At 60.5% G+C, this 56,224-nt stretch carries 52 protein-coding genes and 2 pseudogenes (2 of these 54 only partly in view); 24 read left to right on the top strand and 30 right to left on the bottom strand.

Going from position 1 to position 56,224, the window contains the following annotated elements; all coding sequences use genetic code 11:
- From AB7M32_RS02400 to AB7M32_RS02375, 6 genes are all read right to left on the bottom strand, one after another.
- On the bottom strand, positions 1-173 hold the 5' portion of the coding sequence (locus tag AB7M32_RS02400) for a hypothetical protein (RefSeq protein ID WP_072405844.1). The gene continues 91 nt to the left of window position 1, outside the view; the window shows 173 of its 264 coding nt (coding positions 1-173); its start codon is at positions 171-173; the stop codon falls past the left edge of the window.
- 379 nt (positions 174-552) lie between these two features.
- Positions 553-1,716 carry a gamma-butyrobetaine dioxygenase gene (locus AB7M32_RS02395; protein WP_454248982.1) on the bottom strand — a complete coding sequence of 388 codons (1,164 nt, stop codon included), beginning with the start codon at positions 1,714-1,716 and terminating at the stop codon, positions 553-555.
- A gap of 20 nt (positions 1,717-1,736) precedes the next feature.
- Positions 1,737-2,213 carry a thioesterase family protein gene (locus tag AB7M32_RS02390; RefSeq protein WP_158457290.1) on the bottom strand — a complete coding sequence of 159 codons (477 nt, stop codon included), beginning with the start codon at positions 2,211-2,213 and terminating at the stop codon, positions 1,737-1,739.
- A 163-nt stretch (positions 2,214-2,376) separates the two neighbouring features.
- Positions 2,377-3,342, bottom strand: a complete 966-nt coding sequence (locus tag AB7M32_RS02385) for an L-carnitine dehydrogenase (protein ID WP_454248981.1) — start codon at positions 3,340-3,342, stop codon at positions 2,377-2,379.
- Positions 3,343-3,524: 182 nt separating this feature from the next.
- Entirely contained in the window at positions 3,525-4,412 is an 888-nt protein-coding gene (locus tag AB7M32_RS02380; RefSeq protein ID WP_072405840.1) for a BKACE family enzyme, read from the bottom strand.
- Between the two features lie 71 nt (positions 4,413-4,483).
- Positions 4,484-5,428 carry a choline ABC transporter substrate-binding protein gene (locus tag AB7M32_RS02375; protein ID WP_454248980.1) on the bottom strand — a complete coding sequence of 315 codons (945 nt, stop codon included), beginning with the start codon at positions 5,426-5,428 and terminating at the stop codon, positions 4,484-4,486.
- A gap of 192 nt (positions 5,429-5,620) precedes the next feature.
- Between AB7M32_RS02375 and AB7M32_RS02370 the strand changes: the two genes are divergently transcribed.
- Positions 5,621-6,580, top strand: coding sequence for a GlxA family transcriptional regulator (locus AB7M32_RS02370; RefSeq protein WP_092333359.1), 960 nt, complete (start codon positions 5,621-5,623; stop codon positions 6,578-6,580).
- Between the two features lie 200 nt (positions 6,581-6,780).
- On the opposite strand, the gene AB7M32_RS02365 is transcribed toward AB7M32_RS02370, so the two are convergent.
- Together AB7M32_RS02365 and AB7M32_RS02360 are read right to left on the bottom strand one after the other, a co-directional pair.
- Complete coding sequence (locus tag AB7M32_RS02365; RefSeq protein ID WP_454248979.1) at positions 6,781-7,197, bottom strand: DUF3010 family protein; 417 nt, start codon at positions 7,195-7,197, stop codon at positions 6,781-6,783.
- A 34-nt stretch (positions 7,198-7,231) separates the two neighbouring features.
- Positions 7,232-7,633 carry a lysozyme inhibitor LprI family protein gene (locus AB7M32_RS02360; protein WP_158457292.1) on the bottom strand — a complete coding sequence of 134 codons (402 nt, stop codon included), beginning with the start codon at positions 7,631-7,633 and terminating at the stop codon, positions 7,232-7,234.
- Between the two features lie 235 nt (positions 7,634-7,868).
- Between AB7M32_RS02360 and AB7M32_RS02355 the strand changes: the two genes are divergently transcribed.
- The 7 genes from AB7M32_RS02355 (at position 7,869) to AB7M32_RS02325 (ending at position 16,545) form a co-directional block, all read left to right on the top strand.
- A complete protein-coding gene (locus AB7M32_RS02355; protein ID WP_030139307.1) occupies positions 7,869-8,846 on the top strand; it encodes a dipeptidase in 978 nt (325 codons plus the stop codon).
- Positions 8,847-8,925: 79 nt separating this feature from the next.
- Positions 8,926-9,456, top strand: a complete 531-nt coding sequence (locus AB7M32_RS02350; protein ID WP_030139308.1) for a DUF5943 domain-containing protein — start codon at positions 8,926-8,928, stop codon at positions 9,454-9,456.
- A 15-nt stretch (positions 9,457-9,471) separates the two neighbouring features.
- Positions 9,472-11,532 (top strand): dimethylglycine demethylation protein DgcA, encoded by a 2,061-nt coding sequence (gene dgcA, locus AB7M32_RS02345; RefSeq protein ID WP_072405833.1) that lies wholly within the window; start codon positions 9,472-9,474, stop codon positions 11,530-11,532.
- 170 nt (positions 11,533-11,702) lie between these two features.
- Positions 11,703-13,652, top strand: a complete 1,950-nt coding sequence (dgcB, locus tag AB7M32_RS02340; RefSeq protein WP_454248978.1) for a dimethylglycine demethylation protein DgcB — start codon at positions 11,703-11,705, stop codon at positions 13,650-13,652.
- Positions 13,652-14,872, top strand: a complete 1,221-nt coding sequence (etfA, locus tag AB7M32_RS02335; protein WP_454248977.1) for an electron transfer flavoprotein subunit alpha — start codon at positions 13,652-13,654, stop codon at positions 14,870-14,872. Before dgcB ends, etfA begins: the two co-directional genes overlap by 1 nt.
- A 12-nt stretch (positions 14,873-14,884) precedes the next feature.
- Positions 14,885-15,655 carry an electron transfer flavoprotein subunit beta gene (gene etfB, locus AB7M32_RS02330; RefSeq protein ID WP_454248976.1) on the top strand — a complete coding sequence of 257 codons (771 nt, stop codon included), beginning with the start codon at positions 14,885-14,887 and terminating at the stop codon, positions 15,653-15,655.
- Positions 15,656-15,978: 323 nt separating this feature from the next.
- Complete coding sequence (locus tag AB7M32_RS02325) at positions 15,979-16,545, top strand: N-acetyltransferase family protein (protein ID WP_454248975.1); 567 nt, start codon at positions 15,979-15,981, stop codon at positions 16,543-16,545.
- Positions 16,546-17,529: 984 nt separating this feature from the next.
- Here the strand turns inward: AB7M32_RS02325 and gbcA are convergent.
- Entirely contained in the window at positions 17,530-18,822 is a 1,293-nt protein-coding gene (gene gbcA / locus AB7M32_RS02320; RefSeq protein ID WP_122566619.1) for a glycine-betaine demethylase subunit GbcA, read from the bottom strand.
- 284 nt (positions 18,823-19,106) lie between these two features.
- Between gbcA and gbcB the strand changes: the two genes are divergently transcribed.
- The gene (gene gbcB / locus AB7M32_RS02315; RefSeq protein ID WP_030139297.1) at positions 19,107-20,207 is read left to right on the top strand and encodes a glycine-betaine demethylase subunit GbcB; all 1,101 of its coding nucleotides are present in this window, start codon (positions 19,107-19,109) and stop codon (positions 20,205-20,207) included.
- Between the two features lie 103 nt (positions 20,208-20,310).
- Here gbcB and AB7M32_RS02310 read toward each other — a convergent pair whose 3' ends face one another.
- On the bottom strand, positions 20,311-21,351 hold the full coding sequence (locus tag AB7M32_RS02310; RefSeq protein WP_454248974.1) for a threonine aldolase family protein: 1,041 nt from the start codon (positions 21,349-21,351) through the stop codon (positions 20,311-20,313).
- A gap of 194 nt (positions 21,352-21,545) precedes the next feature.
- On the opposite strand from AB7M32_RS02310, the gene AB7M32_RS02305 reads away from it, so the two are divergent.
- The 8 genes from AB7M32_RS02305 (at position 21,546) to fdhA (ending at position 31,718) form a co-directional block, all read left to right on the top strand.
- Positions 21,546-22,250, top strand: a complete 705-nt coding sequence (locus AB7M32_RS02305) for a TraX family protein (RefSeq protein ID WP_454248973.1) — start codon at positions 21,546-21,548, stop codon at positions 22,248-22,250.
- A gap of 344 nt (positions 22,251-22,594) precedes the next feature.
- Positions 22,595-23,848, top strand: a complete 1,254-nt coding sequence (gene glyA / locus AB7M32_RS02300) for a serine hydroxymethyltransferase (protein WP_003206308.1) — start codon at positions 22,595-22,597, stop codon at positions 23,846-23,848.
- A gap of 21 nt (positions 23,849-23,869) precedes the next feature.
- On the top strand, positions 23,870-25,120 hold the full coding sequence (locus AB7M32_RS02295) for a sarcosine oxidase subunit beta (protein WP_003177603.1): 1,251 nt from the start codon (positions 23,870-23,872) through the stop codon (positions 25,118-25,120).
- Between the two features lie 14 nt (positions 25,121-25,134).
- Positions 25,135-25,464, top strand: coding sequence for a sarcosine oxidase subunit delta (locus AB7M32_RS02290; protein ID WP_014340581.1), 330 nt, complete (start codon positions 25,135-25,137; stop codon positions 25,462-25,464).
- On the top strand, positions 25,461-28,478 hold the full coding sequence (locus AB7M32_RS02285; RefSeq protein ID WP_060740299.1) for a sarcosine oxidase subunit alpha: 3,018 nt from the start codon (positions 25,461-25,463) through the stop codon (positions 28,476-28,478). Before AB7M32_RS02290 ends, AB7M32_RS02285 begins: the two co-directional genes overlap by 4 nt.
- 167 nt (positions 28,479-28,645) lie before the next feature.
- The gene (locus tag AB7M32_RS02280) at positions 28,646-29,278 is read left to right on the top strand and encodes a sarcosine oxidase subunit gamma (RefSeq protein ID WP_454248972.1); all 633 of its coding nucleotides are present in this window, start codon (positions 28,646-28,648) and stop codon (positions 29,276-29,278) included.
- 159 nt (positions 29,279-29,437) lie between these two features.
- Positions 29,438-30,295 (top strand): formyltetrahydrofolate deformylase, encoded by an 858-nt coding sequence (gene purU / locus AB7M32_RS02275; protein WP_454248971.1) that lies wholly within the window; start codon positions 29,438-29,440, stop codon positions 30,293-30,295.
- A gap of 223 nt (positions 30,296-30,518) precedes the next feature.
- Positions 30,519-31,718 carry a formaldehyde dehydrogenase, glutathione-independent gene (gene fdhA / locus AB7M32_RS02270; protein ID WP_122566627.1) on the top strand — a complete coding sequence of 400 codons (1,200 nt, stop codon included), beginning with the start codon at positions 30,519-30,521 and terminating at the stop codon, positions 31,716-31,718.
- Between the two features lie 397 nt (positions 31,719-32,115).
- Here the strand turns inward: fdhA and AB7M32_RS02265 are convergent, their stop codons facing one another.
- Positions 32,116-32,742, bottom strand: coding sequence for an RHS repeat-associated core domain-containing protein (locus AB7M32_RS02265; protein ID WP_454248970.1), 627 nt, complete (start codon positions 32,740-32,742; stop codon positions 32,116-32,118).
- Between the two features lie 186 nt (positions 32,743-32,928).
- Here AB7M32_RS02265 and AB7M32_RS02260 point away from each other — a divergent pair.
- Positions 32,929-33,188, top strand: a pseudogene (locus AB7M32_RS02260) (formaldehyde dehydrogenase, glutathione-independent); the annotation flags it as partial.
- A 13-nt stretch (positions 33,189-33,201) separates the two neighbouring features.
- Here the strand turns inward: AB7M32_RS02260 and AB7M32_RS02255 are convergent.
- The 6 genes from AB7M32_RS02255 to AB7M32_RS02230 form a co-directional block, all read right to left on the bottom strand.
- Positions 33,202-33,948, bottom strand: coding sequence for an RHS repeat-associated core domain-containing protein (locus AB7M32_RS02255; protein WP_454252089.1), 747 nt, complete (start codon positions 33,946-33,948; stop codon positions 33,202-33,204).
- A 275-nt stretch (positions 33,949-34,223) separates the two neighbouring features.
- The gene (locus AB7M32_RS02250; protein WP_454248969.1) at positions 34,224-35,039 is read right to left on the bottom strand and encodes a hypothetical protein; all 816 of its coding nucleotides are present in this window, start codon (positions 35,037-35,039) and stop codon (positions 34,224-34,226) included.
- An 80-nt stretch (positions 35,040-35,119) separates the two neighbouring features.
- Positions 35,120-35,332 carry a cold-shock protein gene (locus tag AB7M32_RS02245; RefSeq protein WP_454252088.1) on the bottom strand — a complete coding sequence of 71 codons (213 nt, stop codon included), beginning with the start codon at positions 35,330-35,332 and terminating at the stop codon, positions 35,120-35,122.
- 178 nt (positions 35,333-35,510) lie between these two features.
- Positions 35,511-35,783 (bottom strand): hypothetical protein, encoded by a 273-nt coding sequence (locus AB7M32_RS02240; RefSeq protein WP_454248968.1) that lies wholly within the window; start codon positions 35,781-35,783, stop codon positions 35,511-35,513.
- Between the two features lie 558 nt (positions 35,784-36,341).
- Positions 36,342-36,917, bottom strand: coding sequence for a hypothetical protein (locus AB7M32_RS02235; protein WP_454248967.1), 576 nt, complete (start codon positions 36,915-36,917; stop codon positions 36,342-36,344).
- Between the two features lie 104 nt (positions 36,918-37,021).
- Positions 37,022-37,444 (bottom strand): DUF3757 domain-containing protein, encoded by a 423-nt coding sequence (locus AB7M32_RS02230; RefSeq protein WP_454248966.1) that lies wholly within the window; start codon positions 37,442-37,444, stop codon positions 37,022-37,024.
- Positions 37,445-37,745: 301 nt separating this feature from the next.
- Between AB7M32_RS02230 and AB7M32_RS02225 the strand changes: the two genes are divergently transcribed.
- Positions 37,746-38,321, top strand: coding sequence for a DUF2780 domain-containing protein (locus AB7M32_RS02225; protein ID WP_454252087.1), 576 nt, complete (start codon positions 37,746-37,748; stop codon positions 38,319-38,321).
- Between the two features lie 36 nt (positions 38,322-38,357).
- Here the strand turns inward: AB7M32_RS02225 and AB7M32_RS02220 are convergent, their stop codons facing one another.
- A complete protein-coding gene (locus tag AB7M32_RS02220) occupies positions 38,358-38,753 on the bottom strand; it encodes a DUF3757 domain-containing protein (protein ID WP_454248965.1) in 396 nt (131 codons plus the stop codon).
- A 215-nt stretch (positions 38,754-38,968) separates the two neighbouring features.
- Here AB7M32_RS02220 and AB7M32_RS02215 point away from each other — a divergent pair.
- Positions 38,969-39,103: pseudogene (locus tag AB7M32_RS02215) on the top strand (DUF2780 domain-containing protein); the annotation flags it as partial.
- A gap of 14 nt (positions 39,104-39,117) precedes the next feature.
- On the opposite strand, the gene AB7M32_RS02210 reads toward AB7M32_RS02215, so the two are convergent.
- Both AB7M32_RS02210 and AB7M32_RS02205 read right to left on the bottom strand, forming a co-directional pair.
- Positions 39,118-40,212 (bottom strand): RHS repeat-associated core domain-containing protein, encoded by a 1,095-nt coding sequence (locus AB7M32_RS02210; RefSeq protein ID WP_454248964.1) that lies wholly within the window; start codon positions 40,210-40,212, stop codon positions 39,118-39,120.
- A gap of 80 nt (positions 40,213-40,292) precedes the next feature.
- Positions 40,293-41,186, bottom strand: a complete 894-nt coding sequence (locus AB7M32_RS02205; protein ID WP_454248963.1) for an acyltransferase — start codon at positions 41,184-41,186, stop codon at positions 40,293-40,295.
- A 343-nt stretch (positions 41,187-41,529) separates the two neighbouring features.
- On the opposite strand from AB7M32_RS02205, the gene rloA2 reads away from it, so the two are divergent.
- Positions 41,530-42,033, top strand: a complete 504-nt coding sequence (rloA2, locus tag AB7M32_RS02200; RefSeq protein WP_454248962.1) for a retropepsin-like aspartic peptidase RloA2 — start codon at positions 41,530-41,532, stop codon at positions 42,031-42,033.
- 113 nt (positions 42,034-42,146) lie between these two features.
- On the opposite strand, the gene AB7M32_RS02195 is transcribed toward rloA2, so the two are convergent.
- Entirely contained in the window at positions 42,147-43,241 is a 1,095-nt protein-coding gene (locus tag AB7M32_RS02195; RefSeq protein ID WP_454248961.1) for an RHS repeat-associated core domain-containing protein, read from the bottom strand.
- A gap of 177 nt (positions 43,242-43,418) precedes the next feature.
- On the opposite strand from AB7M32_RS02195, the gene creB reads away from it, so the two are divergent.
- The 3 genes from creB (at position 43,419) to creD (ending at position 47,111) form a co-directional block, all read left to right on the top strand.
- A complete protein-coding gene (gene creB, locus AB7M32_RS02190) occupies positions 43,419-44,099 on the top strand; it encodes a two-component system response regulator CreB (protein WP_454248960.1) in 681 nt (226 codons plus the stop codon).
- Entirely contained in the window at positions 44,099-45,517 is a 1,419-nt protein-coding gene (gene creC / locus AB7M32_RS02185; protein WP_454248959.1) for a two-component system sensor histidine kinase CreC, read from the top strand. Before creB ends, creC begins: the two co-directional genes overlap by 1 nt.
- A 220-nt stretch (positions 45,518-45,737) precedes the next feature.
- The gene (gene creD / locus AB7M32_RS02180; protein ID WP_103310881.1) at positions 45,738-47,111 is read left to right on the top strand and encodes a cell envelope integrity protein CreD; all 1,374 of its coding nucleotides are present in this window, start codon (positions 45,738-45,740) and stop codon (positions 47,109-47,111) included.
- Between the two features lie 253 nt (positions 47,112-47,364).
- Here creD and AB7M32_RS02175 read toward each other — a convergent pair whose 3' ends face one another.
- From AB7M32_RS02175 to AB7M32_RS02135, 9 genes are all read right to left on the bottom strand, one after another.
- Complete coding sequence (locus tag AB7M32_RS02175) at positions 47,365-47,994, bottom strand: glutathione S-transferase (RefSeq protein WP_454248958.1); 630 nt, start codon at positions 47,992-47,994, stop codon at positions 47,365-47,367.
- Between the two features lie 101 nt (positions 47,995-48,095).
- On the bottom strand, positions 48,096-49,394 hold the full coding sequence (locus AB7M32_RS02170; protein ID WP_454248957.1) for an MFS transporter: 1,299 nt from the start codon (positions 49,392-49,394) through the stop codon (positions 48,096-48,098).
- Between the two features lie 206 nt (positions 49,395-49,600).
- A complete protein-coding gene (locus AB7M32_RS02165; protein ID WP_060740312.1) occupies positions 49,601-49,780 on the bottom strand; it encodes a hypothetical protein in 180 nt (59 codons plus the stop codon).
- Positions 49,777-50,907 (bottom strand): PepSY-associated TM helix domain-containing protein, encoded by a 1,131-nt coding sequence (locus AB7M32_RS02160; RefSeq protein ID WP_454248956.1) that lies wholly within the window; start codon positions 50,905-50,907, stop codon positions 49,777-49,779. Before AB7M32_RS02160 ends, AB7M32_RS02165 begins: the two co-directional genes overlap by 4 nt.
- 217 nt (positions 50,908-51,124) lie before the next feature.
- Positions 51,125-53,563, bottom strand: coding sequence for a TonB-dependent siderophore receptor (locus AB7M32_RS02155; protein WP_454248955.1), 2,439 nt, complete (start codon positions 53,561-53,563; stop codon positions 51,125-51,127).
- A gap of 230 nt (positions 53,564-53,793) precedes the next feature.
- Positions 53,794-54,768, bottom strand: coding sequence for a FecR domain-containing protein (locus AB7M32_RS02150; protein WP_454248954.1), 975 nt, complete (start codon positions 54,766-54,768; stop codon positions 53,794-53,796).
- The gene (locus AB7M32_RS02145) at positions 54,765-55,283 is read right to left on the bottom strand and encodes an RNA polymerase sigma factor (protein ID WP_072405804.1); all 519 of its coding nucleotides are present in this window, start codon (positions 55,281-55,283) and stop codon (positions 54,765-54,767) included. Before AB7M32_RS02145 ends, AB7M32_RS02150 begins: the two co-directional genes overlap by 4 nt.
- A gap of 225 nt (positions 55,284-55,508) precedes the next feature.
- The gene (locus AB7M32_RS02140; protein WP_072405803.1) at positions 55,509-56,216 is read right to left on the bottom strand and encodes a 3'-5' exonuclease; all 708 of its coding nucleotides are present in this window, start codon (positions 56,214-56,216) and stop codon (positions 55,509-55,511) included.
- Positions 56,213-56,224, bottom strand: partial view of a putative nucleotidyltransferase substrate binding domain-containing protein gene (locus tag AB7M32_RS02135; RefSeq protein ID WP_454252086.1) — the 3' end only. It continues 1,923 nt past the right edge of the window; only the last 12 of its 1,935 coding nucleotides appear in the window; its start codon lies beyond the right edge, outside the window; the stop codon is at positions 56,213-56,215. Before AB7M32_RS02135 ends, AB7M32_RS02140 begins: the two co-directional genes overlap by 4 nt.

Raw genomic sequence — 56,224 nt, 5'->3', positions numbered from 1 at the left:
CTGGTGTACATGTCCTTGACCATCCGCCGCAGTTCATTGGCACGGGCCTGGTCCAAACCCCGCACGGCGCACTCGCAGGCCTGCTCGGCGGTGGAACCGCTGGGTATCTGGAGCCCCAGGGCCTTGAGGTGGCCCAGCAGGTCTTCCTGGTCGATCAAATCGGCGTGCATCATGACGCTTTTCCTTGTTCAGGGATTGGGGTCGTGTCTCGATTTTGGTAGCCACCCGAAGCGGCGGCAAGGGCAAACTGTCGCAATGGCCCGGATACCTATGAGCAGGTCGTTTTCGGCTAACTCCCGCTAATCCGGACTGGGCACACTGAACTCAAGCTGAATCACGATGGTTTGGTCACCCTCGCGCAACAGCTCCTCCAGTAACGCACCTGCCCCGATCCTGTCACGGCTTGATCGGGGATTTTTTTGTCTGTGACAATCAGAGAGTGATGGGTTGTTCGTCAGGGCGCTATCGCGAGCAAGCTCGCTCCCACAGGTTTTGTGAACGACATACAACCACTGTGGGAGCGAGCTTGCTCGCGATGAACGATGACGCGGTCTACCTCTGCAACACCAGAATCCGCGACAACAACTCATCCCGATCCACATAACACCCCTGGAAATGCCGCGCGCCGGAAGCCGGGTCGAAGGCGTTGCGGGCATGGAGCGTACGGCGGTTGTCGAAGCACCAGAGCTGGCCGGGTTCGAGCCGTTGCATCACACGAAACTGTGGCGCGCGGGTCAGGGCGATGAAGCGTCGGTAGGCTCGGTAAAGCCTGGGCATTTGCTCGACGGTGGTGTCGAACGGTCCGCGCAGGAAATTCGCCATGCGGACTTCCGCGACATGCCCCAGGGCATCCAGCGCAATGATGGGCGCCAGGCAGCGGTAGTCGCTGTGGCGATCCTTGTTGCGAAACTCCACCGGGATTTCGCACAGAGTGGCAAAGGCTTCGGGATCTTCCTGGCGCAGCGCCTCGGCGATGGCAAAACCGTCGACAAAAATGCTCTCGCCGCCGTCGGCGTCATTCACCAGGCAATGCAAAAACTGCAGCCCCGGTTGCAACTCCCGGGTTGGCAGGTCGCTGTGCAGTGGCAGGTTGAAAGCGGTGTAGGCATTGCTGTCGGCGTTGGCCTTGGATTGCACGTTGAACAGCACGCCGAAGTTGCTCTCGCGAATGAACGAAATGCGCTGGGCAATCTGTTTCAACGAACCGGGTTCGGTGGGCACGCCGCGCACTTGCGTCAGGCCAATGTCGCGCACCGCCAGCAGCCATTGCAACAGCGCATCGGCGTCATCCATCAGGGCCTGGTAATCGAATACCGGCAGTTGCAGATCGTGCCGCCATAGCTGGCTTTTGGGTTTGCTCGCCAGGCGTTCGGCCCTGGACTGCTCATCATAGGCATGGGCCCGTAGCCAGCCCGGGTCGAAGCGGCTCTGGTGACCGTCCTGCCAATCGACGCACAGGCAGCCCTCGCTATCGAGGCGGATCGCACCGGGTGCGCTGTCTTCAGGCACGTCGACGATTTCCAGTACTTGTTCGCGGGTGACGGTGTAGACGCATTGAGGGCAAGAGCAGTTGTCCCGCAACCACTGATGATGGAAAGGGCTGACCCGGCCATCGACCCAGGTGACCTGCACCCGGTCGGCCAAGGACGTTACAGCACCCAGCGCGCAGACCAGGGGATAGCGGCGGAAGTCGGCAAACGCGGCGGCAGTGTTCATGGCGATCTCCTGTTCGAGGCTTATCGGGCAGGTGGCAGTGCGATGACCCGACCGATATAGGCCGGCGGCGGCAGGTCGGACTGTTCATCGAGCAGGGCGGTGAGTGTGCCCAGGGTCTGCTGCGTGAAGGGCGCCGAGCGCGGACCCGCCAGGTCGACGTGCAGCAGCATCTGCTCATTACCGGCCAGCTCTTTATCCCCGCCTGCCAGGTGCAGGCTGTGGTAGAGATGCAGGCGCTTGGCGTCGTGGCCGATGATCTGCGTGCGCACTTCCACGTCAGCGGCGAGCTTCACTTCGTGCAGGTAATTGAGGTGCAGTTCGAGGGTGAACAGCGAGTGACCGCTGGCCTCGCGGTTCTGGCTGTCCATGCCGAGCCGGTCCATCAGCGCGTCGGTGGCATAGCTGAAAATCAGCAGATAGAAGGCATCGCGTAGATGGCCGTTGTAATCGACCCATTCGGGGAGGATGCGGGTTTGATAGGTGGTGAGGGTGGGCATGATTCAGGTCCGACAATTGGGGTGACTGGGCTGGCGCTATCGCGAGCAAGCTCGCTCCCACAGGGATCTGCTGGGGGAAATAAAGAGCGTTCACACCGCGAAATCCTTGTGGGAGCGAGCTTGCTCGCGATGGGGCCAGACCTGCTGGCCCTAAAACCTGGATTTACTCTTCGAAAGCCATGCCATGCTTGGCCTTGGTGGCCTTCACCGCTTCCAGCACCGCCAGCAAACAATCATCACGATAGCGCTCCAGGGCCGAGATGGTGTGGCTGCCCAGTTGCTCCCTCGTGCCGTCCACCACGTCGTCGATCAGCTTCTCGGTCAGCTCCGGCGCTGGCAGGTAGGTCCAGGGCAGTTGCAGCGCCGGGCCGAACTGGGCCATGAAGTGCCGCATGCCGGCATCGCCTCCGGCCAGGGTGTAGGTCAGGAAGGTACCCATGAATGACCAGCGCAGGCCGGCGCCAAAACGGATGGCATCGTCGATTTCCCCTGTGGTGGCGACGCCGTCGTTGACCAGGTGCAGGGCCTCGCGCCACAGCGCTTCGAGCAGGCGGTCGGCGATGAAGCCAGGCACTTCCTTACGTACGTGCAGCGGCCGCATGCCGAGGGATTCATACACTTGCATGGCGGCTTGTACCGCTTCGGGGGCGGTGTGCTTGCCACCGACCACTTCCACCAGCGGCAACAGGTAAACCGGGTTGAACGGATGCCCGACCACGCAGCGTTCCGGGTGGGTCGCTCCTTCGTAGAATTCGCTTGGCAACAGCCCCGAAGTACTGGAGCCGATCAATGCATTCGGCTTGGCGGCTGCGCTGATCTGGCCGTGCAGTTCGAGCTTCAGTTCCAGGCGCTCGGGGGCGCTTTCCTGAATGAAGTCGGCGTCGCGCACGCATTCTTCGATGGTCGCGACAAAGCGCAGCCGATCCTGTGAGGCACCAGGGGCCAGGCCCTGTTTCTCCAGCGCGCCCCAAGCGTTGGCGACGCGTTTGCGCAATGCCGCCTCGGCACCAGGCGCCGGGTCCCAGGCGACAACGTCGAGGCCATGGGCCAAGGCCCGGCTGACCCAGCCGCTGCCGATTACACCACTGCCCAGGGCGGCGAAGGTCTTGATGTCGGTGATAAAGCTCATGGTGATTTTCCTGAGTAATTCGCTGATTCCCTGTGGGAGCGTGCTTGCTCGCGATGACGGTATTCCAGGTGCAGCAAATGCACTGGATGCGCCGACGCTATCGCGAGCAAGCTCGCTCCCACATTTGATCTGGGGTGGTCTTGAGATCTGCAGTCACTGCCGATCCTATGTGCACGTTCGGTTTAACCGCGTGGAGTCAGGCCCATCTTCTTGCGGCCTTCAGCCGGGGTGAGCACGCGCGCCCCGAGGCGGCTGAGGATTTCGCCTGCGCGCTCCACCAGTTGGCCGTTGGTGGCGAGCACGCCTTTATCCAGCCAGAGGTTGTCTTCCAGCCCGACCCGCACGTTGCCCCCCAGCAGCACCGCCTGGGCGGCCATCGGCATTTGCATGCGGCCGATGCCGAAGCCGGCCCACACCGCGTCGGCCGGCAGGTTGTCGACCATGGCCTTCATGGTGGTGGTGTCGGCCGGCGCTCCCCATGGGATGCCCAGGCAGAGCTGGAACAGCGGGTTGTCCAGCAGACCTTCCTTGATCAGTTGCTTGGCGAACCACAGGTGGCCGGTGTCGAAGATTTCCAGCTCGGCCTTGACCCCCAGTTCGGTGATGCGCTTGGCCCCGGCCCGCAGTTGCGCCGGGGTGGAGACGTAAATGGTGTCGCCGTCGCCGAAGTTCAGGGTGCCGCAATCCAGGGTACAGATTTCCGGCAGCAGCTCTTCGACGTGGGCCAGGCGGGTCAGCGGACCCACCAGGTCGGTGTTGGGGCCGAACTCCATCGGCCGTTCGCCCGCACCGATCTCCAGGTCACCGCCCATGCCGGCGGTGAGGTTGACGATGATGTCCACGTCCGCCTCACGGATGCGCTCCATCACTTCGCGGTACAGCGCCACATCGCGGCTGAACTTGCCGGTCTGCGGGTCGCGGACGTGGCAGTGGACCACGGTGGCACCGGCCTTGGCGGCTTCGACGGCAGCGGCGGCGATCTGTTTCGGGGTGACCGGCACGTGGGGGCTCTTGGCGGTCGTGTCGCCAGCACCGGTGAGTGCGCAGGTGATGATGACGTCGTGGTTCATGGTGCGGATTCCTTCAGGCGTGGTAAGTCACCGCGCAGCCGTTTGGTGCTGCGCAGAGGGAGAACGTTTGGTCAGTTACTGGTGAGTTTCAGGTTGTCGGCGGCCGGCTTGCCGTCGAAGGTGGTCACGCCTTCGAGCCAGCGCTGCTTGTCTTGCGGATGATCCTTGAGCCATTGCCGGGCCGATTCGAGCGGATCCTTGTGATCGAGCAGCGGCTGCATCATCCGGCTCTCGTCTTCGGCGGTGAAGGTCAGGTTGCTCAGCAAGCGACCGACGTTCGGGCATTGCTCGGCGTAGTTCGGCGCGGTGACGGTCCAGACGGTGGCCATGCCTTCGTTCGGGCCGAGGGCGTCGTCGCTGCCGGTGAGGTAGGTCATTTGCACATTGACGTTCATCGGATGCGGCGCCCAGCCGAAGAACACCACGGCTTCCTTGCGCCGCACGGCGCGGTCCACGGCGGCGAGCATGCCGGCTTCGCTGGACTCCACCAGTTGGAATTTGCCCAGGCCGAACTGGTTCTTGGCGATCATCGCCTTGATCTGGGTGTTGGCGCCGGAGCCGGGTTCGATGCCGTAGATCTTGCCACCCAACTCTTTTTCGAATTTGGCGATGTCGGCAAAGGTCTTCAGGCCCTTGTCAGCCAGGTAGGTCGGCACGGCCAGGGTGGCGCGGGCGTCCTTGAGGCTGGGTTGTTCCAGGACCTTGACCTGCTTGGCTTCGACGAATGGGGTGATGGTATGGGTCATCAGCGGGTTCCAGTAGCCCAGGAACAGGTCCAGGCGTTGGTCACGAATGCCGGCGAAGATGATTTGCTGGGAGGCGCTGGTCTGCTTGGTGGTGTAGCCGAGGCCGTCGAGCATCACTTGGGTCAGGGCGCTGGTGGCGATGACGTCGGTCCAGTTGACCACGCCCAGGCGCACGTTCTGGCACGCGGCGGGTTCAGCTGCCATGACGGCGCCATTCATTAAGGTGGTACCGCTGAGTGCAAGAACGCAGGAGCTGATCAGTCGTTTCATGTCGGGTTCCTCGGCAGCTTATTGTTATGGGGCCCGGTGTCTGTGCGCCGGTGATGCCAAGTTACGCAGCCCGAAGCGTGGCAAAACGCACAGCGGCGACGTGCTCTTGCACTGCAGCGACCTGCGCCCTTGAACGACGCTTGCAACTGGCGTATCAAGGTCCGCACGCTACCCGTCGACCGAGTGCGCTCCATGTCCCAGGATTTCTACTTCTTGTTGATGCCGGGCTTTTCAGCCATCGGTTTCATTTCGGCCATCGAGCCGTTGCGGGTCGCCAATCGTTTTCGTGGCGAGCTGTATCGTTGGCATGTGTTGAGCGTCGATGGCGGTGCGGTGCTGGCGAGCAACGGCATGTCGGTCAACGCCGATGCCGCGCTTGAGCCCTTGAAGAAAGGCGCGACCCTTTGGGTGGTGGCGGGGTTCGAACCACTGAAGTTCGCCACCCCAGCACTGGAGCGGTGGTTGCATCGGTTGGACAACGAAGGCGTGATCCTGGGGGGCATCGACACCGGCAGCGTGGTCCTGGCCGAGGCGGGGCTGCTGGACGGACATCGCGTGACCTTGCACTGGGAAGCGATCGAGGCGTTCAAAGAGTCCTATCCGCAGCTTGGCGTGACCCAGGAACTGTTTGAAATCGACCGTCGCCGTATCACTTGCGCCGGTGGCACCGCGTCCATCGACCTGATGCTCGACCTGATCGGCCAGGCTCACGGTTCGGAGCTGGCGATCCAGGTCAGCGAACAGTTCGTGCTTGGCCGCATCCGCCCGCGCAAAGATCACCAGCGCATGGAAATCGCCAACCGCTATGGCATTCGCAACAAGAAGCTGGTGCACGTCATCGGCGAGATGGAAACCCACAGCGAACCGCCCCTGAGCACCTTGGCCCTGGCCGAATCCATCAACGTCACGCGGCGCCAGCTCGAAAGGCTGTTTCGCCTGCACCTGAACGACACCCCGAGCAACTTCTACCTGCGCCTGCGCCTGGAGAAGGCCCGGCAACTGCTGCGCCAGACCGACATGAGCGTGCTGGAAGTGAGCATCGCCTGCGGCTTTGAGTCACCGTCGTACTTCACCCGCAGTTACCGGGCACGGTTCGCGCGCTGTCCACGGGAAGATCGGCGGCGGCAGGGGGATGGGCGGGAGGTGGTTTGACAGGCTTTTATACTCAATTATGCTCGGGACTATAAATTATACCTGCCGCCATAATTGGGTATAAAAGCTTGCTGCCGCCAGTCATCGGTCATACCTCTGTGGCGAGGGAGCTTGCTCCCGCTGGGGCGCGCAGCGTCCCTCGCTGTTGAGGGCTGCTGCGCAGCCAGCGGGAGCAAGCTCCCTCGCCACAGGGAACGACTTTACTTTTTCATCAGCGCCGAGCACGCCGCTTTGTACGCCTCATGCTGATACTTGTTCAGCGTCGCCGGCAAGGCGAAGTCATGTTTCTTGTGCTGCGCGTTGATAGTCTGCGGTGACAGCAGTGTCACCTCGCAGCCTTCCAGCAACTGGAAAACCCCTTCAATCTTGAACGTGGTCGGTCCGCCGGCGAACTCGCCTTTCTTGCTGCGCTTCTTGATGGCGATGCGTTCGATGCCATGTTCAGCCACGAAAGCCCGTACCTGAGCGGCAAACGCCTTGACGTTGGCGGCTTCGTCATCGTCGTCCAGGGCGATTTTCTTGGTATTCAGCGCGATGTGGGTCAACGCCTGCTGCTCCAGCGAGGCAACGGCGATAATCGCTTCGCTGCCTTTGATTTCGATACCGCAGGTTTTCATGGGGATCTCTTTGCTCGAGGGGGGGGTGTGCAGCTTACTCCTGCCCAATCGACTCCAAAAACTCCGACCGATCATCGCTCACCTGGGCCATGCAGTCGTTTTCGGCGATTTTGTAGGCTTCGCTGCCGGGTTTGGCCGGGAAGGCGGCGATGGCGCAGTCGGCGTCGCGCTGTTTTTGCCACAGTTGTTGGGCGGCCTTGACCTTGGTGGTGATGTCGTTGAGTTGGGCCTTGTCGCTGGCGTAGCGGGTTTGCAGGCGCTCAAAGAGGCTCTGCAGGTTTTCGTTGAGCAATTGTTCGGCGGCAGTCTTGCCATAGGCCGAGCAGGCCAGGGTCTGGACGTCGTTTTCAACTTCGTCGCAGGGATTGGGCTCGGTGTCTTCGGTTGCGTGTGCCAGGGTGCTGATCAGTGCCAAAGCCAGGAAGATTGATTTCATCGCGTTGCCGCTCAAGTCCAGTGAAAACCAGTGATGCGGCGGATTCTGGCGCAACCGTCGGGTAAAGAACAGACGGGCAGGGCGGGCCTGTCGTAGCCCATTGTCGTGGATTGACGCTTTCGGCAATTCCCCTGTCGTTTTTGCACCGGGTCGCGACGGCCCTCAGGCATATGCTGGCCCCAAAGCGCCGGCACACGATTCGGCGCATGAATCGCTGACAAAAGGGGACTGCCTGATGAGCCCAGCCGAATTGCACGCCGACAGCATCGTTATCGACGGGCTGATCATTGCCAAGTGGAACCGCGACCTGTTCGAAGACATGCGCAAGGGCGGCCTGACCGCAGCCAACTGCACCGTGTCGGTGTGGGAAGGTTTCCAGGCCACCATCAATAACATCGTCGCCAGCCAGAAGCTGATCCGCGAGAACAGCGACCTGGTGATTCCGGTGAAAACCACCGCCGACATCCGTCGCGCCAAGGAACAGGGCAAGACCGGCATCATCTTCGGCTTCCAGAACGCCCACGCCTTCGAAGACCAACTCGGCTACGTCGAGATCTTCAAGCAGTTGGGCGTGGGTGTGGTGCAGATGTGCTACAACACCCAGAACCTGGTGGGCACCGGTTGCTACGAGCGTGACGGCGGCCTGTCGGGCTTCGGTCGCGAGATCGTCGCCGAGATGAACCGTGTCGGCATCATGTGCGACCTGTCCCACGTCGGTTCCAAGACCTCCGAAGAAGTCATCCTCGAATCGAAGAAGCCGGTGTGCTATTCCCACTGCCTGCCGTCCGGCCTGAAAGAGCATCCGCGCAACAAATCCGATGAAGAGCTGAAGTTCATCGCCGACCACGGCGGTTTCGTCGGCGTGACCATGTTCGCGCCGTTTTTGGCCAAGGGCATCGATTCGACCATCGACGACTACGCCGAAGCCATCGAATACACCATGAACATCGTCGGTGAGGACGCCATCGGCATCGGTACCGACTTCACCCAGGGCCACGGCCAGGATTTCTTCGAAATGCTGACCCACGACAAGGGCTACGCCCGTCGTCTGACCAGCTTCGGCAAGATCATCAACCCCCTGGGCATCCGCACCGTGGGCGAGTTCCCGAACCTCACCGAGACGCTGCTCAAGCGCGGTCACCCTGAGCGGGTGGTGCGCAAGATCATGGGTGAGAACTGGGTCAACGTGCTGAAAGACGTCTGGGGCGAATAACCGCCGCCGCATCGCTAATCCTCTACCTGCGGCCCTCTGCGCCGCAGGCAATACCACGAATTTCCGGAGTCAAGTTTTCATGGCCAAGATCGCCCCGCAACTGCCTATCGAAGTCGACAGCGAAACCGGTGTCTGGACGTCCGACGCCCTGCCGATGCTGTACGTACCGCGTCACTTCTTCGTCAACAACCACATGGGCATCGAAGAAGTGCTGGGCGCCGACGCCTACGCCGAGATTCTCTACAAGGCCGGCTACAAATCTGCCTGGCACTGGTGTGAAAAAGAGGCCGAATGCCACGGCCTGGAAGGCGTCGCGGTGTTCGAGCACTACATGAAGCGCCTGTCCCAACGTGGCTGGGGCCTGTTCAAGATCCAGGACATCGACCTGGATAAAGGCACCGCCAGCGTCAAGCTCGAGCACTCGGCGTTCGTCTATGTGTACGGCAAGGTCGGGCGCAAAGTCGACTACATGTTCACCGGCTGGTTCGCCGGCGCCATGGACCAGATCCTCGCCGCTCGTGGCAGTTCGATCCGCACCGTGGCCGAGCAGGTCTATGGCGGTTCCGAAGAAGGCCACGACGACGGCCTGTTCATCGTCAAGCCGTTGTAAGTCGAGGATTGCGCCATGGCTTTTGAAGCAATGTTCCAGCCGATCCAGATCGGCAAACTGACCATCCGTAACCGCGTGCTCAGCACCGCGCACGCTGAGGTCTACGCCACCGACGGCGGCATGACCACCGACCGGTATGTGAAGTATTACGAAGAAAAGGCCAAGGGCGGCATCGGCCTGGCGATCTGTGGTGGTTCGTCGGTGGTTGCCATCGACAGCCCGCAGGAATGGTGGAGCTCGGTGAACCTGTCCACCGACCGCATCATCCCGCACTTCCAGAACCTGGCCGACGCCATGCACAAGCATGGCGCCAAGATCATGATCCAGATTACCCACATGGGCCGTCGCTCGCGTTGGGACGGCTTCAACTGGCCGACCCTGATGTCGCCGTCCGGCGTGCGTGAGCCGGTGCACCGTGCCACCTGCAAGACCATCGAGCCGGAAGAAATCTGGCGGGTGATCGGCAACTACGCCCAGGCGGCACGGCGTGCCAAGGCCGGTGGCCTGGACGGCGTCGAGCTGTCCGCCGTGCACCAGCACATGATCGACCAGTTCTGGAGCCCGCGGGTCAACAAGCGTACCGACGAATGGGGCGGCAGCTTCGAAGGCCGGATGAAGTTCGGTCTGGAAGTGCTGAAGGCCGTGCGCGCCGAAGTGGGCGACGATTTCTGCGTGGGCATGCGCCTGTGCGGCGACGAGTTCCACCCGGACGGCTTGTCCCACGAGGACATGAAGCAGATCGCCAAGTACTACGACGACACCGGCATGCTGGATTTCATCGGCGTGGTGGGCTCGGGTTGCGACACCCACAACACCTTGGCCAACGTCATCCCGAACATGAGTTATCCACCGGAGCCGTTCCTGCATTTGGCCGCCGGTATCAAGGAAGTGGTCAAGGTCCCGGTGCTGCACGCGCAGAACATCAAGGACCCGAACCAGGCCACGCGGATCCTGGAAGGCGGTTACGTCGACATGGTCGGCATGACCCGTGCCCACATCGCCGACCCGCACCTGATCGCCAAGATCAAGATGGGCCAGATCGACCAGATCAAACAGTGCGTCGGTGCCAACTATTGCATCGACCGCCAGTATCAAGGCCTGGACGTACTGTGCATCCAGAACGCCGCGACCTCCCGTGAATACATGGGCGTGCCGCACATCATCGAGAAGTCCACCGGGCCCAAGCGCAAAGTGGTCGTCGTCGGTGCCGGCCCGGCCGGGATGGAAGCGGCGCGTGTCGCTGCCGAACGTGGGCACGACGTGACCTTGTTCGAGAAGAAGGAATTCATCGGCGGGCAGATCACTACCGCTTCGAAAGCCCCGCAACGGGACCAGATCGCCGGTATCACCCGCTGGTTCCAGCTGGAACTGGCGCGGCTGAAAGTCGACCTGCGCCTGGGCGTGGCGGCTGATGCGGCGACGATCATGGACCTGCGTCCGGATGTGGTGGTGCTGGCCGTTGGCGGGCATCCGAATGTGGAGCAAAACGAACACTGGGGCGCCGCCGAAGGGCTGGTGGTCAGCAGCTGGGACGTGCTCGACGGCAAGGTTGCGCCGGGCAAGAACGTGCTGGTCTACGACACCATTTGCGAGTTCACCGGCATGTCGGTGGCCGACTTCCTCGCCGACAAGGGCAGCCAGGTGGAGATCGTCACCGACGACATCAAGCCGGGCGTGGCCATTGGCGGGACTTCGTTCCCCACCTACTACCGCAGCATGTACCCCAAGGAAGTGATCATGACCGGGGACATGATGCTGGAGAAGGTCTACCGCGAAGGCGACAAGCTGGTGGCGGTGCTGGAAAACGAATACACCGGCGCCAAGGAAGAACGCGTGGTGGACCAGGTGGTGGTGGAAAACGGCGTGCGGCCGGACGAAGAAATCTACTACGCGCTCAAGGAAGGTTCGCGCAACAAGGGCCAGATCGACGTCGAAGCCTTGTTCGCGATCAAGCCTCAGCCGTGCCTGGAGCAGAGCGGCGATGGCTACCTGCTGTTCCGTATCGGCGACTGCGTGGCCCAGCGTAATACCCACGCGGCCATCTACGACGCCCTGCGGTTGTGCAAGGATTTCTAACGGCTTGTGGATAACCCTGTGGGAGCGAGCTTGCTCGCGATAGCGGTGGATCAGTCGACATTTAGGTTGGATCTGAGTCCGTCTTCGCGAGCAAGCTCGCCCCCATAGGGATCGAGCAAGACATCCAGGTTTCTGTGCCTGCAAGACCTGAGGTCTTTGGGAGCTTCACCATGCTGAACACCCTTCTTCCAATCCTGCTGTTCGCAGCCCTGGGCCTCGCGGTCCTCGGCGCCTTGCGGCGGGTGAACATGTGGCGCCGGGGACGACCGGCCAAGGTCGACCTGATCGGCGGTCTCTTTGCCATGCCCAAGCGCTACATGGTGGATTTGCACCACGTAGTGGCGCGGGACAAATACATTGCCAACACTCACGTCGCCACGGCCGGTGGTGCGGTGGCGTCGGTGGTGCTGGCGATCCTGGTCCACGGGTTTGGCCTGCATAACCGCTTCCTCGGTTATGCGTTGCTGTTGATGTCGGCCGTGATGTTCGTCGGTGCGATCTTCGTCTACCTGCGTCGGCGCAATCCGCCCGCCCGGTTGTCCAAGGGCCCGTGGATGCGCCTGCCGAAAAGCCTGCTGGCGTTTTCGGCGTCGTTCTTCCTGGTGACCCTGCCGGTGGCGGGCATCCTGCCGGAGAACTTCGGTGGTTGGCTGGTGGCGGCGGTCCTGGGTGTCGGTGTGCTGTGGGGCGTGTCGGAACTGTTCTTCGGCATGACCTGGGGCGGGCCGATGAAGCACGCCTTCGCCGGTGCCCTGCACCTGGCCTGGCATCGCCGTGCCGAGCGCTTTGGCGGCGGCCGTTCCACCGGTCTCAAACCGCTGGACCTGAACGATCCCGCTGCGCCACTGGGCGTGGAGAAACCCAAGGACTTCACCTGGAACCAACTGCTGGGCTTCGACGCCTGCGTGCAGTGCGGCAAGTGTGAAGCGGCCTGCCCGGCGTTCGCGGCCGGCCAGCCGTTGAACCCGAAAAAACTCATCCAGGACATGGTCGTCGGCCTGGCCGGCGGCACCGATGCGAAATTCGCTGGCAGTCCATACCCGGGTAAACCTGTGGGCGAGCATGCCGGCAATCCCCATCAGCCGATCGTCAACGGCCTGGTAGACGCCGAGACCCTGTGGTCGTGCACCACCTGCCGCGCGTGCGTCGAGGAATGTCCGATGATGATCGAGCACGTCGATGCCATCGTCGACATGCGCCGCCACCTGACCCTGGAAAAAGGCGCCACGCCGAACAAGGGTGCCGAGGTGCTGGAAAACCTCATCGCCACCGACAACCCTGGCGGCTTTGCCCCGGGCGGACGGATGAACTGGGCAGCGGACCTGAACCTGAACCTGCTCAGCGAGAAGAAATCCACCGACGTGCTGTTCTGGGTCGGCGACGGTGCCTTCGACATGCGCAACCAGCGCACCCTGCGCGCGTTCGTCAAAGTGCTGAAGGCGGCGAAAGTCGACTTTGCCGTGCTCGGCCTCGAAGAACGCGACAGCGGTGACGTGGCCCGGCGCCTGGGCGACGAAGCGACGTTCCAGCTGTTGGCCAAACGCAACATCCAGACCCTGGCCAAATACAGCTTCAACCGCATCGTCACCTGCGACCCCCACAGCTTCCACGTGCTGAAAAACGAATACGGCGCCTTCGATGGCAACTACCTGGTGCAGCACCACAGCACTTACCTGGCGGAAATCATCGACGCCGGCGCCCTGAACCTCGGCCAGCACAAGGGCGACAGCGTGACCTATCACGATCCGTGCTACCTGGGCCGCTACAACGGCGAATACGAGGCGCCGCGCCAGGTGCTGCGTGCGCTGGGTATCGAGGTCAAGGAGATGCAGCGTTCCGGTTTCCGCTCGCGTTGCTGCGGCGGCGGTGGCGGTGCGCCGATCACCGACATCCCAGGCAAGCAGCGGATTCCTGACATGCGCATGGATGACATTCGCGAAACCGGCGCAGAGTTGGTGGCGGTGGGTTGTCCACAGTGCACCGCCATGCTCGAAGGCGTGGTCGAGCCGCGGCCAATGATCAAGGACATTGCCGAACTGGTGGCTGACGCACTGCTTGAAGACGCAGCCCCGAGCAAACCCGTGGCCCCAGCCAAACGTGAACCTGCGGAGGTGCATTAATGAGCGACATCATCCGCCGCGACCCTCGCGCCGAGTGGATCGCCCGTAACCGTCTGCACCCGCTGCACGCGGCCATGCAACCGGTCCAGCACAGCTGGATGGGCCCCAACGGCGTCATTCGCAAGAACGTTCATGGTATCGGTTTCATCGGTCCCAACGGCATCAAGCGCATCGACCGCAGCGGTGCCCAGCAGGGAGGCGCGACCAAGCGTATCGCCGCGACCGAAGTGCAGTTGCCGCTGCATCAGGTGCCGCAACCGGCGTTCTACATCAGTGTGGTGCCGGACATGGTCGGTGGTCGCCTCAGCAGCCACGACCGCGATCTGCTGGGCCTGGCCCATCAGCTTGCGGGGACGGACGGCGCGGTGCTGGCAGTGGTATTCGGCGAGCACAAGGAAAACGCCTTCGCCACGGCCGGTGTCGACCGCTTGCTGGTACTGGAAGGTGAGGCCTTCAGTGGTTATGCACCGGAACAACGGGTCCAGGGTCTGCGGGCTGTGGATAACCAATTCAATCCACGCCATTGGCTGCTGCCCGACAGCCGCACCGGTGGCGGTGAACTGGGCCGGCGTTTTGCCGCAGCTCTGGGCGAGCGCCCGGCCACGCGGGTCTGGCAGGTCAAGGGCGAGGAGTGCATTGGCCGCGCCGGCGCGGGCCTGCAAGACTTGGCCCGGCCGTTGGCGCGCTTGATCCTGGCAGCGGCGGAATGCGCCGAGCCGGTCAGTGAAACCCGTCACGAAGCCCTGCCGGTGGAGTTATCCACAAGTGTGGCGCGCAGCTTGTCGCGTATCGAAGATCTGGGTGCGGTGGCGGTGGACCCGGGTGCGATCCCGATGGCCGAGGCCGAATTCATTTTCTCCGGCGGCAACGGGGTCAAGGACTGGGCGCTGTTCCACCAGACCGCTGCGGCCCTGGGCGCCACCGAAGGCGCTTCGCGGGTAGCGGTGGACGACGGCTTCATGGCTCGGGACCGTCAGGTCGGCGCATCCGGTACCTGGGTCACGGCACGGGTCTACGTGGCCGTGGGGATTTCCGGGGCGATCCAGCACCTGCAGGGCATTGGCGCCTGCGACAAGGTGGTGGCGATCAACCTCGATCCGGGCTGCGACATGATCAAACGGGCAGACCTGTCGGTGATCGGTGACAGCGCGGCGATTCTCCAGGCCTTGATCGCGGCGGTAGAGGCTTATCGCAACGAAGCCAAGCGCGATGCGGCTTAAAAGGATTCAACCATGAGTACTCAAGTGATCAGCCTGGTGTCCATCGGCGCCCACCCGACCTCGGGTCGGCCTCGGCGTGCCGAACAGGATGCCCGGGCCGTGGAACTGGGCCTGCAACTGGCCGGCAACGACCTGCAAGTGCTGCACGCCGGTGACGTGGCCGAACCGGCCCTGCGCGCCTACCTGGGCATGGGCCTGGATGAACTCCACGTCCTGGAAAATCCCGACGGGGCCGACGCCCTGCCGGCCCTGACCGACTACCTGCGTGACGCTGGCGCCCAAGTGGTGTTGACCGGTAGTCAGGCGGAAACCGGTGAAGGCTCGGGCATGCTTCCCTTCCTGCTGGCGGAAAACCTCGGTTGGCCGTTGGTGGTGGGGCTGGCCCAGGTCGAATCCATCGACAACGGCGTGGCCCTGGTGCTGCAAGCCTTGCCCCGCGGCCAACGACGCCGTCTCAAAGTGCGCCTGCCATTCCTGGCCACTGTGGATAACGCCGCGCCAAAACCTCGGCAAAGCGCCTACGGCCCGGCCCGGCGTGGGGCGTTGCACGCCGAGGAAGTCGAAGTGATCGACGACACCTTGCTGGCGGTGGCGACCCTGCAACCGGCCAAGCCACGCCCCAAGCGCTTGAAAGTGATCAAGGCCAAGAGCGGCGCCGACCGCATGAAAGCCGCCACGGCCAAGGCCAGCGGCGGAGGCGGGCAAGTGCTCAAGGGCGTGAGCCCGGAGGCGGGGGCCGAGGCCATTCTCAGGTTGTTGATTGAGGAAGGGGTCGTTCGCTAAACCCGGGAATACCTCAATCCCTTTGTGGGAGCGAGCTTGCTCGCGATGGCGGTATGTCAGGTTGCATCTTCTGCGCTGACACGCCGCTATCGCGAGCAAGCTCGCTCCCACAGGAGGGGGTATGTGTTTGCCCACCATTGCTGTGTGTGCCTCTGTGGATAACCTGCTTGGCCCCCGCCGCAAACCAGGCCATCCAGGCCTGCGCTCAAAACACCCGTATGACCTGCTGCAACATCCGGCCATAAAACCACTGGCCTGGCGGGTTGTCGCGTCTCACGCTTGTGGGTGAAAAAGGTCGTTTCATCGCCAATGGAGTCCTATCAATGGAAGTAGCAATTCGCCCGGCCCTGCCCACGGATGCACGGGAGATCGCCCGTCTGTTCCGGATTTCCTCGGAGGGGGCATCGGATTACATCTGGAGCCAACTGGCGGAGCCAGGCCAGGATCTCCTTGACGTGGGCGCCGCGCGTTATGCCCGGGAAGGTGTCGATTTTTCCTACCAGAACTGCCTTGTCGCCCTGGCCAACGGACAGGTCATCGGCATGATGCACGCTTATGTCACGCGTCATGATCCACAGGCGGCCCCAGTTACAGACCCGATCCTGGCGCCCTACGCCGACATGGCGGTGCCCGACACCCTCTATATCTCAAGCTTGGCCCTGCATGAAGGCTGGCGTAACAAGGGGCTAGGCGTTCGCTTCCTCGAGCTGGCGCAACAGCGTGCCGATCAACTGGCACTCAAGGGCCTGAGCCTGATCGACTACGCCGCGAATACCGGCGCCCGGCGTTTTTATGAACGCCATGGCTTTGGCATCGTCAAAACCTGTCAGGTCGTCCCGCATCCGTTGATTCAAGTAACGGGCGCGGCCTACCTCATGCATCGGCCGTAGCCGGCACGGCGGCAACCCTGGCGCGGGGCACAGGTTGGCCCAAATCCCTGTGGGAGCGAGCTTGCTCGCGAAAGCGGTATTTCAGGCTACATTTTCGTCGCTGACACACCGCATTCGCGAGCAAGCTCGCTCCCACCGGGTAATGCGTTTACCCACAATCCTTGTGTATCCGCCTGTGGATAACCTGTTCGCCCCTCGCTGCACCCCATGAAAATCAGGCCCTGCCGGCCTTCGGTCAAAAAGTAGCCAGTCTAACTCACGGTTTTTATTGGTTTTTGTTTGTGAATAACGATCCCCTCCAACTGAAACTTGCCCCCAATCTCTGTTGGCGCTTCTGTGGATAAGATGTTCGCTCAACGCTGCAAGCCATACGGGGCGGGGCGTTCAGTGGGTTGATCATAAAGTGACCGATTGGCGTTTTTTTCAAAAAAACCTCCGCAAAACCGCGATTTACAAGCCGTCCAAGGGGTTTTCCACAGAGTCGTCAAAATTACCCCCAAACACTGTTGGCGCTTCTGTGGATAAGGTGTTCGCTTTCCTCTACGCGCCAGGCAGGGCAAGGCTTTCAGGCCGCTGTTCAATAATTGATCTATTCAGGATAAAGATCGTCATTGTTCATAAGCCACGGTTTTCATTTGCTCTATCCTCCCTTCGCGGCGGACTTGTCCCCATTTGCTGTGGGTGCTCATGTGGATAAGTTGTTTGCGAAAGGCTGCAGGCCACGGCGGGTATAGTCGAAAACGCGATAGGTCAAATTTCATACAGCTCTAAGCGCTGACCTGGGCATTGCGAAGGAGCGTTCACACGTCATTACCGCACCCACGGTTAGATTTCGAGACGTGTTACGGGGAGGAGGGCAGTGTGCGGTGGTTTTCCAAGTAGTCGGTGAATGTCAGGGCGCTATCGCGAGCAAGCTCGCTCCCACAAGTTTTGTGAACGACACAGAACCCCTGTGGGAGCGAGCTTGCTCGCGATGCTTTTGACTTAGCCCTGGACCGGAACGCCCTTGAGGTACGGCGCCGGTTCAGCCCCGAGGTTGTTGAGCATGCGCTCGCTGTACCAGTCCACGAAGTTCACCACGCCGAACTCATAGGTCTTGGAGTACGGGCCAGGCTGGTAGGCGGTGGAGTTGATGCCGCGCTGGTTTTCTTCGGCCAGGCGACGGTCCTGGTCGTTGGTGGCGTCCCAGACTTCACGCATGCGCGCCACATCGTAGTCCACGCCTTCGACCGCGTCCTTGTGCACCAGCCACTTGGTGGTGACCATGGTTTCCTGGGCGCTGATCGGCCACACGGTGAACACGATGATGTGGTCGCCCATGCAGTGGTTCCACGAGTGCGGCAGGTGCAGGATGCGCATCGAGCCCAGGTCCGGGTTCTTGATGCGGCCCATCAGCTTGGCGCAGCCTTGCTTGCCGTCCATGGTCATCGACACGGTGCCCTTGAGCAGCGGCATGCGCACGATACGGTTGCGCAGGCCGAAGCTGGCGTGGGCGTAAGGGATCTTCTCGGCGTCCCAGGCGGCGGCGGAAGCGGCCACGTGGTCCTTGAACGCCTGATCGGCCCGCGGGTCGGTGACGTCGTCCCATTCCAGCAGGGTCTTGAGCAATTCCGGGTGCGAGGCGTTGCAGTGGTAACACTCGCGGTTGTTTTCCAGCACCAGTTTCCAGTTGGCCTTTTCCATCAAGGTGGTTTGTACCGCCACCTTGGTGTTCTCCATGTCGTACGGTTCCATGTAATGGTTCAGCGTCGACAGGAAGTCATCGATGGCCGGCGGGTTCTCGGCCAGGCTGATGAAGATGTAGCCACCGGCAGTCTTCACGTTCACGGGTTTCAAGCCGTACTGCTTCATGTCGAAGTCGGCGCCCATCTCGGTGCCGGCGAACAGCAGGCGACCGTCCAGCTCGTAGGTCCACTGATGGTAGTGGCAGACCAGTTTGGCGACCTTGCCCTTTTCGCTGGTGCACAGCCGCGAACCGCGGTGGCGGCAGACGTTGTGGAAAGCGTGGACCACACCGTCGGCGCCGCGGATCACGATGATCGGGTTCTTGCCGACTTGCAGGGTCAGGTAGTTGCCCTTGGCCGGGATCTCGCAGGTCATGCCGGCGATCAACCATTCCTTCTGGAAGATTTCCTGCATGTCGATATCGAACAGGCGCTCATCGCTGTAGAACGGTTGCGGCAGCGAGAAGGTGCGCTCGCGCTCTTGCAACATTTGCGCGGTGGCCTTGCGTGCGGGTTCCAGCGGATCGCCCAGGCTCAGGGTAGTGGTGTCCATCGTTTTATCCTCGTGGCCCTCTAAGCGGAGCCGGTGAAAATGACTAATCGGTTGTGCTACGCAAGGCAGAAAACTTCGTTTATCTGTTGGGGCGAGTGTGGGGCCGCGCAGGGGGCGAACCTTATCCATGGGCGACATGGCCCAATCTGTTCCCGACGCGCAAGCCCCGGTAGTTAAGGGCTGGTCGCGATAAGTATGTGAATGTCGCAGATAGGTAAATGGTCACCCAAGCGCCTGCGCACAATCGCCATCATGAAGGCCGACAGTCGGCCGTGGAGATCAGCATGTCCAATAACTTCCTGAACCCGGTCACCACCCAGACCTGGGCCAATGGCCGACATATCGTACGTTGCGTCAAAGTCATCCAGGAAACCTGGGATGTGCGTACCTTCTGCTTCATGGCCGATCAGCCGATCATGTTCTTTTTCAAGCCGGGGCAATTCGTCACCCTGGAGCTGGAAATCGAAGGCCAGCCGATCATGCGCTCCTACACCATCTCCAGTTCGCCGTCGGTGCCCTACAGCTTCTCGGTCACCATCAAGCGCGTGCCGGGGGGCAAGGTGTCCAACTGGCTGCACGATACGTTGCATGAAGGCCAGGAGCTGGCGGTGCACGGGCCGGTGGGGTTGTTCAACGCCATCGATTTCCCGAGCCCGAAAGTCCTGTATCTGAGCGGTGGCGTGGGAATCACGCCGTGCATGTCCATGGCCCGCTGGTTCTACGACACCAACGCCAATGTCGACATGACCTTCATCCACAGCGCCCGGTCGCCCAAGGACATCATCTACCATCGCGAGCTGGAACACATGGCGTCGCGGATCGACAACTTCAGCCTGCACCTGATCTGCGAAAAGCACGGCCTGGGCGAGCCTTGGGCCGGGTATCGCGGTTACCTGAACCACAAGATGCTTGAATTGATGGTGCCCGACTTCCTCGAACGCGAAGTGTTCTGTTGCGGCCCGACGCCGTACATGACCGCGGTCAAGCGCCTGCTGGAAGCGGCTGGCTACGACATGAAGCGTTACCACGAAGAATCCTTCGGCGCCACGCCACCGGAAGCCCGCGCCGACGCCGTGGAACAGGCCGAACAGGCGGCCGACGCGCCGGAAGTCGATGCGGCGGACCTGCACCTGGTGGAATTCACCTCCTCTGGCAAGAGCATCCGCGTGGGCCCGGGCGAAACCGTCCACGCCGCCGCCGCCAAGCTTGGCATGATGATCCCCAAGGCCTGCGGCATGGGCATCTGCGGAACCTGCAAGGTATTGAAGCTGGGCGGGGAAGTGGAAATGGAACACAACGGCGGGATCACCGAAGACGACGAGGCCGAGGGCTACATCCTGTCGTGCTGCAGCGTGCCGAAGGGGGATGTGCGGATCGACTTCTGATCAGCGGCGGCCCCCTGTGGCGAGGGAGCAAGCTCCCTCGCCACAAAAGCCCAAAAGCCCAAAAGCCCAAAAGCCCAAAAGCCTGAAGATATCGGTCGTTGCTTCAGGCGCTCATCACTTCCCGAATATCCGCCGCCAATTCCCGCACCCGCGCTTCTTCGGTATCCCACGAGCACATGAAGCGTGCGCCGCCCTTGCCGATGAAGGTGTAGAAGCGCCAGCCCTTGGCGGTCAGCGCGGCGATGGCCGGTTCCGACAGTTGCAGGAATACGCCGTTGGCCTGGACCGGGAACATCAGTTCCACGCCGGGAATGTCGCTGACCAGTTCTGCCAGCAATTGGGCGCAGTGGTTGGCGTGGCGGGCGTGTTTGAGCCAGGCGTCGTTTTGCAGCAGGCCGACCCAGGGCGCGGACAGGAAGCGCATTTTCGACGCCAGTTGCCCGGCCTGTTTGCAGCGGTAGTCGAAATCCACGGCCAGGTCATGGTTGAAGAACAGAATCGCTTCCCCCACCGCCATGCCGTTTTTGGTGCCCCCGAAGCACAACACGTCCACGCCGACCTTCCAGGTCAGGTCCGCCGGGGAGCAGCCTAGGAAGGCGCAGGCGTTGGAAAAGCGCGCGCCGTCCATGTGCAGGTTCAGCCCCAGTTCCTTGCAGGTGACGCTGATGGCGCGGATTTCATCCGGCGTGTAGACGCTGCCGACTTCCGTGGCTTGGGTCAGGGTGACGACCCGAGGCTTGGGGTAGTGGATGTCCTGGCGCTTGAGGGCGATCTCGCGGATCGATTCGGGGGTCAGCTTGCCGTTTTCGGTGCGCGCCACCAGCAGCTTGGAACCGTTGGAGAAGAACTCTGGCGCGCCGCATTCGTCGGTTTCGACGTGGGCGGTTTCCGAGCAGATCACGCTGTGATAACTCTGGCACAACGAGGACAGGGCCAGGGAGTTGGCCGCCGTGCCGTTGAACGCGAAGAACACTTCGCAGTCGGTTTCGAACAAGGCCCGGAAATCGTCCGCCGCGCGGTGGGTCCACTCATCGTCGCCGTAGGCACGTTGGTGACCCTGATTGGCTTCTTCCATGGCGGCCCAGGCTTCGGGGCAAATGCCGGAATAGTTGTCGCTGGCAAACTGTTGACTCTTGTCGGTCATGGCCTTGCTCCTGAATAGAGAGTCCTGGATAAAGAGATCCCTGGCGGAATGCCCGGGTGGGGCGTTCCCTGGTTCGGCGTGTTTGGGTCCACAGCGCCGTGGTCGATACTGGTGCGCACTTTACCCAAGATTAGTGGGGGAACACACCGGATGTTTCTGTCGGAAAGTATCAATCTCGTCGCGCGGCTTTATACATGAGCCGGCGTGACGGGGCCCTGGACTTGCTCAAGTGGTTGGCTCTTTTGTCGATGGTCCTCGATCATCTGCGATATGTCGGTTTTTCCGTCGACTGGCTCTATGTGCCGGGGCGCCTGGCATTCCCGTGGTTCTGCCTGGCGATGGCGGCGAATCTGGCGCGCAGGGGTGCCAGCGCCGCTCCATGGCGGTACCTGGGCTGGCTGCTGCTATTCAGTGCCGTCAGCGAAATTCCCTACCGCTTGTTCATTCCTGATCCCACCACCCTGAATGTGATGCCAACCCTGGTGCTGGGATTGTTGGTGGCGCGCTGCTGGCAAACGCCCACCCTGGAGGCGCGATGCCTGGCGGTGATGGCGTTGCTGTTGGCGGCGCTGTTTTCGTCGCAACTGATGTTCGGTTTCTTTGGTGTGCTGCTGCCGCTGGCGATGTTGCTGGTATTCACGCGTCCCTTGTACATGGCGTTGTTGCCGGGGCTGGTCTGCGTGGCGGCCAACCAATGGCGAGTGTTGTATGGCGCGGCGTGGTTGGGCGATGGGGTGGCGTTGTGGGGGCTGGTGGCTTGCCTGATCGCGCCATGGCTTGGGCAGGTGCTTTTGCGACATGCCGGTCGTTTTCATCCGCCGGCGATGCGGCGCTGGGCGTATGGCCTTTATCCGGCGCATTTCCTGGTTTTGCTCGCGGTTCGCCACCTATCGGCCTGAACAGAACCCTGTGGCGAGGGGATTTATCTGTGGTGAGGGGATTTATCCCTGTTGGACTGCGAAGCAGCCCCCAAGCTGGCTAACTCGATCAATCCGGCACACCCAGGTGTCTGGTTTTAGGGCCGCTTCGCGCCCCAGCGGGGATAAATCCCCTCGCGACAAGAACCCTGTCTCCAGTCCAAACAGGACCGTGTCTGTTCCTATGTCGTAAACGCACCTTTGCGTGGCGTCCATAGGCATTTGACATGCCTGCGCCAGCCATACCATCGCATCCAAAGGGCACGACCGAATGGTCCGTGCCTCACCGAGACGAAAGGCGCACCGCCGCCGCTGGGAGAGACGCGATGTTCAGCAAACAAGACCAAATTCAAGGCTACGATGATGCGCTGCTGGCGGCGATGAACGCCGAAGAGCAACGCCAGGAAGATCACATCGAGCTGATCGCGTCGGAGAACTACACCAGCAAGCGCGTGATGGAGGCCCAGGGCAGCGGCCTGACCAACAAGTACGCCGAAGGCTATCCGGGCAAGCGCTACTACGGTGGCTGCGAGCACGTCGACAAAGTCGAGGCCCTGGCCATCGAGCGCGCCAAGCAGTTGTTCGGTGCTGACTACGCCAACGTCCAGCCGCACTCCGGGTCTTCGGCCAACAGCGCCGTATACCTGGCCCTGCTGCAGGCCGGCGACACCATCCTGGGCATGAGCCTGGCCCATGGCGGTCACCTGACCCACGGTGCCAAGGTGTCGTCCTCGGGCAAGCTCTACAACGCGGTGCAATACGGCATCGACACCACCACCGGCCTGATCGACTACGACGAAGTCGAGCGCCTGGCGGTGGAGCACAAGCCGAAAATGATCGTGGCCGGTTTCTCCGCTTACTCCAAGACCCTGGATTTCCCACGTTTCCGTCAGATCGCCGACAAGGTCGGTGCCCTGCTGTTCGTCGACATGGCCCACGTGGCTGGCCTGGTTGCCGCCGGTCTGTACCCGAACCCGCTGCCGTACGCCGATGTGGTCACCACCACCACCCACAAGACCCTGCGCGGTCCGCGTGGTGGCCTGATCCTGGCCAAGGCCAACGAAGAAATCGAGAAGAAGCTCAACGCCGCGGTGTTCCCCGGCGCCCAGGGCGGCCCGCTGATGCACGTGATCGCCGGCAAGGCGGTGTGCTTCAAGGAAGCGGCGGAGCCTGGCTTCAAGGCTTATCAGCAGCAAGTGATCGATAACGCCCAGGCCATGGCTGGCGTGTTCATCAAGCGCGGCTACGATGTAGTGTCCGGTGGTACCGATAACCACCTGTTCCTGGTCAGCCTGATCCGTCAGGGCCTGACCGGCAAGGATGCCGATGCTGCCCTGGGCCGCGCCCACATCACCGTCAACAAGAACGCCGTGCCGAACGACCCGCAATCGCCATTCGTGACGTCGGGCCTGCGCATCGGCACCCCGGCGGTGACCACCCGTGGGTTCAAGGTTACCCAGTGCGTCACGCTGGCCGGCTGGATCTGCGACATTCTCGACAACCTCGGCGATGCCGATGTCGAGGCCAATGTCGCACAGCAAGTGGCGGCCCTGTGCGCGGACTTCCCGGTTTATCGCTGAGTCGGTTTTGGAGTAATGACTATGCAACGCTATTCGGGCTTCGGCCTCTTCAAACACTCACTCAGCCATCACGAAAACTGGCAGCGGATGTGGCGCACGCCGACCCCGAAAAAGGTCTACGACGTGGTCATCGTCGGCGGTGGCGGGCATGGTCTGGCGACCGCCTACTACCTGGCCAAGGAACACGGCATCACCAACGTGGCGGTGGTCGAGAAGGGCTGGCTGGGCGGCGGTAACACCGCGCGCAACACCACCATCGTGCGCTCCAACTACTTGTGGGACGAATCGGCCCACCTGTACGAACACGCGATGAAACTCTGGGAAGGCCTGTCCCAGGACCTGAACTACAACGTGATGTTCTCCCAGCGTGGCGTCTACAACCTGTGCCACACCCTGCAGGACATCCGTGATTCCGAGCGTCGTGTCAGCGCCAACCGCCTCAACGGCGTGGATGGCGAGCTGCTCAACGCCAAGCAAGTGGCCGACGAGATCCCGTACCTGGATTGCTCGAAAAACACCCGCTACCCGGTAATGGGCGCCACCGTCCAGCGTCGCGGCGGCGTGGCCCGTCACGATGCCGTGGCCTGGGGCTTTGCCCGGGCGGCGGACGCGTTGGGCGTGGACCTGATCCAGCAGACCGAAGTGATCGGTTTCCGCAAGGAAAACGGCGTGTGCATCGGCGTGGAAACCAACAAGGGCTTCATCGGCGCCAAGCGCGTCGGCGTGGTGACCGCCGGTAACTCCGGGCACATGGCCAAGCTCGCGGGCTTCCGCCTGCCGATCGAATCCCACCCGCTGCAAGCGTTGGTGTCCGAGCCGATCAAGCCGATCATCGACAGCGTGATCATGTCCAACGCCGTGCACGGCTACATCAGCCAGTCCGACAAGGGCGACCTGGTGATCGGTGCCGGTATCGATGGCTACAACGGCTACGGCCAGCGTGGCTCGTACCCGGTGATCGAGCACACGGTCCAGGCCATCGTCGAGATGTTCCCGGTGTTGTCCCGCGTACGCATGAACCGCCAATGGGGCGGTATCGTCGACACCACGCCAGATGCCTGCCCGATCATCTCCAAGACCCCGGTTCCGAACATGTTCTTCAACTGCGGTTGGGGTACCGGCGGCTTCAAGGCCACCCCGGGCTCGGGCAACGTCTTCGCTGCAAGCCTGGCCAAGGGTGAAATGCACCCGCTGGCCGCGCCGTTTTCCATCGACCGTTTCCACAACGGCGCACTGATCGACGAACACGGCGCTGCTGCCGTCGCCCACTAACAGGAGAAATCCCTATGTTGCACATCTTCTGTCCTCACTGCGGCGAACTGCGCTCCGAAGAGGAATTCCACGCATCCGGCCAGGCGCATATCCCGCGTCCGCTGGATCCGAACGCCTGCACCGACGAGGAGTGGGGCGACTACATGTTCTTCCGTGACAACCCACGCGGGTTGCACCATGAACTGTGGGACCACGTCGCCGGTTGCCGCCAGTACTTCAACGTGACCCGTGACACCGTGACCTACGAAATTCTCGAAACCTACAAGATCGGCCAAAAGCCGCAGTTCACCGACAAGGCTGACAGTCCGAAAGCGGCTGCACAGGCTCTGGGAGAGAAGGTATGAGCCAGATCAATCGCCTGTCCAACGGCGGACGGATCGACCGCAACAAAGTGCTGAGCTTCACCTTCAACGGCCAGACCTACAAAGGCTTCGAGGGCGACTCCCTGGCCGCTGCGCTGCTGGCCAACGGTGTCGACATCATCGGTCGCAGCTTCAAGTATTCCCGGCCACGCGGCATCTTCGCCGCCGGCGCCGAAGAGCCGAACGCCGTGCTGCAGATCGGTGCCACCGAAGCCACGCAGATCCCGAACGTGCGCGCCACGCAACAGGCGCTGTACCAAGGTTTGGTCGCCACCAGCACCAACGGCTGGCCGAACGTGAACAACGACATGATGGGCATTCTCGGCAAGGTCGGCGGCAAGCTGATGCCGCCGGGTTTCTACTACAAAACCTTTATGTACCCGCAATCGTTCTGGATGACTTACGAGAAGTACATCCGCAAGGCCGCTGGCCTGGGCCGCTCGCCGACCGAGAACGATCCGGACACCTACGACTACATGAACCGGCACTGCGACGTGTTGATCGTCGGTGCTGGCCCTGCTGGTTTGGCCGCCGCATTGGCTGCGGCCCGCAGCGGTGCGCGCGTCATCCTGGCCGATGAGCAGGAAGAGTTCGGCGGCAGCCTGCTCGACTCCCGCGAGAGCCTGGACGGCAAGCCGGCGACCGAATGGGTAGCCTCTGTTGTCGCTGAACTCAAGTCGATGCCCGACGTGGTGCTGCTGCCTCGTGCCACGGTGAACGGTTACCACGACCATAACTTCCTGACCATTCACGAGCGCCTCACCGATCACCTCGGTGACCGCGCACCGATCGGCCAGGTCCGCCAGCGCATCAACCGCGTTCGCGCCAAGCGCGTGGTGCTGGCGACCGGCGCCTGCGAGCGCCCGCTGGTCTACGGCAACAACGACGTGCCGGGCAACATGCTGGCCGGTGCGGTGTCGACCTACGTGCGTCGCTACGGCGTGGCACCGGGCAAGAAGCTGGTGTTGAGCACCAACAACGACCACGCCTATCGCGTCGCCCTGGACTGGTTCGACGCCGGTCTGCAAGTGGTGGCCGTGGCCGATGCGCGCAGCAACCCACGTGGCGCGCTGGTGGAAGAAGCTCGCGCCAAGGGCATCCGTATCCTCACCGGCAGCGCTGTGGTCGAGGCCCGTGGCAGCAAGCGCGTCACCGGGGCACGTGTTGCCGCGATCGACGTCCGCGCCCATAAAGTCACCAGCCCTGGCGAATGGCTGGACTGCGACCTGGTGGCCAGCTCCGGCGGCTACAGCCCGGTGGTTCACCTGGCTTCGCACCTGGGCGGCAAGCCGATCTGGCGTGAAGACATCCTCGGTTTCGTACCGGGCGAGGCACCGCAAAAACGTGTATGCGTCGGCGGTGTGAACGGTGTCTACAGCCTCGGCGACAGCTTGGCCGATGGTTTTGAAGGCGGCGTGCGCGCGGCCAGCGAAGCCGGCTTCAAAGCGGTGGAGGGCGTATTGCCCAAAGCCCTGAGCCGTCATGAAGAGCCGACCCTGGCGCTGTTCCAGGTGCCTCATGAAAAATCCACCGCACGGGCGCCGAAGCAATTCGTCGACCTGCAGAACGACGTCACTGCCGCCGCCATCGAACTCGCCACCCGCGAAGGCTTCGAGTCGGTGGAACACGTCAAGCGCTACACCGCACTGGGCTTCGGTACTGACCAGGGCAAACTGGGCAACGTCAACGGCCTGGCCATCGCGGCCCGTTCGCTGAACGTGAGCATCCCGCAGATGGGCACCACCATGTTCCGTCCGAACTACACGCCGGTGACTTTCGGCGCGGTGGCTGGCCGGCACTGTGGGCACATCTTCGAGCCGGTGCGTTTCACCGCGCTGCATGCCTGGCATGTGAAAAACGGTGCCGAGTTCGAAGACGTCGGCCAGTGGAAGCGCCCTTGGTACTTCCCGAAGAACGGCGAAGACATGCATGCCGCGGTCAAGCGCGAATGCAAGGCAGTGCGTGACAGCGTCGGCCTGCTCGACGCCTCGACCCTGGGCAAGATCGACATCCAGGGCCCGGATGCCCGCGAGTTCCTCAACCGCGTCTACACCAACGCCTGGACCAAGCTCGACGTGGGCAAGGCCCGCTACGGCCTGATGTGCAAGGAAGACGGCATGGTCTTCGACGACGGCGTAACGGCCTGTCTGGCGGACAACCACTTCCTGATGACCACCACCACGGGCGGCGCGGCGCGCGTACTGCAATGGCTGGAGATCTATCACCAGACCGAATGGCCGGACCTGAAGGTGTACTTCACCTCGGTCACCGACCACTGGGCGACCATGACCCTGTCGGGCCCCAACAGCCGCAAGCTACTGAGCGAAGTCACCGACATCGACCTGGACAAGGACGCATTCCCGTTCATGACCTGGAAGGAGGGCCTGGTGGGCGGCGTGCCGGCACGGGTGTTCCGGATTTCGTTCACCGGTGAACTGTCGTACGAAATCAACGTACAGGCCGACTACGCCATGGGCGTGCTCGAGCAGATCGTCGAGGCCGGGAAGAAATACAACCTGACCCCGTATGGCACCGAGACCATGCACGTATTGCGGGCCGAGAAGGGCTTCATCATCGTCGGTCAGGACACTGACAGCTCGATGACCCCGGACGACCTGAACATGGGCTGGTGCGTAGGCCGGACCAAACCGTTCTCGTGGATCGGCTGGCGTGGCATGAATCGCGAAGATTGCGTGCGTGAAGACCGCAAGCAACTGGTGGGGCTCAAGCCGATCGACCCGAATGTCTGGCTGCCGGAAGGCGCGCAACTGGTGTTCAACACCAAGCAGGCGATCCCGATGACCATGGTGGGTCACGTGACCTCCAGCTACGCCCACAACTCCCTGGGTTATTCATTTGCCATGGGTGTGGTCAAGGGCGGCCTCAAGCGGATGGGCGAGCGAGTGTTCGCGCCATTGGCCGATGGCAGCGTGATCGAGGCAGAGATCGTTTCTTCGGTGTTCTTCGATCCGAAGGGGGATCGGCAGAATATCTAGTGGCTTGAGGTCCTGTGGGAGACCGGCGATGCCGCGTCGGCATCATCGCGAGCAAGCTCGCTCCCACAGTTGATCGCGTAGCCCTTGTGGGAGCGAGCTTGCTCGCGATGACGGCCTGACAGCCACCACAAGGGTTTGACTCAACAGCATTCAGACAGGTGCTCCATATGACCGCAGTCAACGTGTACCAACAACGCCCAACCACCGGGGCCAAGGCCGAGTCGTCGCTGCACCATGCCGACCTCGCCAGCCTGGTGGGCAAGGGTCGCAAGAACGCCGGTGTGACCGTGCGCGAGAAAAAACTCCTGGGCCACCTGACCCTCCGTGGCGATGGCCACGACCCGGCGTTCGCCGCAGGCGTGCACAAGGCCCTTGGCCTGGAATTGCCAGGCGCCCTGGCCGTCATCGTCAAGGGTGAAACCAGCCTGCAATGGCTCGGCCCGGATGAGTGGCTGCTGGTGGTGCCAAGCGGTGAAGAGTTCGCCGCCGAGAAAAACCTGCGCGAAGCCCTGGGTGACCTGCACATCCAGATCGTCAATGTCAGCGGCGGCCAGCAGATCCTCGAACTGTCCGGCCCGAACGTGCGCGACGTGCTGATGAAATCCACCAGCTACGATGTTCACCCAAGCAACTTCCCAGTGGGCAAGGCCGTGGGTACGGTGTTCGCCAAGTCGCAACTGGTGATCCGCCACACGGGCGAAGACACCTGGGAGCTGGTGATCCGCCGCAGCTTCTCCGATTACTGGTGGCTGTGGTTGCAGGATGCTGCGGCTGAGTATGGGTTGAGCGTGCAGGCCTGATTGATGGCCTTGGAATGCTTTTGTGGCGAGGGAGCTTGCTCCCGCTGGGTTGCGAAGCAGCCCCCAATATCAGGCGACTGCTGCGCAGTCGAGCGGGAGCAAGCTCCCTCGCCACAGGGTTCTTTGTCGCCCAGTAAATTTTGAACAGGAGTCACCGCAATGAGCCGCGCCCCGGATACATGGATCTTGACTGCCGACTGCCCCAGCGTGCTCGGCACGGTGGATGCGGTGACCCGCTTTCTGTTCGAGCAGGGCTGCTATGTCACCGAACACCATTCCTTCGACGACCGGCTCTCGGCGCGTTTCTTCATTCGCGTGGAGTTTCGCCAGCCCGACGGTTTTGACGAGCAGGACTTTCGCGCCGGCCTGGCCGAGCGTGCGCAAGCCTTCGGCATGGTCTTCGAACTGACGCCGCCCAACTACCGGCCCAAAGTGGTGATCATGGTCTCCAAGGCCGATCACTGCCTCAACGATTTGCTCTACCGCCAGCGCATCGGCCAGTTGTCCATGGACGTGGTGGCCGTGGTGTCCAACCACCCCGACCTCAAGCCGCTGGCCGACTGGCACCAGATTCCCTACTACCATTTCCCCCTGGACCCGAACGACAAGCCGGCCCAGGAGCGGCAGGTGTGGCAGGTGATCGAAGACACCGGCGTCGAGCTGGTGATCCTTGCCCGCTACATGCAGGTGCTGTCGCCGGAGTTGTGCCGCAAGCTCGATGGCAAGGCGATCAACATCCATCACTCGCTGCTGCCGGGTTTCAAGGGCGCCAAGCCGTATCACCAGGCTTACAACAAGGGCGTGAAACTGGTGGGCGCGACGGCGCATTACATCAACAACGACCTGGACGAAGGCCCGATCATCGCCCAGGGCGTGGAAGTGGTGGACCACAGCCACTATCCCGAGGATTTGATTGCCAAGGGACGGGACATCGAAGGACTGACCCTGGCCCGGGCCGTGGGATATCACATCGAAAGAAGGGTGTTCTTGAACGCCAATCGTACTGTCGTTCTTTAGATTTTAGGGCCGCTTCGCAGCCATTCGCGAGCAAGCCCGCTCCCACAGGATTTGTGTCGGTATGCAGATCCCAGTTCCACCAAAAATACAATGTGGGAGCGAGCTTGCTCGCGATGAGGCCCTCCCAAACAGTAAAGAAACAAGACACAAGCACTACCCGAGCAATCAACGCGCTGCCTGCCTGGGCAACGCAGTTCCACAAAAACAACAGCGAGGTGAAAGCATGTCTGGTAATCGTGGTGTCGTGTATCTCGGCAACGGTAAGGTCGAAGTACAGAAAATCGACTATCCAAAAATGCAGGACCCGCGCGGCAGGAAGATTGAGCACGGTGTCATCCTGCGCGTGGTCTCCACCAACATCTGCGGCTCCGACCAGCACATGGTGCGCGGCCGTACCACGGCTCAGACCGGTCTGGTCCTGGGTCACGAAATCACCGGTGAAGTGATCGAAAAGGGCAGTGATGTCGAGAATCTGAAAATCGGTGACCTGGTGTCGGTGCCGTTCAACGTGGCTTGCGGGCGCTGCCGTTCCTGCAAAGAGCAACACACCGGCGTCTGCCTGACCGTCAACCCGGCCCGTGCCGGCGGTGCCTACGGTTACGTGGACATGGGCGACTGGACCGGCGGCCAAGCCGAATACGTGCTGGTGCCGTACGCTGACTTCAACCTGCTGAAACTGCCGGACCGCGACAAGGCCATGGAGAAAATCCGTGACCTGACCTGCCTGTCCGACATCCTGCCGACCGGCTACCACGGCGCCGTCACTGCTGGTGTTGGCCCTGGCAGCACCGTCTACATCGCGGGTGCCGGTCCGGTCGGTCTGGCGGCTGCCGCTTCCGCTCGCCTGTTGGGCGCGGCGGTGGTGATCATCGGCGACGTCAACCCGGTCCGCCTGGCTCACGCCAAGGCCCAGGGTTTCGAAATTGCCGACCTGTCCACCGATACACCGTTGCACGAACAGATCGCTGCGCTGCTGGGCGAGCCTGAAGTCGACTGTGCTGTCGATGCGGTAGGCTTCGAAGCTCGTGGCCATGGCCATGACGGCGTCAAGCACGAGGCCCCGGCCACCGTGCTCAACTCGTTGATGGGCGTGGTCCGCGTGGCCGGTAAAATCGGCATCCCCGGCCTCTACGTTACCGAAGACCCGGGCGCCGTCGATGCTGCAGCAAAAATGGGCAGCCTGAGCATCCGCTTCGGCCTTGGCTGGGCTAAATCCCACAGCTTCCACACCGGCCAGACCCCGGTGATGAAGTACAACCGCCAACTGATGCAGGCGATCATGTGGGACCGTATCAACATCGCTGAAATCGTGGGTGTGCAGGTGATCAGCCTGGATGACGCGCCGAAGGGGTATGGCGAGTTCGATGCGGGCGTGCCGAAGAAGTTTGTGATTGATCCGCATAAGTTGTTTAGTGCGGCGTAAGAACGGCCTGCACGGGAAAGGGCGACTTCGGTCGCCTTTTTTAGCTTCGTATATTGAATTTTTGTGTATTTTCTTTTTTTGATGAAAAAGGGGAAGGAATAATTACTCTGTCTTTGTTAAGGGTGTTTCGATCAACTATCACAGCCTTAAGTTCGTCGGCTCGTTTTGTAACGGGCTTGTTACCGATCACCCTTTGTACCAGAGCTCTAACGGCGGGACTCTTCCTTAATGTCGTGAATGCTCCGTGTGTTGCCTTCATACCAGCCCCTAGACTCAGCAGTGCGCCACCGCCATTCTGCAGGGCTACTCCTGCTGTGTAACCTGCCACCTGCAACGTCGTACCTGTCACTACGCTGGTATATCCCGCATTGGTAATCAGTTCAGCATATCCTTGGAATCACACCGGGCGCGCTCGAAATAAAGCCCCTACGATATTCTCCGTATGTGTCGCGAGCGCTTCGAAAAATTCGAAGAGCTGAAAAAGTGACAGGCTAAATTGCCCGGTAGTGTCTACTCGATTTATCGGATCTCCAACGCAATAGCCGTAGGCATTAAACCCGCCCTGGCCAAACGGGCTCAACTTGTCCGGGCTGTTGAACCGCATCAACAATGGGTTGAATGCCCTGTATCCGTTACCCAACAGATAGTGTCCAGTCACCGGGTCCGGCCGTTCGCCGTTGAAACCGAGCATGCTGAGTAGACCGCTTTCTGTGGCACGGTGGCCGTAAGGTGTGTACGCGAGGCAATGAGGGCCCGTTGCATCGAGCGCGTGCAATACCGAGCGTTGTTGATCGGTGGCAAGCAAAGTAGTTTCGAGGGCCCCGTTCTGACGTTGGTGCAGCGCCAGCAGTTGGTCATCGTGCTGGAGAATCGACCATTGCTCCGTGCCCTGAATTTCACAGGTCAATCGATCTTTCAAGTAAAAGCGTTGGGTGCCGGCTTGCGCCGTTGGTGTGCAATCGACCAAGCGGTCTAATGGGTCGTATCGATAGTGGCAGAGTACAGTTTCGTGTGTGGAAGGCATGGGCTTCTCTGCTTGAAATAAAAGACCGAGCACGGATATTTCAGCCTCAGGCAAATGCCTGAAATTGTCTAGCTAGCAGAACTGTTAGGCTTGGTCGTGCATATCCCAGACTTGTCAGAAGACACTACTGCCGCCCCGGTGGGCCTGGTGACTGTCGTTTCTGCACACTTGCTGGGCGCTGCACGAGCAAATCGTTGGGGCAGCTTGAGCATCCGCTTCGGTCTGGGCTGGGCCAAGTCCCACAGCTTTCACACCGGCCAGACCCGGTGATGAAGTACAACCGCCAACTGATGCAGGCGATCATGTGGGACCGTACCAACATCGCCGAAATCGTCGGTGTGCAGGTGATCAGCCTGGATGATGCGCCGAAGGGTTATGGCGAGTTCGATGCGGGCGTGCCAAAGAAGTTTTTGATTGTTCAGCATATTGTCCTTCCTTTTCCGTAGTTCATGCAGGCTTTTAGTTTTGTCTGATAAGTCTATTGCGATTCATATCGTCTGAGTAAGGTGGTGGAAACAAATCTATGTATCTGGGCGGACCCGACTCTCCGACACTGGCCCGAGGAATAGCATGTCGACTTGCAAAGTCGTTCACCCCGGCATCAGTGTTGATTATTTCAACAGGCGCTCTATGTGTTAATTCCGTCCTGAATAAGCTTCTAATATCTGCTATAAACAATGAAAACATCCGGGCGTGCAAGCCACGAGTGGGTTGCTCAGCGTGACCTGGCCGAGGATACGGGGTCGGGGCATTGCTCCAGATAGTGTCTCTAGTTGTCCATGCTGGGGTTTTATTATTGGAGTTCTGTGACGGAGTAGTTTCGGTTGTAGCCGGTGGGTTTCGAGAGGCAACGGGCTGAGTTACCGGAGCTGATGGCCTCATGAGCCCAGCTCCTCTCAAGACAACTTTTAACGGTCCCCAAGTATGCCCCGTTGGATCACTCCGATTTATCGGGTCGTCAACGCAATAGGCATATGAATTCAATCCACCTGCCCCAAACGGACTCAAACTGTCCGGACTGTTAAACCGCATCAATACCGGATTGAACGTCCGATAACCATTCCCCAAAAAATAATGCCCGGTTACCGGATCCGGTCGCTCGCCATTGAAGCCGAGCAGACTGAGTAGACCGTTTTCCGGGGAGCGATGTCCGTAGGGTGTGTAGACGAGGGCATGAGACTGCGTGGCACTGAGCGCGTGCAGCACCGTGCGTTGTAGATTGGTGGCGAGCAAAGTGGCTTCGATGGCACCAGACTGACGCCGCTGCTGTGCCAGGAGTTGATCGTCTTGCTGGAAAATCGAGCGTTGTACCGAGCCTTGGATTTCGCTGGTTAGCCGCTCTTTAAGATAGAATCGTTGGATGCGAGCTTGGGCCGATGGTGTGCTATAGGCCAGGCGATCCAGCGGGTCGTAGCGATAATGACAAAGTATACTGTTTAGCCTCGCCGATATGGGAGTCACTGAGATCGATCGGCGATTGCTTATTCAATCGACCATAGGTCGTGCCGGATTTTTTTCATAGCGTCCGCATCCGCTGGGCAGGCCCAAAGCTCTACGTCGTCCAGATAGAGAAAAGTTGGTTCGGACTGATACGAGCGATGCAGCCAAATTTCGAGATGCACGAGCGTCGGAGAGACGCCTTCCGGAGCAACAAAGGTATAAGCTTTTGTGATCCATTCAGGATTTACGCTATACCATATAGGGCCATATTCCAGTATGCCGCACGATACGCTGCAACGTCTGCTTGTTTTGCAAGAGTATCTAACGACAATCGGCGTGCCGGGTTTTACTGCCACCTGTTGGACGAGCCTTGCAGGCTCACTGAAATGTGCTTGACCCTCAACAATCACTATCTCTCCGGTGTAATCCCACCCCTCAAGTCCATTATCGAAGCCACCATTTTGCAGCAGTTGCACGGGTTGGCACTCGGCCTCTTCAAAGTAGAACTCAACATCATCGACATCATAAGCGCCTTGCGACGTGAAGATCAGATCGACAGACCCGCCTTTGTCAGCGGTAAAATCAACTTCGTATTGTCCCGCCCGATTGATGCTGCAATAACCACCTCCGACCGATAGCCTGACCCCGCCGATGCCGTAATAAGAAGAGACGTTGAAGCGTAATTTGACCGTTCCTGGTGCATTCAAACTCACGGTCTGTGACAGGTTGCCATTAGGCGCGAACCGCGCACGACCACCTGCCCAGGTCACTTGCCTGGCGTTCCAGCCTTCAAGGCCATTATCGAAAGTACCGTTGACGATCAGGTTTTCGTTATTTTTGTGCGCCTGCGAAGTCATGAGTTTACCCTTGCGTCTTCCGAGCGCACGCGATGCTATCGGAGATTCGTGAATGAATACTTGTCAACTAAGTTGGGCCGCTATTCCGGTGTCACTCTCGTAGCCTGCATGCCTTTCGCGCCGCTCTCGATTTCAAAGGAAACGGTTTGCCTTTCTTTCAGCGTTTTATAACCCTCGCCGGATATCGCGGAATAGTGCACGAACAATTCTTCGCCACCTTTACCACAAGTAATAAAGCCATAGCCTTTTGCATCGTTAAACCATTTAACGGTTCCTATGATTCGGTCGCTCATTTTTGTTGTCTCTGCTTGCCCGAATGTATAAGGCCGATTGTCCATGGCCTTGTTTTCGTTGACACGGTTCGAGCTTAAAGTCGGGCCGGACAGCTGCCTACTGTCAGAGTTGACAGTAGGCAATACCGAGAGGAAATAACCGGTGGCAGGTGATATTCAGATGACTGTCATGAGGCGGTCATGCCATGGCCTGCGCTTGCAATCGTCGGCCGATCACGTCCAGTACATCGCAGCCATCGCGCAAGGGAATCGCCAGGAGCAGGGCGAAGTCGTGGAGGACGACGGCGTCGGAACTGATCTCCTCGCGGAAGGCGATGTTTTCCAGTAGTTGGGTGGCGGCACGGATGCGGTAGGCGGCGGTTTCGTAGAGGACGTCGAGGGGGGCTTGGGTGTCGATGAGCAGGGTGGCGGGGGTGCAGTCGACGCCGGTGATGGGGATGTATCGGTCCATTGGGTAGATCTCCATGGGTTCGATGATGCCGCCACTCACTCGTCGCCAAACGAATGGGTGGCAGCTGTACGCAGGTTGGCGAACCGGACACCATGGAAGCCGGCAGACCCGAAGGCCTCCCGCGCACAACTGCCATTGAGCAATTCTGCGAGTGCAAAAGCCCGTGCCAAAAAGCAGAGCTTCTGACCATAGTGTATCGAGTCGCCAAACCCGAGTCGCCATGTGGACGACGGGAAGAACTATAGGCATCGCCTATTGGGCTGGGCAAGGCTCGCTGTTGCGGGGGATTTCCCAAGTAGTTGTGGGATTTTTGGTCGTGAGTATTCAGGCGGGAACACCGCGTCCATTGTGGCGAGGGAGCTTGCTCCCGCTGGGCTGCGAAGCGGCCCCCAAACCAGACAACCCGGTGTGTCAGGAGGATTGAGTTCGCTGCTTTAGGGCTGCTGCTCAGCCCAGCGGGGATAAATCCCCTCGCCACAAAGAAACAGCAGCCCCTGCTTTTCAGATACCAGCGGCGAGCGCTCGCACTCGAGCGGGAGCAAGCTCCCTCGCCACCGGTTATTGATGTGCCGTTGCGGTCCTGACCCGGTCGCAGAATTCAGGGTAGAAACCCCGGGCGCTGGGGCCTTGGCAATAGTCTTGCGCCTGGGTCAGGGCATCGGCGCTGAAGTCCAGACTATGGGGCACGCTGGCGAAGGAGACGTAGCCACCTTGTTGCGTCTTGATGGCGTCGAAGCCCTGCATGTCGTAGACCAGTTCCACGTCATCGTCGGCCAGCAGTCGCGCCTTGACCGTCACTTGCGTGTATTGCTTGCCCCCCGGCGCGCCATTGAGCGCCGCCAGGCCGTGGCCGACCACGCGCAGCATGTGCGGGACCCAGGGCTCGCAATTGTCCGTGCAAGCGCCGGGACGGTAGAGCACGGTCAGCGTCTGCTGATCGCGGCTGACCTCGGTCAGGGCCGGGTCGGAGCGTTTGATGCGATGCTCGATGGTCAACCAGGTCTTCTGCGCGTCGCTGACGTCGTCGGCAAGCTCCGGATTCAGCGGACCCCGCTGGCATTCGGTGACGCCAAAGGCAAGGAGCATGCCCGTCAGAATGACCGCGAGGGTGGCGCCGCCGATTTTTACGTTCATGGGCAAACTCTGCTGGAGGAAGCCGCACTGTACGGTAATGGTGCAGGCGAGGGCAGGGGCTTTGGGCGGCGGTGCTGGAACAGTGACGCGGTTACCATGACCGATCAATAAATCAAGTTGAAGTAGTCGCCGTTCATCAACCTGCACATTCGGGTCTCCGCGCTTTCGCAGCGATTGCTCATCCACCTTGAAAAGGCCGGCTCCAGGACTTGTTGATCGTCCAACTTCAGATTGATCGCCCCGTACCTGCACGTGATGGTCGCACGGGGGGCTGTCTGCTCGTCCCCATCGTCCTCATGGAGGACGTACTCGGCACCTTCGAATTGCAACGAGGTCGGGTCGACCACGTCCACGAGGCTTTCGCTCTTCCATTCGTGGTCTTCCCGAATATCGACGAAGTAAACGTCTTCCAGAGATTCAATGTTCCTGTGAATGTCAGTGACGGCGGGGCACGTTATTTCACTGGCATGGACGTGGCCGATGATCAGCAAAAGCAAGCCCGCGCCTCCAGCCAGTATTTTTTTCATGTGCCAGGCTCCAGGGCTCAGTTCTACAATTTCACGGCTTTGGTCGGGGCGGGCTACTGTCAATGTTGGCAGTTATTTATGTCAATTTAGAACTGTATAGAGATGTTTGGTAACTTTTTGCTATATAAAAAGCGCAGTTTTCGTTAAATCAGATGCTTCCTACGGCCCCTGAAGAATTTTCTGTAATGGCTATCGGCCATTCTCGTAATACGTTTAGGAACAATCCCCGTTCGTGCCAGTCCAAGCACGTTTTAAGCCGCTCGTTATGGGCGGTTTTTTCATGCTTAAGAGGATGTACCGGATGAAGGTTTCACGAGGTTTTGCACTGTCTTGGCTGCTGACACTGGCCGCCAGCCCGGCCTTCGCGCAGTTCAGCCTCAGTGATGCGGCCAATGTGGTGTCGGCCATGCAGGGCAACCCAGGCGAAGAAGAGGGCGTGGTGGCTGCTGCGCCGAAAGCTGCCGGTCTGCTCAATACTCTGGGATCGGAACTCAAGATCACGCCGGAGCAGGCCATCGGTGGTGCCGGTGCGATGCTGGGACTGGCGAAGAATCGGCTCAGCGAGCCGCAGTTTTCCGAGTTGAGCAAAAGTGTGCCGGGGCTGGATCAGATTGCTGGTAACAGCGCCATCGGGGGGCTCAATGGCCTGGGCGGTCTGCTCGGTGGCGGGTCGGACAAAAACGCTTTGCTCGATGGGCTGCTGGGTAATGTCAAGGACACCAATGATCTGAACAATGCCTTCAGTGCGCTGGGCATGGACAGTGGGATGATCGGCCAGTTTGCCCCGATTATTCTGCAGTACCTTGGTCAGCAGGGGGTTGCTGGTTCGCTGTTGCAGAACCTGGGAGGGATTTGGGGGAGCGGTGCGGGGGTGTGATGGGGGTGGCGACATCGAAAATCCGCCACAGGGCTATCAGAATCTCAAGCTGAAGTAATCGGTGTTCACCCATCTACAAGTGTTGGTGTCCCGGTTGGCGCAACGGTTGGCCGCTGAGGGCAAAGACGTCGGCTGATAATCCAGCGTGAGATTGTTCTCACCGTAATTGCAGGTGATGGTTACTCTCCTCGGTGTCAATTCATCTTCATCGGGTTCATGGAGCGCGAACTCGGCGTCGTTGAGATGCTGCACCGCCGGGTTGGCTTCCTGTTCCAGGTCCTGACCCTGCCATTGTCGGTCATCCTGGATTTCTACTGTTTCAGTGGTGCCATGGATCTGTATCGCGGCCGGACAAGTGATTTCTCCGGCATGAACATGGCCAATGATCAGCAGGCATATTCCAGCGCCGCCGTCAGTTATAAAGTTTCGCATTGGGTGTCTCCACAATGTGTCCCGGCGACATGTTTGCGGCTGTGCTTGGTGAGGGCTACTGTCAATGCTGACAGTTGTTTATGCTGACTTGGAATTAGTTGGTTCGTGCCTGTTAACCTTTGGCGATAAGAAAATAAAAACTTCATGAAAATCGGAAACGTCTGAAGGATTAACAGATGGGGCGGCTTTTCAGGGTTCCGAGGATGTTCGGGATGGCCTTCAGTGCGCTGGGTATTGACAGTGGGATGATTGGGCAGTTTGCTCCGGTGATTCTTGAGTATCTTGAGCAGCAGGGGGTTAATGGTGCGTTGTTGCAGAGTTTGGGCGGCATTTGGAGCATAGGTGGATAGAAAATTCACTCCGATCAAGAATGTCTTACTGAGTCTCGTTGGGGCTTAAGTGTCTTTGGATGGTAGGGTTTGAAAATTCGCCCGAAAAGCCCAAGGTTTTTAAAAATTTGCATTTTATTTGCTTCGACATCTCGCGCACCTACAGGCACTTGTCTTCTTGATAGGGGGAGAAGCGCAGTCGAGACTCTACCAGAAAATGCCTTAACAGGTTTTTTTGTCAACTCAGCAAAAGTCGCGGCGAAGGAATGGTCAGTATCGGCAGAGTGGCAAGCAAGTAGCCTTATACTGTCATACGCCTCAAAATCCACACCGTAATCAACGAGGCGTTCATGCAAAACCATCGGGGGGATGAGTTTTTTGTCCCAAAGAATTAAAGGCTTGTCGCCATCAATTGGGAGTCCGCCATGAGCGACTATGTTAAGACGCGGCTTTTGTTTATAGATGTCATCGAAAATGTCTACGTTGGTAGCGACCTTCCTCGCGTTTGTGATTGGTTTTATACTGATTCCCCCTATATACACCCTCATGTAGTTATCAATGAAGTTAAAGAATGCCTTGCTGATGAAGTTTAACGAGAAATGTCCTGTTGGATCCTTATAAGTCGCTGGGCTCCCCAAACCATACGCGTACGCATTCAATCCACCCTCCCCAAACGGACTCCAACTATCCGGACTATTAAACCGCATCAAAGCCGGACTGAACGCCCGGTACCCATTTCCCAACAAATAATGCCCCGTCACCGGATCAGGCCGTTCCCCATTGAACCCGAGCAAACTGAGCATGCCGTTTTCCGCAGGGCGATGGCCGTAGGGCGTGTAGGCGAGGGAATGGAGGCGGGTAGCCTCGAGGGCGTTCAGGACTGAGCGCTGGTGATCGGTTGCCAGCAGGGTGGCGTTGGCCTTCAAATCCTCTCGCCGAAGTTGCGCCAACAATTGGTCGTCATGCTGAAACACACTGTGCTGCACCGCCCCCTGTATCTCGGTCGCCAATCGGCTGTTGCAATAAAAGCGCTGGATGCCGGCCTCAGCGGACGGCGCGCAATCGATCAGGCGATCCAGCGGGTCGTAGTGGTAGCGGCACAATTCGGTTTCATGAGGGGCGGCAGGCATACGCCGGGCTCCGTGCAAGGTCCAAAAATCAGGACCTTCAGCATCGTAGGTTTCCCCGCCGCTGCCAACTATCAGAACTATTAGGAACCCTGCCCTTCGCGACGCAACGCCTCGATGCGCTGGTCCTTTTCAGTCCATAGCTGATTGACCCAATTCTGCACATGCTGGCGAAACACCGGATCGTTTTCGTAGTCGCCCTGCCACAACGCCGGGTCCAGCTCGCGGGTCTGGATGTCGATGATGACCCTGGGCACCGCGCCGCTGATCAAGTCCCAGAACCCGGGAATGTTCTCTTGCGGGTACACCACCGTCACGTCCAGTACCGCATCCAGTTGTTCACCCATGGCCGCCAGCACGAACGCCACGCCACCGGCCTTGGGCTTGAGCAGGTGGGTGAAGGGCGATTGCTGTTGTTGGCTTTTGGTGGTGGTGAAGCGGGTACCTTCGAGGTAGTTGACCACGGTGACCGGTTGACGCTTGAACAGCTCGCAGGCGGCCTTGGTGATTTCCAGGTCCTTGCCGGCCAGCTCCGGGTTCTTCGCCAGGAACGCCTTGGTGTAGCGTTTCATGAAAGGGTAATCCAAGGCCCACCAGGCCAGCCCCAGGAACGGTACCCAGATCAGTTCCTTCTTGAGGAAGAACTTGAAGAACGGCGTGCGCCGGTTGAGGGTCTGGACCAGGGCGGGGATGTCCACCCAGGATTGGTGATTGCTGATCACCAGGTAGGAGGTGTCACTGCGCAGGTCGGCACCGCCGCGGATGTCCCAGCGGGTGGGGATGCACAGGGCGAAGATCAGCTTGTCGATCTCGGCCCAGGTCTCGGCGATCCACATCACCGCCCACGAGGCGTAGTCGCGAAAGCGCCCGGGCAATACCAGTTTGAGCAGTGCGAACACCATCAGCGGCCCGAATAGCACCAGGGTGTTGAGCAACAGCAGCAGGGTGACGAAACAGCCGGTGAGCAGGCGGCGCATAGATGACTCTTGCAGACGGGTGGGCGGGCCATGATAAGCAAGCTTCGGGCGACAGGCCAAATCGGTGTGGACGAATGTTTCACCTTTTGGCGGGTATGCTGGGTTCGCTTTTGTGGCGAGTGAGCTTGCTCCCGCTGGGCTGGGGCGTGGGAACTGCCGGAGGCTGCGATCTTTTGATCTTTCGCTTTGGACTCAATTGATAGGGACAAGATCGCAGCCTCGTTGCACTCTACAGCTCCTACACTGCCGAGCGAAAGTGATCGCTGGCCACAGGTGCGTGAACCAACCGAACGAATCCACCCGTCACGGTCTAAAACCCCACCCACACAGGAAGCCCAATTGCATGAAATCCCTTCTCGCCCTGCTTACCCTGGTGGCCCTTCCAGTGCTGGCCGCCGAGCCGACCCTGTATGGGCGCTACGAATACATTGCGCTGCCGGAAATCGGCGGTGAAGTACTCAAGGCCAAGATGGACACCGGCGCCCTGACCGCCTCGCTGTCGGCCAAGGACATCGAGACCTTTACCCGTGACGGCGATGACTGGGTGCGGTTCCGCCTGGCGACCAAGGATGCGAGCAACAAGATCTATGAACACAAGGTCGCGCGCATCAGCAAGATCAAGACCCGTTCCGAAGAAGATGAAGACGACGAAAAGATCGCCCCCAGCAAGCGCCCGGTGGTGGAGCTGGAAATGTGCCTGGGCAACGTCAAGCGCACCGTGGAAGTCAACCTGACCGACCGCAGCAGTTTCAACTACCCGTTGCTGATCGGCGCCAAGGCGTTGCGTGAGTTCGGCGCGGCGGTGAACCCGGCGCGGCGTTATACGGCTGACAAGCCGGACTGCTGATGGCGTAGCTCAGCAATTCTTATAAGGGTTCCGAAAATTAGAAGGTGTTTTTTCGGGGCCTGGCGGCTTGGGCGTTAGGGTAATATATAAAAGTTTTTTATGTTTGAATTTACTTAAGATTGACGGATCTCCTTGGTAAAATCAAGTTTAGTAAAATGCTGTATATATTTGTAGCGAGCTATTTCTGCGCCGGTTATCCTGATTGCAGGAAGGATATTTACCTCAGGTAGTCCCTCTTTAGATAAAAAATTATTTAACTTTTCGAGGTTTGCTTGTTTGCTTAAGCTTTTCGCAAGGTCAATTCTTGTGTCGAAAGCTATGGTGTTAAGTAGTTCGGCCCCGCTGGGCAGTGAAAAGGCAATTTTCTTATATATATTTGGAAATGTCTCAAACTCATGTAAAAGTTTAAGGAATTCATATTGACTCCAAATTTCTATTGGGTCGGTGAGAGGTGGGTTAATGGTAAAATGATCATGCTGCCCTAATTTTGCTTCATTGGCTTTCGCGATCTCGACTATGGCTTTGTTTTGTTTTAGGTTACTTACATTTTTTGCTGTCTGTAGTGTTGGTGTGGATTTGGCAGCTCGCTCACTCCGTGCTCCGATGGATGTTAAGGTGGTTGACTGGGGCGTGAGCGGTTTTCGAACACTCTTTAACATCGACCGAATTGGAGTGTGCCCTGTCGGATCGTTCCGGTTAATGGGGTCTCCTATACAATAGCCATACGCATTCAATTCCCCCTTTCCAAATGGGCTCAAACTGTCTGAACTGTTAAATCGCATCAATACCGGGTTGAAAGTTCTAGATCCATTTCCCAATAAATAGTGTCCTGTCACCGGATCGGGCTGCTCACCATTAAACCCAAGTAAACTGAATAAACCATTTTCTGCGGGGCGATGGCCATAAGGTGTATAGCTTCGGTAGGGGCGAGCCCCGGTTGCGTCGAGTCCAGTCAATACCGAACGCTGTTGATCGGTCGCCAGCAGGGCAGTCCAGCCATTTACATCCACGCGTCGAAGTAGGGCCAGCAACTGGTCTTCGTGCTGGAAAATACTACTTTCCACTGCGCCCTGTATTTCGGTAGCCATTCGGTTCTTGCAATAAAAGCGCCGAATGATGGCCTCCGCGGATGGTGCACGGTCGACCAGCCGATCGAGCGGGTCGTAGCGGTAGTGGCACAATACGGCTCTGCGAGAGTAGGTAGTCATGGACTAAGCTCCATCTGAAGCCTTCAAGAACGGTCTCCAGCATCAGCCGTTTTTCAGCGGGTGCCTACTATCAGAACTGTTAGGTATGACGGCTAACCGCGCAAGCTTGAATGCCGGTTGACGTGCTCCAAGGCTTGGGGCACCGTTCCGGCAACTTTACAGCTGGGCTCGCAAGCCATGCCTCATATCCTGATTGTCGAAGACGAAGCCGCCATCGCCGATACGTTGGTGTTTGCCCTGCAAGGGGAGGGGTTCGACACCACGTGGCTGAGCCTGGGCGCGGCGGCCCTCGAGCATCAGAAAAGTACCCCGGTGGACCTGATTATCCTCGATGTCGGCCTGCCGGATATCAGCGGCTTCGAAACGTGCAAGCAACTCAGGCGCTTCAGCGACGTCCCGGTCATTTTTCTCACCGCGCGCAATGCTGAAATCGACCGCGTTGTCGGCCTGGAGATCGGTGCCGACGATTACGTGGTCAAACCCTTCAGCCCGCGCGAGGTGGCGGCCAGGGTCCGGGCGATCCTCAAGCGCGTGGCGCCGCGTCCAGCGGTGGAGACGGGCATGGGACTGTTTCAGGTCGATGCCGACCGTGTGCAGATCCACTATCGCGGCAAACCGCTGAACCTCACCCGCCACGAATTCCGCCTGCTCAATTGTCTGCTGGAGCAACCCGAGCGGGTCTTCAGTCGCGAACAATTGCTCGATGCCTTGGGCGTTGCCAGCGATGCCGGCTACGAGCGCAGCATTGACAGCCATATCAAGAGCGTGCGCGCCAAACTGCGCCTGGTCCGGGCCGAGGCCGAACCGATCCAGACACATCGAGGCCTGGGCTACAGCTACAGCCCGGGTCATAGCTGATGTCGCTGGGGATCCGGATTTTCCTGGTCTATGTTCTGTTCATCAGCCTGACCGGGTATTTCGTGTTCGGTACGGTGATCGAACAGATCCGCCCCGGCGTGCGCCAGTCAACCGAAGAAACCCTGGTGGACACCGCCAACCTGATGGCCGAGATCCTGCGGGACGATTTCAAGGCCGGTACCCTCAACCAGAATCGCTGGCCACAACTGCTCAAGGCCTACGGCGAACGCCAGCCGGCGGCGACGATCTGGGGCCTGCCGAAGAACCAGGTCAACCATCGCATCTACGTCACGGATGCCAACGGCATCGTGGTGCTCGACTCCAGTGGCGTGGCGGTGGGGCAGGATTATTCGCGCTGGAACGACGTCTACCTGACCCTGCGCGGCCACTACGGCGCCCGTTCGACCCGCGCCAATCCGGACGATCCGGCGTCGTCGGTGATGCATGTCGGCGCACCGATCCGCGACAACGGCCGGATTATCGGCGTGGTGACCGTCGCCAAGCCCAACAGCTCGCTGCAACCCTATATCGACCGTACGGAGCGGCGCCTGCTGCTTTATGGCGTCGGGCTGATCGGCCTGGGCCTGTTGCTCGGGGCGTTGCTGTCATGGTGGCTCAGCTCGGCGCTACGCCGTCTGACCCGCTACGCCCAGGCCGTGAGCCAGGGGCAACGGGTCGAAGTGCCGCATTATCGCGGCGGCGAGTTCGAGCAGTTGGCCGGAGCGGTGGAACACATGCGCACGCAACTGGAAGGCAAGGCCTACGTCGAGCGCTACGTGCACACGCTCACCCACGAACTCAAGAGCCCGCTGGCGGCGATTCGTGGCGCCGCCGAACTGCTGCAAAGCGACATGCCCGCCGCCCAGCACCAGCGCTTCGTCAGTAACATCGACAACGAAAGTGTACGCATGCAGCAGTTGATCGAACGCTTGCTCAACCTGGCCCAGATCGAGCAGCGCCAGGGGCTGGAAGAAGAGGTCTCGGTGCCGCTGGCGGCGTTGATGGACGAGTTGCTGGAAGCGCGCGGCGGTTGGATCGAAAGCCGCCAGTTGAAGGTTGAACAGCACATCGCTGCCGATCTGACGTTGACGGGAGAGCCGTTCCTGTTGCGCCAGGCCTTGGGCAATTTGCTGGAAAACGCCCTGGACTTCACCCCCGTGAACGGCCTGCTGCGGGTCAGCGCCGAACGCCGTGGGAGCCGCATCGAGATCCGCCTGTTCAATCAGGCCGCACCGATTCCCGACTACGCGCTGCCCCGCCTGAGCGAACGCTTCTACTCCCTGCCGCGGCCAGACAGCGGCCGCAAGAGCACCGGCCTGGGACTCAACTTCGTGGAGGAGGTGGTGCAGTTGCATGGTGGGCAGTTCAGTATTGGCAATGTCGAGGGCGGGGTGGAAGTGGTTTTGGGGCTGCCCTGAAGCCGCAGCTGCTATCTGACTAAACACCCCTTCCTGTGGGAGCGAGCTTGCTCGCGATAGCGGAGTACCAGTCGGCATAACTGGCGCTGACCCACCGCCATCGCGAGCAAGCTCGCTCCCACAAAGGTTCCCGGTTCTCCACACAATCTCCACATTCCCCCCATAAACCCCTCACACAGCCACCCCAGACTCTCCCTCATTCGAACAGGGAGAGCCCCACATGAACCGCAGCCTCGCCATTAAACTGGGCATGATCGCCCTCTTGATTCTCTTGCTGATGATTCCGCTGTTGATGATCAACGGCCTCATTGATGAGCGCCAGGAATTGCGCGACGGTGTGCTGCAGGACATCGCCCGCAGCTCCAGCTACAGCCAGCAATTGATCGGGCCGATGATCGTGGTGCCGTTTCGCAAGAGCGTGAAGGTCTGGAACACCAACGAGAAGACCGGCGTGCGTTTCCTGGAAACCGTCGAGCGAACGGGCGAGCTGTATTTCTTGCCGGAGCAATTCGAGCTCGACGGCCAGGTCCGCACCGAAACCCGTGCCCGGGGTATCTACGAAGCGCGGATGTTCCACGCCGATAACCGAATCGATGGCCGCTTCAAGGTGCCTGAGCGCTACGGTGTCGCCGCCAAGGACTTTGCCGACTACCGCTTCGACGAACCGTACTTGAGCGTTGGCATCAGCGATATTCGTGGTATCGAGAACGCGCTGACCCTGACGCTGAACCAGCAGACCGTCGACTTCCTGCCTGGTTCGCGGCTTGGCTGGCTGGGGCAGGGTGTGCATGTGCCGCTGCCGATGATCACCGCCCAGGGCGGTCCCGAGCTGACTTTCGGTTTTGACCTGCGCCTGCAAGGCACTGGCGAGTTCCAGATTCTGCCGGTGGGCAAATCCACCAAAGTGCACTTGTCGGCGGACTGGCCGCACCCGAGCTTCATTGGCAACTATCTGCCCAGCAATCGCGAGATCAATGAGCAGGGCTTCAGTGCCGACTGGCAGACGTCGTTTTTCTCCACCAACCTGCTGGAAACATTGCAAGCCTGCGAGCCGAGCGATGGCTGTGAAGCGTTCCGCAGCCGGGCCTTCGGTGTGAGCTTCATCGACCCGGTGGACCAGTACCTCAAGAGCGACCGGGCGATCAAATATGCGCTGCTGTTCATTGCCCTGACGTTTGCCGGCTTCTTCCTTTTCGAAGTGCTCAAGAGCCTGGCGGTGCACCCGGTCCAGTACGCGTTGGTGGGTGTGGCGCTGGCGTTCTTCTATCTGCTGCTGTTGTCGCTGTCGGAGCACATCGGCTTCACCCTGGCGTACCTGGTGTCGGCCAGTGCCTGTGTCGTGCTGATCGGGTTTTATGTCTGCCATGTGCTGCGCAGCGTGAGCCACGGCCTGGGGTTTTCGGCGGGGCTGGCGGGTTTGTACGGCTTGCTCTACGGCCTGTTGAGCGCGGAGGACTATGCGCTGTTGATGGGGTCGCTGTTGCTGTTCGGCCTGCTGGGCGTGTTCATGGTGCTGACCCGCAAGCTGGATTGGTATGGGGTCGGGGCGAAACCGGCCGCAGCGATGAGTTTTGAGTTGGGAGAGGTGAAATGAGCCGGTCGTTGGGGTTGCGTGAGGATCAGCGGGAGGGCGCGATACTGGTGGCGCTGATTGCCGGGTTGTTTGCGCTGGACCGCAGTGACCCTATCGCGAGCAAGCTCGCTCCCACAGGAGACCTCGTTTACCCAGGCAACGAAGCCAAATGTGGGAATGCCCTTGCTCCCACAGGAGACCTCGTTTACCCAGGCAACGGATCAAATGTGGGAGCGAGCTTGCTCGCGATGGGGCCGGTACAGCCAGTGCAGCACTAAATTTTGGGCACGGTCGCTACCATCGAAGGCCGCAAGCTCACCTCGGCAAACCAAGCCGCCAATTGCGGGTTGGCCTTGCGCCATTCCAGGTCGGGATGGCGCAGGTCCAGGTAGCCCAGGGCGCAGGCCACGCTGATGGAGGCCACGTCGAAATGGCTGGCCAGTTCGGCGATCGCCTCGGCTTCGAGCAGGCCCAGGGCCCGGCGAATCTTGTCCCGTTGCGCATCGAGCCACTCGTCCCAGTGTTTTTCCACAGGACGTAGCGCGGTTTCGTAGCGGATCATCACCGCCGCATCCATGACTCCATCGGCCAGGGAGGCCAGGGTCAAACGCCGCCAGCGAGCCGCGCCGTCCCGGGGGATCAGCGGGTTGCCGACATGCTGGTGATCGAGGTAGTCGAGAATGACGCGGCTGTCATGAATCACGCTCCCGTTGGCCAGGCGCAGGGCCGGGATCTTGCTCAACGGGTTGTCCTCGATCAGCGCCCGATCCGGCTTGACCGGCGTGAGCTGGCTGAGCTGCAACGCCACGCGGTCTTGCTGGCCGGTTTCGTGCAGCAGCACCAGGACCTTGCGAACGAAGGGCGAAGCGGGGTTGTGGAACAGCGTCATGCTGGGGGTGGACATGGCAACGTCTCGATTCAAGGGGACTTGTTGCGCAGCATAGCGCGTTCATCCGTGTTCAAGGCAGGCGCGACCGAGGCGAAGAAGGCCGGTCGCGCCATGCATCAGGTGGCCGGTTGAAGGGCCTGCGGTTCTGGCGTCGACGTCGTCGGTTGCTGCTTGAGTTCCCGGGCGACGGTCCAGACGATGAACGCGGCAACCACATCGAAGATGGCCAGCAGCACGAACAGCGGGCTGTAGCCGATCCGGGTCACCATGACGCCGAACAGCAGCGTGAAGGCGGCGGCGCCCAGGTAACCGAACATCCCGCCCATGCCGGTGGCGGTGGCGACTTCATTCTTGCCGAACGAATCGGATGTGATGGCGTACAGCGCCCCGGACAGGGTCTGGTGGGCGAAGCCGCCGATGCACAGCAGGGCGATGGCCGTGTACGGGCTGTCGACCAAGCCGATGCAGGCTGGGCCGATCATGCAGGAGGCGCCGAACAGCAGGACCATCTTGCGCGAAGTGAACAACGACACCTTGCAGTATTTATGGAAGAACGGGCTCAGGTAACCGCCCAGCACACAACCGAGGTCGGCGGCCAGGAACGGCAACCAGGCGAACATCGCGATCTCCTTGATGTTCATATGCCGCTCGGTCATCAGGTACAGCGGGATCCAGGCGTTGAACGTCTGCCAGGCCGGCTCGGAGAGGATCCGGGCACTGGCGATGGCGTAGAAGTTGCGGCTGGCGATGATGCGTTTCCAGCTGCCTTTCTTCGGCGTCGGGTCTTGGAAGTGAGCTTCCTGGCCGCTGAGGATGTAATCACGCTCGGTGTCGCCCAGGAGCTTCTGGTCGCGTGGATGTTTGTAAAAGATCAGCCAGAGGAACGTCCAGGCCACGCCCAGCCCGCCAACGATCAGGAACGCCAGCTCCCAACCACTGTTCAGGATCGCCCAGACCACTAGCGGCGGAGCCAGCACGGCGCCGATCGAGGAACCGATGTTGAACCAGCCGATGGCCACCGAGCGTTCTTTGGCCGGGAACCATTCGGTAGAGGTCTTTACCGCAGCCGGCAGCCCAGCGGCTTCCGTCAGACCAAGCAAACCGCGGAAAAACGCCAGGCCCTGCCAGCCCGACGCCATGGCCGCCGCGGCACAGGCGATGGACCAAGCGAACGCGAAAATGGCGAAGCCCATCTTGGTGCCGATGGCATCGATGATGTAACCGGCCACTGGCTGCATCAGGGCATAGCAGATCTGCCAGGCCACGACGATGTGGGAGTACTGCTCGGTGGAGATGTTCATTTCGCTCATCAGGGTGGGCGCGGCCACCGAGAGGGTATTGCGAGCCAGGTAGTTGACCATCAGGCCGGCCGTGACCAGGCCGACCATCCACCAGCGGATGCCTTTGATTTTCATCACTTCACCATCGATTATTTTTGGATTTGGCGTGGCGTGCTCTGTTGTAGGTTGTCGTACAACGTGCGCACTTATAGAGGGTCAAGAATTAATTTGTCAACAAATATGTCAAAGGTAGGGCGGTCTGAAGCAGCCGGGGCGCTTGCGGTTGTCGTATGACGAGGAGAGAAGGGGCGCCCACTCTGGCAAATGCGCGCCCGGATGACTCAGCGGCGTGGAATCAGTCCCCACACCGCCAACACGGAGGGTATACCCAAGCCCAGCCAACTGACGGCGTCCCACAGACCGTCCCCCAGCAAGGCACTGAACAGCCCGGCGGCGCAGAGAATGGCGATCAGCACGGGCATGCCAAACACTTTCCAGAAGCTCGATTGCCGTGGCCTCACGAGGCGACCTCCGTGCCGAGGGTTGCGCGCTTGGCCGCTTTGCGCCGCACCAGCCACAGGTAGACGCCGCTGCCGAGGACAATGATGGTGAGCACGTCAAGGGTGGCCCAGAAGATCTGCATCGGCCGGCCACCGTAGTCGCCGAAGTGCAACGGTAGAGACAGGCTCATGACGTCCATGTACCACGGTCGTTCGGCGACGGCGGTGACCTCCAGGGTGCTGGCGTCGATCAACACCGGTGTCAGCAAATGGGAGGTCAGGTGGGTGCTGCCTTTCATGAACACGCCGTAGTGGTGCTGGCTGGAAAACAACGTGCCGGGGAAGGCAATGAAGCTGGGCTCCATGCCCGGCGCGACCTCCTTGGCGATGTCGAGCAAGCGGGTGGCCGGGGCCAATTGCGTCAGCGGTGGGGTGTTGCGATAGGGTTCGACCATGGCGCTGAGGCTGTCGTTGCGCCAGGCGGCGATGATCAGGTCGGCGCACGCGGCAATCACGCCGGTGACGCCCACGGTGAGCGCCCAGACCAGCGTCACCACACCGATCAGGTTATGCAGGTCGAGCCAGCGCAGGCGCGTGGATTTGTCCTGGCGCACCGTGGCGAACTTCAAGCGCCGCATGAACGGCAGGTACAGGACCACCCCGGAAACGATGGCAATCACAAACAACAGGCCCATGAAGGCAAGCAGCAACTTGCCCGGTAACCCGGCGAACATGTCCACGTGCAGGCGCAGCATGACCATCATGAAACCGCCGTTGGCCGAGGGCATTTCCAGGGCCTCGCCGGTGCGCGCATCGAGCATGAAGGTATGGGAGGAGTTGGGCTCGGTGTCCGGTGTCGGCGCCATGATGGTGAAGATGCCGTTGGGATCGTCGTCGTCCCAGCCAAAATACTGGACCACTTCACCGGGACGATGGGCCTTGGCCTTTTCCACTAATTGCTGGAGATCCAGGTGTGGCGTGTCGGCGGGCATTTCCCGGAACTCGGGAGCGTCTCCCAGCAGATGCTCGATTTCATGGTGGAAGATCAACGGCAGCCCGGTGATCGCCAGCATCAGCAGGAACACCGTGCAGATCAGGCTGGTCCAGGTATGGACGAAGGACCAGCGGCGGATGGTTTTGCTTTTCATGAGCGATCCGAATGCAAGAGGGCCTCGATGCCTGAGCCCCGTCAGTCAAGCCGCGAAACCTGTGGGAGCGAGCTTGCTCGCGAAAGCGGTGTGCCAGACAACATCGATGTTGACTGTTACGCCGTCTTCGCGAGCAAGCTCGCTCCCACCGGGGGGTCATTTGACTGACAGGTCTCAGGTACAGCTGCCCTCAAAAGGTTTTGCAAATGCTAACCGTTTACCATTTGTAATTCACGCTGGCGACGACATTGCGTTGATCGCCGTAGTAGCAGTAGAAGCCATCGCAAGTGGACAGGTAGTCCTTGTTGAAAATGTTCTTCGCGTCCACCGCCACCGTGACGCCTTTGAGGGTCTTGTTCAAACGCCCGAGGTCGTAGTGGGCCGAGGCGTCATACACGGTGTAGGAGCCGACGTGACCCCAGTCGGTGTTGGTGGTGTTGCCGTAGGTGTCGCCGACATAACGCACGCCGGCACCGACCCCGAAGCCATCCAGCGGACCGTTGTGCCAGGTGTAGTCCGCCCAGGCGGTGGCCTGGTTGCGTGGCACCTGGGCCATGCGCTTGCCTTTTTCCGCTGCGGTGCCCTTGGTGATTTCACTGTCGTTGTAGGTGTAGGAACCGATGAGCTTCAGATTGTCGGTCACATCGCCCGAGGCTTCCAGTTCCAGGCCACGCACCTGGACTTCACCCACTTGGCGGGTGACGTTGTTTTCGGTTACGGAGTTGTTTTTCTGGGTCAGGTCGAACACTGCGGCGGTCAGCAAGGTCTTGGTGCCTGGCGGTTGGTACTTGATGCCGGCTTCGTATTGTTCGCCTTCTGTTGGCTTGAACGCTTCGGTGCTGTTGACGGTTGAACCGGCCGCCGCCTGGAACGACTGGGCGAAGGAAATGTAGGGCGTCACACCGTTATCGAAGACGTAGCTCAACGCCGCGTTGCCGCTGAATTTCTTGTCGCGCTGGGTGTTGGTGACGTTGTTCTGGTTGTGGAATTCGGTGCCGGTGTGAATCCAGTCTTCACGGCCGCCGAGGGTCAGGCGCCAGTTGTCCAGGGCGATCTGGTCCTGGACATACAGACCGGTCTGGTTGGTCTTCTGGTTGTAGTCATACATGGTGAAGTACTGGACGTTGGAGAAATCCTGTCCGTAGATCGGGTTGTGGATGTTGCTGGTCGGCACGCCGGTCGAGCCCCACAACCAACGGGAATTGCTGTTGGAGCGCTGGTGATCCAGGCCCAGCAGCAGGGTGTGACTGAGGGCACCGGTCTGGAAGTCGGCCTGGAAATTGTTGTCCACGGCGAACTGGCTGATGTCTTCGTCAATGACACTGGCGCTGCGCTTGATGGTGCCATCGGCGCTGACTGCTTCCTCAGGCCCCGCCGGCCAGAATTGCCCGCCAGCGGAGATGCCCTGGGTTTCCAGGTCGCTCTTGGTGTAGCGCAGGTTCTGGCGGAACTGCCAGGTGTCGTTCAGACGGTGTTCGAACGCATAGCCGAGGGCGTAGTAGGTACGGTCGTAGAATTCCCAATCCGGATCGCCCAGGTTCTTGTGGTGGGAAATCTTGCCCGCCGGCGAAGACAGCTTGGTGCCTTGCAACGGCAGGAATTGCCCGGTGATGCCGGTGTCGTCGCGGGTGTACTGGGACAGGAAGGTCAGGCGCGTGTCGTCGTTGATGTTCCAGGTCAGGCTCGGCGCGAGGTTGTAGCGCTTGTCCGGGATGTGGTCGACCTGGGAGTTGCTGTCGCGCACGGTGCCGCTGAGCCGATAGAGGAACTGGCCTTCGTCATCGACTTTGCCGGTGCTGTCGAAGTTGATCTGCTTATGTTCGTAGCTGCCGGCCTGCAGTTCGACCTCATGGCTGCTTTCGGCCTGTGGGCGACGGCTGACCATGTCCAGCATGCCGCCAGGTGGCGTCTGGCCGTAGACCGAGGAGGCCGGGCCACGCAGCACGGCGATGCGCTCAAGGTTCCAGGGCTCGATTTTCGGCGTGATGTAGTTGCCCTTGGGCAGCGGCAGGCCATCGAGGAACTGGGTCGGCACGAAGCCGCGGACCAGCAGCCAGTCGTTGCGCGAATCCGAGCCGTAGCCGCTGCTCTGCACGCCGGCGGTGTAGCGCAGGGCGTCATTGAGGTTGAGGACAGAACGGTCCTCCATCTGTTGGCGGGTGACCACGGAGACTGAGCGCGGCAGTTCGACGATCGGCGTGTCGGTCTTGGTGCCGGCGGCGGTGCGGGTGGCGACGTAGTCCTCGGTCGGTCCCCACGCGGTTTCGCTGAGACCGGCACCGATCACACTGGTTTCCGGCAAGGCCATGACGCCTTCAGGTATGGCCACCAGGCTGTAGGTGCCAGCGCTGCTTTGTTCCAGTTGCAGGCCGGTGCCGCGCAAGGCCTCGCGCAATGCGCCGGTGGCGTCGAACTGGCCTTGGACCGGGGCCGAGGTCTTGCCCGAGGCCAGGGAAGGATTCAGGCTCAGCGCGAGGCCGGCCTGGCTGGCGATCTGGTTCAGGGTGCTGGCCAGGGGCGCGGCGGGCAGGTTGTAGGTGCGCACGCTCGTGGCTTGTTCGGCGGCCAGCAGCGGGGTGCTGGTCAACGGGACGGCAAAGGCAATGGCGACGGCCAACAGGCTGGGGCGCAACAGGGTGTCTAACGGGCGGGACATACGGCGGCTCCTGAATGGAAATATTTCTCAATTGCCTGGGTGCCGGATGAAAATCGAAAAGTGATAGAGCTGGATGAAAATAATTTAGATTCAGTTTTGAGGTCGGCCTGGATTTTGTGCTGTGTGGGATGACCTCTTCGCGAGCGAGCTCGCTCCCACACGAGCCGCCCACGAATCATCCTGTGGGAGCGAGCTTGCTCGCGATGAGGTCATCCCTGACACAAAGCCATTCAGGGCTTGGCTTCAGCCCGTGGCCCCACCACCACCCACCACCGCGTGTGATGCTCGACCTGCACCGGCAAGGTCGGCAACAGGGCGGTCAGGGCCAAGTCAGTGTCGTGCAACGGGAAACTGCCGGTGATGCGCAGGTCGGCCACCTGTGGCTCGACGCCCAGATAGCCGCGTCGGTAACGTCCCAACTCATGGACCAGGTCTTCAAGGCGAGCGTTGTCCACCACCAGCATGCCGCGGGTCCAGGCATCGGCGCCGGGGTTCAGGGCAACGGTCGGCCCGAGGCCGTCGCGGCGCATCAGCACCTGCTGGCCTTCGCGCAGAATCTGTTCTTTGTCGGTTGCTTGCGGATGGGCCGCCACCGCGGATTTCAACACGCTCAGGCGTGTGCCTTCGTCTTCACGCTTGACCAGGAATCGTGTACCCAACGCGCGCAGGCGGCCTTCGCGAGTCTCGACAATGAACGGGCGCGGGTCGTCGTGGCCGGTCTCCACCAGGATTTCGCCTTCCTGCAGGACGATACGGCGCTGCTTGTCATCGAAACGCACGTCCAGCGCACTGTGGGTGTTGAGGTTGATCAGCGTGCCGTCGGCCAGGCGCAAGGTGCGTTGCTCGCCTGTCGCGGTGCGCTGATCGGCCAGCCAGTAATCCAGCGGCAGGTAACGTTCGCCGGCAAACAACGCCAGGCCGATGACCGCGACAACGCTGGCCAGGCCACTGCCGATCTTGCGTATCCGTCGGCGAATGCTCACCCGCGATTGCAGCAACGCCGCCCGTGCCGGTCCGTTGGCCACGCTGAAGCGCTGGTCGAGCATGCCCAGTTGCCGCCAGGCGCGGGCGTGTTCTTCATCGGCGGCATGCCAGCGGGCGAACGCTTCATGCTCCTGGGCGCTGCTCGCGTCCAAGGACAACTGCCAGGCAATGGCGGCATCCAGCACGCTGGCCGAGACCGGTTTGGCATGGGCCTGGCTCATGTCGGTTCACCGTACAGGGCGATGTAGCACTGCCGGATGCCCTGGGCCAGGTACTGCCGTACCCGCGGCACCGAAACCCCCAGGCGCTCGGCGATTTCGGCGTGGCCGAGGCCGTCGAGGCGGTTATAGAGGAAGGCTGCACGGGCCTTGCTGGACAGTTTGCCGAGCAGGCGATCAATGGCCTTGAGGTCTTCCAGGATGATTTGCTGTTCTTCCACCGAGGGCTGCTCGGCCTCGGGGATCAGCATCAGTTCGGTGAGGTAAGCCTGCTCCAATGCCGCTCGACGGAAATAATCGAACAACAGGCCCTTGGCGATGGCCACCAGAAATGCCCGGGGTTCGCGGGGCGCCTTCAGGTCCTCGCGTCCCAGCAAGCGCACGAAAGTGTCCTGGCTCAGGTCTTCCGCTCGGTGCGCACACGCCACGTTGCGTCGCAGCCATGCCAATAGCCAAGCGCGATGGTCACGGTATAACGCACCAACCAGATCACTGTGGGGGCTAGGGACTGACGACACGGAGCATCACCGATGTTTTAAGTAACGAGAATTGTTCGCGATTGTGGCAGAGGCGGGGGCGGGAAAGCAATTGGCGCTGGTCGGGCGGTGTAGATAAGGAAATTGAGGCCGGGTTCTGTGTGGGAGCGAGCTTGCTCGCGATAGCGGCAGGTCAGTCAACTTCGATGCCGACTGACAGTGCGCCATCGCGAGCAAGCTCGCTCCCACAGTGAGTGTGTTCATCTTTCAAAGCGAAGGCGCCTGCTGCCGCCGTTTCCACTGACCCAGGCGCTGTTGCAGGTCAAGCGGACTGTGGATCTGTTGCTGGCGGGCGCGGCTGAACAGGATCAGCGCCAGCTCCGCTGTGGCCAGGGCGTCGGCGCTGGCGTTGTGGCGGTCGAAGACTTGCAGCTTGAACCAGTCGATCCATTCGTCCAGGCCGGATTTGCGCAAATGGGCTTGCGGGCAAAGCATCGGGGCCAAGTCCGCCACGTCGAGGAACGGATGCTGCAGGCGATAGCCCAGATGGTCTTTCAAGGCGCGCCCGAGCATGTGGGAATCGAACGGCGCGTGAAAGGCCAGCAGCGGGCTGTCGCCCACGAACGCCATGAACGCCAGCAGCGCCTCGGCCGGGTCGCTGCCGGCGGCGATGGCACTGGGCGCCAGGCCATGGATCAACACACTGGGGCCGAGCTTTTGCTGATTGCACTGCAAGGTACGTTCGAATTGCTGGCTGAAGTCGATGGCACCGTCTTCGATGACCACCGCGCCGATGGACAGCACCTGGTCCTTGTTCAGGTTCAACCCGGTGGTTTCCAGGTCCAGGACGACCCAGCGTTGCTCCCGCAGGTCGCCTTCGCCCAGTGGCGAGGGCGCGGGCAGGCGCTCCAGGCGCTGCTGCAGCGCGTCGGGCAATGTCGGTTGGGCCGGGCGCAGCCAGGAAAACAGGTTCACAACTGGTA

It is taken from the genome of Pseudomonas sp. R151218B TE3479 (genome assembly GCF_053629195.1).
Note: the sequence above shows the minus strand (reverse complement) of the source record. Positions and strands in the feature narration are given on the sequence as shown.

Excerpts from the sequence above, each read along its gene's own strand:
- AB7M32_RS02395 (WP_454248982.1), bottom strand. The coding sequence starts at position 1,716 with ATGAACACTGCCGCCGCGTTTGCCGACTTCCGCCGCTATCCCCTGGTC.
- AB7M32_RS02390 (WP_158457290.1), bottom strand. The coding sequence starts at position 2,213 with ATGCCCACCCTCACCACCTATCAAACCCGCATCCTCCCCGAATGGGTC.
- AB7M32_RS02385 (WP_454248981.1), bottom strand. The coding sequence starts at position 3,342 with ATGAGCTTTATCACCGACATCAAGACCTTCGCCGCCCTGGGCAGTGGT.
- AB7M32_RS02380 (WP_072405840.1), bottom strand. The coding sequence starts at position 4,412 with ATGAACCACGACGTCATCATCACCTGCGCACTCACCGGTGCTGGCGAC.
- AB7M32_RS02375 (WP_454248980.1), bottom strand. The coding sequence starts at position 5,428 with ATGAAACGACTGATCAGCTCCTGCGTTCTTGCACTCAGCGGTACCACC.
- AB7M32_RS02370 (WP_092333359.1), top strand. The coding sequence starts at position 5,621 with ATGTCCCAGGATTTCTACTTCTTGTTGATGCCGGGCTTTTCAGCCATC.
- AB7M32_RS02365 (WP_454248979.1), bottom strand. The coding sequence starts at position 7,197 with ATGAAAACCTGCGGTATCGAAATCAAAGGCAGCGAAGCGATTATCGCC.
- AB7M32_RS02360 (WP_158457292.1), bottom strand. The coding sequence starts at position 7,633 with ATGAAATCAATCTTCCTGGCTTTGGCACTGATCAGCACCCTGGCACAC.
- AB7M32_RS02355 (WP_030139307.1), top strand. The coding sequence starts at position 7,869 with ATGAGCCCAGCCGAATTGCACGCCGACAGCATCGTTATCGACGGGCTG.
- AB7M32_RS02350 (WP_030139308.1), top strand. The coding sequence starts at position 8,926 with ATGGCCAAGATCGCCCCGCAACTGCCTATCGAAGTCGACAGCGAAACC.
- dgcA (WP_072405833.1), top strand. The coding sequence starts at position 9,472 with ATGGCTTTTGAAGCAATGTTCCAGCCGATCCAGATCGGCAAACTGACC.
- dgcB (WP_454248978.1), top strand. The coding sequence starts at position 11,703 with ATGCTGAACACCCTTCTTCCAATCCTGCTGTTCGCAGCCCTGGGCCTC.
- etfA (WP_454248977.1), top strand. The coding sequence starts at position 13,652 with ATGAGCGACATCATCCGCCGCGACCCTCGCGCCGAGTGGATCGCCCGT.
- etfB (WP_454248976.1), top strand. The coding sequence starts at position 14,885 with ATGAGTACTCAAGTGATCAGCCTGGTGTCCATCGGCGCCCACCCGACC.
- AB7M32_RS02325 (WP_454248975.1), top strand. The coding sequence starts at position 15,979 with ATGGAAGTAGCAATTCGCCCGGCCCTGCCCACGGATGCACGGGAGATC.
- gbcA (WP_122566619.1), bottom strand. The coding sequence starts at position 18,822 with ATGGACACCACTACCCTGAGCCTGGGCGATCCGCTGGAACCCGCACGC.
- gbcB (WP_030139297.1), top strand. The coding sequence starts at position 19,107 with ATGTCCAATAACTTCCTGAACCCGGTCACCACCCAGACCTGGGCCAAT.
- AB7M32_RS02310 (WP_454248974.1), bottom strand. The coding sequence starts at position 21,351 with ATGACCGACAAGAGTCAACAGTTTGCCAGCGACAACTATTCCGGCATT.
- AB7M32_RS02305 (WP_454248973.1), top strand. The coding sequence starts at position 21,546 with ATGAGCCGGCGTGACGGGGCCCTGGACTTGCTCAAGTGGTTGGCTCTT.
- glyA (WP_003206308.1), top strand. The coding sequence starts at position 22,595 with ATGTTCAGCAAACAAGACCAAATTCAAGGCTACGATGATGCGCTGCTG.
- AB7M32_RS02295 (WP_003177603.1), top strand. The coding sequence starts at position 23,870 with ATGCAACGCTATTCGGGCTTCGGCCTCTTCAAACACTCACTCAGCCAT.
- AB7M32_RS02290 (WP_014340581.1), top strand. The coding sequence starts at position 25,135 with ATGTTGCACATCTTCTGTCCTCACTGCGGCGAACTGCGCTCCGAAGAG.
- AB7M32_RS02285 (WP_060740299.1), top strand. The coding sequence starts at position 25,461 with ATGAGCCAGATCAATCGCCTGTCCAACGGCGGACGGATCGACCGCAAC.
- AB7M32_RS02280 (WP_454248972.1), top strand. The coding sequence starts at position 28,646 with ATGACCGCAGTCAACGTGTACCAACAACGCCCAACCACCGGGGCCAAG.
- purU (WP_454248971.1), top strand. The coding sequence starts at position 29,438 with ATGAGCCGCGCCCCGGATACATGGATCTTGACTGCCGACTGCCCCAGC.
- fdhA (WP_122566627.1), top strand. The coding sequence starts at position 30,519 with ATGTCTGGTAATCGTGGTGTCGTGTATCTCGGCAACGGTAAGGTCGAA.
- AB7M32_RS02265 (WP_454248970.1), bottom strand. The coding sequence starts at position 32,742 with ATGCCTTCCACACACGAAACTGTACTCTGCCACTATCGATACGACCCA.
- AB7M32_RS02250 (WP_454248969.1), bottom strand. The coding sequence starts at position 35,039 with ATGACTTCGCAGGCGCACAAAAATAACGAAAACCTGATCGTCAACGGT.
- AB7M32_RS02245 (WP_454252088.1), bottom strand. The coding sequence starts at position 35,332 with ATGAGCGACCGAATCATAGGAACCGTTAAATGGTTTAACGATGCAAAA.
- AB7M32_RS02240 (WP_454248968.1), bottom strand. The coding sequence starts at position 35,783 with ATGGACCGATACATCCCCATCACCGGCGTCGACTGCACCCCCGCCACC.
- AB7M32_RS02235 (WP_454248967.1), bottom strand. The coding sequence starts at position 36,917 with ATGAACGTAAAAATCGGCGGCGCCACCCTCGCGGTCATTCTGACGGGC.
- AB7M32_RS02230 (WP_454248966.1), bottom strand. The coding sequence starts at position 37,444 with ATGAAAAAAATACTGGCTGGAGGCGCGGGCTTGCTTTTGCTGATCATC.
- AB7M32_RS02225 (WP_454252087.1), top strand. The coding sequence starts at position 37,746 with ATGAAGGTTTCACGAGGTTTTGCACTGTCTTGGCTGCTGACACTGGCC.
- AB7M32_RS02220 (WP_454248965.1), bottom strand. The coding sequence starts at position 38,753 with ATGCGAAACTTTATAACTGACGGCGGCGCTGGAATATGCCTGCTGATC.
- AB7M32_RS02210 (WP_454248964.1), bottom strand. The coding sequence starts at position 40,212 with ATGCCTGCCGCCCCTCATGAAACCGAATTGTGCCGCTACCACTACGAC.
- AB7M32_RS02205 (WP_454248963.1), bottom strand. The coding sequence starts at position 41,186 with ATGCGCCGCCTGCTCACCGGCTGTTTCGTCACCCTGCTGCTGTTGCTC.
- rloA2 (WP_454248962.1), top strand. The coding sequence starts at position 41,530 with ATGAAATCCCTTCTCGCCCTGCTTACCCTGGTGGCCCTTCCAGTGCTG.
- AB7M32_RS02195 (WP_454248961.1), bottom strand. The coding sequence starts at position 43,241 with ATGACTACCTACTCTCGCAGAGCCGTATTGTGCCACTACCGCTACGAC.
- creB (WP_454248960.1), top strand. The coding sequence starts at position 43,419 with ATGCCTCATATCCTGATTGTCGAAGACGAAGCCGCCATCGCCGATACG.
- creC (WP_454248959.1), top strand. The coding sequence starts at position 44,099 with ATGTCGCTGGGGATCCGGATTTTCCTGGTCTATGTTCTGTTCATCAGC.
- creD (WP_103310881.1), top strand. The coding sequence starts at position 45,738 with ATGAACCGCAGCCTCGCCATTAAACTGGGCATGATCGCCCTCTTGATT.
- AB7M32_RS02175 (WP_454248958.1), bottom strand. The coding sequence starts at position 47,994 with ATGTCCACCCCCAGCATGACGCTGTTCCACAACCCCGCTTCGCCCTTC.
- AB7M32_RS02170 (WP_454248957.1), bottom strand. The coding sequence starts at position 49,394 with ATGAAAATCAAAGGCATCCGCTGGTGGATGGTCGGCCTGGTCACGGCC.
- AB7M32_RS02160 (WP_454248956.1), bottom strand. The coding sequence starts at position 50,907 with ATGAAAAGCAAAACCATCCGCCGCTGGTCCTTCGTCCATACCTGGACC.
- AB7M32_RS02155 (WP_454248955.1), bottom strand. The coding sequence starts at position 53,563 with ATGTCCCGCCCGTTAGACACCCTGTTGCGCCCCAGCCTGTTGGCCGTC.
- AB7M32_RS02150 (WP_454248954.1), bottom strand. The coding sequence starts at position 54,768 with ATGAGCCAGGCCCATGCCAAACCGGTCTCGGCCAGCGTGCTGGATGCC.